The organism is Staphylococcus sp. HGB0015 (assembly GCF_000411275.1).
In the GTDB taxonomy this organism is placed as follows: Bacteria; Bacillota; Bacilli; order Staphylococcales; family Staphylococcaceae; genus Staphylococcus; species Staphylococcus schleiferi.
This window is the reverse complement of sequence record NZ_KE150417.1, coordinates 609,649-667,319: the sequence shown is the minus strand read 5'-3', so window position 1 is coordinate 667,319 and position 57,671 is coordinate 609,649. Positions and strand designations below refer to the sequence as shown.

The 57,671-nt window shown below is 36.7% G+C and carries 50 protein-coding genes; 4 read left to right on the top strand and 46 right to left on the bottom strand.

Annotated elements, in window-relative coordinates:
• Positions 1–130 precede the first annotated feature (130 nt).
• From rpsP to HMPREF1208_RS03015, 16 genes are all read right to left on the bottom strand, one after another.
• A complete protein-coding gene (gene rpsP, locus HMPREF1208_RS03090; protein WP_016424889.1) occupies positions 131–406 on the bottom strand; it encodes a 30S ribosomal protein S16 in 276 nt (91 codons plus the stop codon).
• 389 nt (positions 407–795) lie between these two features.
• Positions 796–2,163, bottom strand: a complete 1,368-nt coding sequence (gene ffh, locus HMPREF1208_RS03085; RefSeq protein WP_016424888.1) for a signal recognition particle protein — start codon at positions 2,161–2,163, stop codon at positions 796–798.
• A gap of 13 nt (positions 2,164–2,176) precedes the next feature.
• Positions 2,177–2,509 (bottom strand): putative DNA-binding protein, encoded by a 333-nt coding sequence (locus tag HMPREF1208_RS03080; protein WP_016424887.1) that lies wholly within the window; start codon positions 2,507–2,509, stop codon positions 2,177–2,179.
• Positions 2,510–2,512: 3 nt separating this feature from the next.
• Positions 2,513–3,706 (bottom strand): signal recognition particle-docking protein FtsY, encoded by a 1,194-nt coding sequence (gene ftsY / locus HMPREF1208_RS03075; protein WP_016424886.1) that lies wholly within the window; start codon positions 3,704–3,706, stop codon positions 2,513–2,515.
• Positions 3,707–7,276, bottom strand: coding sequence for a chromosome segregation protein SMC (gene smc, locus HMPREF1208_RS03070; RefSeq protein WP_016424885.1), 3,570 nt, complete (start codon positions 7,274–7,276; stop codon positions 3,707–3,709).
• A gap of 3 nt (positions 7,277–7,279) precedes the next feature.
• Positions 7,280–8,011, bottom strand: a complete 732-nt coding sequence (gene rnc, locus HMPREF1208_RS03065; RefSeq protein WP_016424884.1) for a ribonuclease III — start codon at positions 8,009–8,011, stop codon at positions 7,280–7,282.
• Between the two features lie 294 nt (positions 8,012–8,305).
• Positions 8,306–8,539, bottom strand: a complete 234-nt coding sequence (locus HMPREF1208_RS03060; protein ID WP_016424883.1) for an acyl carrier protein — start codon at positions 8,537–8,539, stop codon at positions 8,306–8,308.
• Between the two features lie 277 nt (positions 8,540–8,816).
• Positions 8,817–9,554: a 3-oxoacyl-[acyl-carrier-protein] reductase gene (gene fabG / locus HMPREF1208_RS03055; protein ID WP_016424882.1), complete on the bottom strand. Its 738-nt coding sequence runs from the start codon at positions 9,552–9,554 to the stop codon at positions 8,817–8,819.
• Positions 9,547–10,473, bottom strand: coding sequence for an ACP S-malonyltransferase (gene fabD / locus HMPREF1208_RS03050; RefSeq protein WP_016424881.1), 927 nt, complete (start codon positions 10,471–10,473; stop codon positions 9,547–9,549). Before fabD ends, fabG begins: the two co-directional genes overlap by 8 nt.
• A gap of 1 nt (position 10,474) precedes the next feature.
• The gene (plsX, locus tag HMPREF1208_RS03045; RefSeq protein ID WP_016424880.1) at positions 10,475–11,452 is read right to left on the bottom strand and encodes a phosphate acyltransferase PlsX; all 978 of its coding nucleotides are present in this window, start codon (positions 11,450–11,452) and stop codon (positions 10,475–10,477) included.
• Between the two features lies 1 nt (position 11,453).
• Positions 11,454–12,014, bottom strand: coding sequence for a transcription factor FapR (gene fapR, locus HMPREF1208_RS03040; protein ID WP_016424879.1), 561 nt, complete (start codon positions 12,012–12,014; stop codon positions 11,454–11,456).
• 144 nt (positions 12,015–12,158) lie between these two features.
• A complete protein-coding gene (recG, locus tag HMPREF1208_RS03035; protein ID WP_016424878.1) occupies positions 12,159–14,204 on the bottom strand; it encodes an ATP-dependent DNA helicase RecG in 2,046 nt (681 codons plus the stop codon).
• Positions 14,205–14,206: 2 nt separating this feature from the next.
• Complete coding sequence (gene sdaAA, locus HMPREF1208_RS03030) at positions 14,207–15,076, bottom strand: L-serine ammonia-lyase, iron-sulfur-dependent, subunit alpha (protein ID WP_037559235.1); 870 nt, start codon at positions 15,074–15,076, stop codon at positions 14,207–14,209.
• A 16-nt stretch (positions 15,077–15,092) separates the two neighbouring features.
• Positions 15,093–15,758: an L-serine ammonia-lyase, iron-sulfur-dependent subunit beta gene (gene sdaAB / locus HMPREF1208_RS03025; protein ID WP_016424876.1), complete on the bottom strand. Its 666-nt coding sequence runs from the start codon at positions 15,756–15,758 to the stop codon at positions 15,093–15,095.
• A gap of 362 nt (positions 15,759–16,120) precedes the next feature.
• Positions 16,121–17,782: a fatty acid kinase catalytic subunit FakA gene (gene fakA / locus HMPREF1208_RS03020; protein ID WP_016424875.1), complete on the bottom strand. Its 1,662-nt coding sequence runs from the start codon at positions 17,780–17,782 to the stop codon at positions 16,121–16,123.
• Between the two features lie 12 nt (positions 17,783–17,794).
• The gene (locus HMPREF1208_RS03015; RefSeq protein WP_016424874.1) at positions 17,795–18,169 is read right to left on the bottom strand and encodes an Asp23/Gls24 family envelope stress response protein; all 375 of its coding nucleotides are present in this window, start codon (positions 18,167–18,169) and stop codon (positions 17,795–17,797) included.
• Positions 18,170–18,505: 336 nt separating this feature from the next.
• On the opposite strand from HMPREF1208_RS03015, the gene rpmB reads away from it, so the two are divergent.
• Positions 18,506–18,694, top strand: coding sequence for a 50S ribosomal protein L28 (gene rpmB, locus HMPREF1208_RS03010; protein ID WP_016424873.1), 189 nt, complete (start codon positions 18,506–18,508; stop codon positions 18,692–18,694).
• A 67-nt stretch (positions 18,695–18,761) separates the two neighbouring features.
• Here rpmB and HMPREF1208_RS03005 read toward each other — a convergent pair whose 3' ends face one another.
• The 9 genes from HMPREF1208_RS03005 to def all read right to left on the bottom strand — a co-directional run bounded on the left by HMPREF1208_RS03005 (position 18,762) and on the right by def (position 27,693).
• Complete coding sequence (locus tag HMPREF1208_RS03005; RefSeq protein ID WP_016424872.1) at positions 18,762–19,400, bottom strand: thiamine diphosphokinase; 639 nt, start codon at positions 19,398–19,400, stop codon at positions 18,762–18,764.
• A 3-nt stretch (positions 19,401–19,403) separates the two neighbouring features.
• Positions 19,404–20,054, bottom strand: coding sequence for a ribulose-phosphate 3-epimerase (rpe, locus tag HMPREF1208_RS03000; protein ID WP_016424871.1), 651 nt, complete (start codon positions 20,052–20,054; stop codon positions 19,404–19,406).
• Positions 20,054–20,929, bottom strand: coding sequence for a ribosome small subunit-dependent GTPase A (gene rsgA, locus HMPREF1208_RS02995; RefSeq protein WP_016424870.1), 876 nt, complete (start codon positions 20,927–20,929; stop codon positions 20,054–20,056). The genes rpe and rsgA overlap by 1 nt, the downstream gene beginning before the upstream one ends.
• Positions 20,930–21,108: 179 nt before the next feature.
• Positions 21,109–23,133, bottom strand: a complete 2,025-nt coding sequence (pknB, locus tag HMPREF1208_RS02990) for a Stk1 family PASTA domain-containing Ser/Thr kinase (protein ID WP_016424869.1) — start codon at positions 23,131–23,133, stop codon at positions 21,109–21,111.
• Entirely contained in the window at positions 23,130–23,873 is a 744-nt protein-coding gene (locus HMPREF1208_RS02985) for a Stp1/IreP family PP2C-type Ser/Thr phosphatase (RefSeq protein ID WP_016424868.1), read from the bottom strand. The genes pknB and HMPREF1208_RS02985 overlap by 4 nt, the downstream gene beginning before the upstream one ends.
• A gap of 6 nt (positions 23,874–23,879) precedes the next feature.
• The gene (gene rlmN, locus HMPREF1208_RS02980; protein WP_016424867.1) at positions 23,880–24,974 is read right to left on the bottom strand and encodes a 23S rRNA (adenine(2503)-C(2))-methyltransferase RlmN; all 1,095 of its coding nucleotides are present in this window, start codon (positions 24,972–24,974) and stop codon (positions 23,880–23,882) included.
• 6 nt (positions 24,975–24,980) lie between these two features.
• Positions 24,981–26,282: a 16S rRNA (cytosine(967)-C(5))-methyltransferase RsmB gene (gene rsmB / locus HMPREF1208_RS02975; protein WP_016424866.1), complete on the bottom strand. Its 1,302-nt coding sequence runs from the start codon at positions 26,280–26,282 to the stop codon at positions 24,981–24,983.
• Entirely contained in the window at positions 26,283–27,215 is a 933-nt protein-coding gene (gene fmt / locus HMPREF1208_RS02970; protein ID WP_016424865.1) for a methionyl-tRNA formyltransferase, read from the bottom strand.
• On the bottom strand, positions 27,208–27,693 hold the full coding sequence (def, locus tag HMPREF1208_RS02965) for a peptide deformylase (protein WP_016424864.1): 486 nt from the start codon (positions 27,691–27,693) through the stop codon (positions 27,208–27,210). The genes fmt and def overlap by 8 nt, the downstream gene beginning before the upstream one ends.
• Before the next feature lie 457 nt (positions 27,694–28,150).
• On the opposite strand from def, the gene HMPREF1208_RS02960 reads away from it, so the two are divergent.
• Positions 28,151–28,771: a hypothetical protein gene (locus HMPREF1208_RS02960; RefSeq protein ID WP_016424863.1), complete on the top strand. Its 621-nt coding sequence runs from the start codon at positions 28,151–28,153 to the stop codon at positions 28,769–28,771.
• A gap of 638 nt (positions 28,772–29,409) precedes the next feature.
• Here HMPREF1208_RS02960 and priA read toward each other — a convergent pair.
• The 4 genes from priA to gmk form a co-directional block, all read right to left on the bottom strand.
• Positions 29,410–31,818 (bottom strand): primosomal protein N', encoded by a 2,409-nt coding sequence (gene priA, locus HMPREF1208_RS02950; RefSeq protein ID WP_016424861.1) that lies wholly within the window; start codon positions 31,816–31,818, stop codon positions 29,410–29,412.
• A complete protein-coding gene (coaBC, locus tag HMPREF1208_RS02945) occupies positions 31,815–33,020 on the bottom strand; it encodes a bifunctional phosphopantothenoylcysteine decarboxylase/phosphopantothenate--cysteine ligase CoaBC (RefSeq protein WP_037559104.1) in 1,206 nt (401 codons plus the stop codon). Before coaBC ends, priA begins: the two co-directional genes overlap by 4 nt.
• Before the next feature lie 194 nt (positions 33,021–33,214).
• Positions 33,215–33,424, bottom strand: a complete 210-nt coding sequence (gene rpoZ, locus HMPREF1208_RS02940) for a DNA-directed RNA polymerase subunit omega (RefSeq protein WP_016424859.1) — start codon at positions 33,422–33,424, stop codon at positions 33,215–33,217.
• Positions 33,424–34,047 (bottom strand): guanylate kinase, encoded by a 624-nt coding sequence (gene gmk, locus HMPREF1208_RS02935; RefSeq protein WP_016424858.1) that lies wholly within the window; start codon positions 34,045–34,047, stop codon positions 33,424–33,426. Before gmk ends, rpoZ begins: the two co-directional genes overlap by 1 nt.
• A 161-nt stretch (positions 34,048–34,208) precedes the next feature.
• Here gmk and HMPREF1208_RS02930 point away from each other — a divergent pair, with 161 nt between their 5' ends.
• Positions 34,209–35,912, top strand: a complete 1,704-nt coding sequence (locus HMPREF1208_RS02930; protein ID WP_016424857.1) for an Rqc2 family fibronectin-binding protein — start codon at positions 34,209–34,211, stop codon at positions 35,910–35,912.
• A gap of 179 nt (positions 35,913–36,091) precedes the next feature.
• Here HMPREF1208_RS02930 and HMPREF1208_RS02925 read toward each other — a convergent pair whose 3' ends face one another.
• Positions 36,092–37,180, bottom strand: a complete 1,089-nt coding sequence (locus tag HMPREF1208_RS02925) for a trypsin-like serine peptidase (RefSeq protein WP_016424856.1) — start codon at positions 37,178–37,180, stop codon at positions 36,092–36,094.
• A 446-nt stretch (positions 37,181–37,626) separates the two neighbouring features.
• Here HMPREF1208_RS02925 and HMPREF1208_RS02920 point away from each other — a divergent pair, with 446 nt between their 5' ends.
• Positions 37,627–38,361, top strand: coding sequence for a hypothetical protein (locus HMPREF1208_RS02920; RefSeq protein WP_016424855.1), 735 nt, complete (start codon positions 37,627–37,629; stop codon positions 38,359–38,361).
• A gap of 204 nt (positions 38,362–38,565) precedes the next feature.
• Here the strand turns inward: HMPREF1208_RS02920 and HMPREF1208_RS02915 are convergent, their stop codons facing one another.
• From HMPREF1208_RS02915 to HMPREF1208_RS02840, 16 genes are all read right to left on the bottom strand, one after another.
• Positions 38,566–38,979: a VOC family protein gene (locus HMPREF1208_RS02915; protein ID WP_016424854.1), complete on the bottom strand. Its 414-nt coding sequence runs from the start codon at positions 38,977–38,979 to the stop codon at positions 38,566–38,568.
• Positions 38,980–39,477: 498 nt separating this feature from the next.
• Positions 39,478–40,086 (bottom strand): orotate phosphoribosyltransferase, encoded by a 609-nt coding sequence (gene pyrE / locus HMPREF1208_RS02910; RefSeq protein ID WP_016424853.1) that lies wholly within the window; start codon positions 40,084–40,086, stop codon positions 39,478–39,480.
• On the bottom strand, positions 40,074–40,778 hold the full coding sequence (gene pyrF / locus HMPREF1208_RS02905) for an orotidine-5'-phosphate decarboxylase (RefSeq protein WP_016424852.1): 705 nt from the start codon (positions 40,776–40,778) through the stop codon (positions 40,074–40,076). The genes pyrE and pyrF overlap by 13 nt, the downstream gene beginning before the upstream one ends.
• Positions 40,768–41,700 (bottom strand): dihydroorotate dehydrogenase, encoded by a 933-nt coding sequence (locus HMPREF1208_RS02900; protein ID WP_016424851.1) that lies wholly within the window; start codon positions 41,698–41,700, stop codon positions 40,768–40,770. Before HMPREF1208_RS02900 ends, pyrF begins: the two co-directional genes overlap by 11 nt.
• Positions 41,697–42,461 carry a dihydroorotate dehydrogenase electron transfer subunit gene (locus HMPREF1208_RS02895; RefSeq protein WP_037559229.1) on the bottom strand — a complete coding sequence of 255 codons (765 nt, stop codon included), beginning with the start codon at positions 42,459–42,461 and terminating at the stop codon, positions 41,697–41,699. Before HMPREF1208_RS02895 ends, HMPREF1208_RS02900 begins: the two co-directional genes overlap by 4 nt.
• A 14-nt stretch (positions 42,462–42,475) precedes the next feature.
• Positions 42,476–45,649, bottom strand: coding sequence for a carbamoyl-phosphate synthase large subunit (gene carB, locus HMPREF1208_RS02890; protein WP_016424849.1), 3,174 nt, complete (start codon positions 45,647–45,649; stop codon positions 42,476–42,478).
• The gene (locus tag HMPREF1208_RS02885; RefSeq protein WP_016424848.1) at positions 45,642–46,742 is read right to left on the bottom strand and encodes a carbamoyl phosphate synthase small subunit; all 1,101 of its coding nucleotides are present in this window, start codon (positions 46,740–46,742) and stop codon (positions 45,642–45,644) included. Before HMPREF1208_RS02885 ends, carB begins: the two co-directional genes overlap by 8 nt.
• Positions 46,743–46,744: 2 nt before the next feature.
• A complete protein-coding gene (locus HMPREF1208_RS02880) occupies positions 46,745–48,019 on the bottom strand; it encodes a dihydroorotase (RefSeq protein WP_016424847.1) in 1,275 nt (424 codons plus the stop codon).
• A 15-nt stretch (positions 48,020–48,034) separates the two neighbouring features.
• Positions 48,035–48,913, bottom strand: coding sequence for an aspartate carbamoyltransferase catalytic subunit (locus HMPREF1208_RS02875; protein ID WP_016424846.1), 879 nt, complete (start codon positions 48,911–48,913; stop codon positions 48,035–48,037).
• Between the two features lie 19 nt (positions 48,914–48,932).
• Positions 48,933–50,225 carry a uracil-xanthine permease family protein gene (locus HMPREF1208_RS02870; RefSeq protein ID WP_016424845.1) on the bottom strand — a complete coding sequence of 431 codons (1,293 nt, stop codon included), beginning with the start codon at positions 50,223–50,225 and terminating at the stop codon, positions 48,933–48,935.
• Between the two features lie 179 nt (positions 50,226–50,404).
• Positions 50,405–50,929: a bifunctional pyr operon transcriptional regulator/uracil phosphoribosyltransferase PyrR gene (pyrR, locus tag HMPREF1208_RS02865; RefSeq protein WP_037559228.1), complete on the bottom strand. Its 525-nt coding sequence runs from the start codon at positions 50,927–50,929 to the stop codon at positions 50,405–50,407.
• A 365-nt stretch (positions 50,930–51,294) separates the two neighbouring features.
• Entirely contained in the window at positions 51,295–52,212 is a 918-nt protein-coding gene (locus HMPREF1208_RS02860) for an RluA family pseudouridine synthase (RefSeq protein ID WP_016424843.1), read from the bottom strand.
• A gap of 2 nt (positions 52,213–52,214) precedes the next feature.
• Positions 52,215–52,697 carry a signal peptidase II gene (lspA, locus tag HMPREF1208_RS02855; protein WP_016424842.1) on the bottom strand — a complete coding sequence of 161 codons (483 nt, stop codon included), beginning with the start codon at positions 52,695–52,697 and terminating at the stop codon, positions 52,215–52,217.
• Positions 52,698–53,023: 326 nt separating this feature from the next.
• A complete protein-coding gene (gene ileS, locus HMPREF1208_RS02850; protein WP_016424841.1) occupies positions 53,024–55,768 on the bottom strand; it encodes an isoleucine--tRNA ligase in 2,745 nt (914 codons plus the stop codon).
• Between the two features lie 198 nt (positions 55,769–55,966).
• Complete coding sequence (locus tag HMPREF1208_RS02845; protein WP_016424840.1) at positions 55,967–56,584, bottom strand: DivIVA domain-containing protein; 618 nt, start codon at positions 56,582–56,584, stop codon at positions 55,967–55,969.
• 23 nt (positions 56,585–56,607) lie between these two features.
• Positions 56,608–57,378, bottom strand: a complete 771-nt coding sequence (locus tag HMPREF1208_RS02840) for a YlmH family RNA-binding protein (protein WP_016424839.1) — start codon at positions 57,376–57,378, stop codon at positions 56,608–56,610.
• Positions 57,379–57,671: the final 293 nt, after the last annotated feature.

The window sequence follows — 57,671 nt, the reverse complement described above, 5'->3', positions numbered from 1 at the left end:
TCGCCTATGAAAACACTGAAGTAATAAAGTCAATGTAGATGACTTTATACTTCAAATAGCAAAGCATCATCAAAAAGCAGATTATGAGCACTTTTTATGATGGCTTTGACTGCTCAATGTTAAAACAAAATTATTTTGCTTTCTTTTGCTCATCGAAAGTTTTTAAAATACCTTCACGTGATAAAATATTGTGAACTGTATCTGTTGGTTTTGCACCGTCTTTTAACCATTTAAGTGCTAATTCTTCATCAATTTTAACCTCTGGCGCATTTACTGCTGCTGGGTTGTAAGTACCGATTTGCTCGATGATACGACCATCACGTGGTGAACGTGCATCTGCTACTACAATACGGTAAAATGGATTTCTTTTTGAACCTAAACGTGTTAAACGAATTTTAACTGCCATTTATTATTCTCTCCTTTAATTCTCATTAAGTTTTGTTATCTACAAGAAACTATAATAACAGGTCATACATCGTTTGTAAAGAGAAATTTCTTTACCAACATATATATTGAAATAAAGATGTTGGTGAAGCCTCGCAAAAGCTTTCAAACAGTCAATTATGGCTGTGTTTGATGCACAAAAGAAAAAGACAAACATTGAATGCGCTTGAGACAATGCAAAAATAAATAGCGCTCAGATGATTTTGAATAGAAAATCGCCTGAGCGCTATTTATTATAAATCTTCATATGATATAACTTCGCCAGCCTCAACCTGACCTGTAGTTTTCGGCGCCTAAGCAAACACGTTCATTGTGGCAAGGCTATCAAAAATTTGATGACTCGAACTCACTTTAGAATGGCAGATTCATGCCTTTAAGCATATTTTGTAATTGGTTTTGCTTACCTTTTTTACCTTTTCCGCCACCTGTAAATTGTTTCATCATTTTCTTCATATCGTTGAATTGTTTTAACAGACGGTTGACTTCTTGAATTGAGCGTCCAGAACCGTTCGCAATTCTACGTTTTCTAGAAACATTTAGTTTAGCAGGGTCTTCTCTTTCTGTCGGTGTCATAGACTGAATAATTGCTTTAATGTGATCGATTTGTTTATCGCTCATATTAAGTTTATCCAAGCCTTTCATTTTATTCATACCTGGAATCATTCTCATAATATCATCAAGTGGCCCTAAATTTTTCACTTGATCCAACTGTTCTAAAAAGTCATCAAGTGTGAATGACGACGTGCGCATTTTCTTTTCTAAGTCTTTAGCTTTTTCTTCATCCACTTCTTGTTGTGCTTTTTCAATCAGACTTAAAACGTCACCCATACCTAATATACGTGATGCCATACGTTCAGGATGGAACAATTCTAAGCCATCTAGCTTTTCGCTCATACCTATAAATTTAATCGGTTTTTGTGTTACTGCTCTAATAGAAAGTGCTGCCCCACCACGTGTGTCACCATCTAGTTTAGTTAATGTAACACCCGTAACATCTAACTGTTGATCAAATGACTCTGCCACATTTACAGCGTCTTGACCTGTCATTGCATCCACGACTAACATGATTTCATTTGGTTTAGCAATTTCTTTCACTTCTTGAAGCTCATTCATTAGCGCTTCATCAATATGCAGACGACCTGCTGTATCAATAATAACAAAGTCTAAATGCTCATCTTTTGCATGTTGCAATGCATTCGTCACGATTTGTTGAGGTTTAACTTGATCGCCCTCAGTGTAGACAGGGATGTCAATTTGTTTTCCGACAGTCTGTAATTGATTAATAGCGGCAGGACGATAAATATCAGCTGCAACGAGCAACGGCTTTTTATTGTATTTTTTACGCATTAATAAAGCTAGTTTCCCTGCAGTTGTCGTTTTACCTGCCCCTTGTAAACCTACCATCATCACAACTGTAGGTGGTTTTTTAGCCATCGTAATCGTACTATTATCGCCACCCATTAAAGCAGTGAGCTCCTCTTGTACGATTTTAATCACTTGTTGGCCTGGTGTTAATGACTTCATGACGTCAGAGCCTAAAGCTCGGTCTGAAACTGTCTTAACAAAGTTTTTGACGACTTTAAAGTTTACGTCCGCTTCTAATAAAGCAAGACGGACCTCCCGCATCATCGCTTTGATATCAGCTTCAGTCACTTTACCTTTACCTTTTATTTTCTGCATTGTCGCTTGCAGTCGATCGGATAATCCTTCAAAAGCCATAAAGTGACCCTCCTTATTCTAGTTCTTCAAGTTCTTTAATATATGATTGAATACGTTCTGGTTCTTTAATATTTTGATGCATTAATTGATAAATTTCTTGTCTTCGTTTAAAACGACGGTATAAACCCAATTTTGCTTCATAGTCTTCTACCAAATCGCCAGTTCTTCTTATGTTATCATACACTGCTTGACGACTCACTTCAAATGTCTCTGCAATTTCACTTAATGCATAATCTTCTAAATAAAAGAGTCGTAAGTAATTACGCTGCTTTTCTGTTAAGAGTGATTGATAAAAATCAAATAAGTAATTCATACGAATTGTTTTGATCAAGTCATTTTCATGCATAGGCTATGCCTCATTCTTAGAATCATCATCATTAGATTCTGGTACATTTTGTTCGATCATGTCAGCAAACAAACCATAAACGTAACTTTCAGCATTAAATGGTTGTAAATCATCCATTTTTTCACCAAGTCCTACATATTTAACTGGGATTTGCAATTCATTACGTATCGCTAACACAATACCCCCTTTAGCTGTACCATCTAATTTCGTTAAAACGATACCTGTCACATTTGTAACTTCTTTAAACGCCTTAGCTTGTGCTAAAGCATTTTGACCTGTTGTTGCATCTAAGCAAAGTAAAACCTCATGGGGTGCTTCAGGAATCGAACGTGAGATAACACGCTTAACTTTTTCAAGTTCATTCATTAAATTTTGTTTATTTTGAAGTCGACCTGCTGTATCACAAATTAAAATATCGACACCTTTATTTTTAGCGGCGTTAATGGCATCATACATGACAGCGGCAGGGTCAGATCCTTCTCCTTGACGAACGACGTCAACACCCACGCGTTCACCCCATACTTCAAGCTGTTGAATGGCACCCGCACGGAAAGTATCACCTGCTGCGAGCATGACTTTTTTACCTTGCAATTGATAACGATGTGCTAACTTACCAATCGTTGTCGTTTTCCCTACACCATTGACACCGACCATTAAAATCACGTTTAAACGGCCATCTTCAATATTCATGACTTCTGATTGATCGTCATCTTGTTGGTATATTTCAACAATCTTTTCTACAATGGCTTCGCGTAAATCTTCAGTTTCTGTAATATTACGTCGCTTAGCTTCTAAACGTAATTCATCAACTAATTCCATCACAGTATTAAATCCAACGTCGGCTTGGATTAACATTTCTTCCAACGCTTCAAAGAAATCTTCATCCACTTTTCGATAATGCGCTAATAAGTTATTTAATTGATTTTGGAAGTTTTCACGTGATTTTTCTAAACCTTCACGGAATTTCGCACCAATTTTTTGAGATTCTAACTCTTCAAACTCTTCAATAGATATTAACCCATCATCGAACTCATCATCAATAGACGAACTATCGTCTTGAGGCTTTAATGAAGTGTCTGCTTCATTTAACTTTTTACGCTCCGCTTCATCTTGCATTGTCTCATCTTGTTGTAACAGTTCATCTTGTTCTCGCTCGGGTTTGGCAAACTTATCTTTTAATCGTTTAAAAAAGCTCATTTATTTTGAGTCCTCCTTTATCACTTCATCTATAGTATTCAAATTCACACTGACTAAACGGGAAACACCCATTTCTTGCATCGTCACACCGTAAAGACGGTCACACATTTCCATTGTGCCTTTACGATGGGTAATGACGATAAACTGTGTTTCCTTTGATAACGTTCTTAAATACGATGCATAGCGCATCACATTGGCTTCGTCTAATGCCGCTTCGACTTCATCAAGAATAACAAACGGCGCGGATCTAACTTTCAAGATTGCAAATAATAAAGCAATTGCACTTAGAGCTCTTTCACCGCCACTTAAAAGCGAGAGATGCTGTAATTTTTTGCCTGGCGGTTGGACTTTGATTTCGACGCCAGCAGTTAAATAATCTTTTTCAGTCAAAGTTAATTCTGCTTGTCCTCCGCCAAACAAGGACTTAAACACCTCAGCAAAATGGTCTTGAATCGCATGAAATGTTGTACTAAAACGGTCAGAAACCTCGACATCCATTTCTTGAATAATTTGCTCTAACGTTGATTTCGCATCACGTAAGTCGTTTCTTTGCTCAGAAAGGAACGTGTAACGCGCTTCGACCTCTTCATATTGTTCAATAGCATTCAGATTGACTGGCCCCAGTTCATCGATTGACATTTGTGTTAATTTCACTTTTTGACGTAATGCCTCAATCTCTTCAGGTTGACTTGGGTACGTTGCGGCTGCATGTTCATAAGTCATGTGATATTTTTCGTCTAAATGTTTTAACGCATGATCAATGAGTACGTCTAGTCGTGATTGGGCAGATTTAATGTCTTGATATTGACTCTCGATATCCAGTAAGTTTTGATGCGTGTCTTCTAATGCTTTTTCATTCGATTCTATTAAATCTTCTGTATCTTGACGTGTATGTCTTAGCTCATTTTGTTGATTTAAATCTGCTTGCTTTTCTTGTTGTTTTTGCGTGATTTGCGCTTGAATATTTTCTAAAATCGAACTGTCATTCACCTCATCAGAGTTTATGACTGCTAATTGATCAAGTAATTTTTGCTGATGCGCGTCGATGTCATGTTGTTCTTTATTATAACGTTTGAGATGCTGTTGCTGCGTCGTTAAACGTTCTTTAATAACGGCTAAGTCAGATTGGTATTGATGCAATTGTTGCTGAAGTTGTGTCGTCTGTACTTTACCTTCTTTATTTTTTTCAGTCATTGCTTTAATTTGTGCATCTAAAGCATTGAGTTCTTTTTCAATCTCATCTTTCCGCTTTTGCTTAGCAACTAATGTCGCTTCACTTTTATCTGCTTGATAACCGTCATTTTTTTCAAATTCAAATTCTTCATGCTCATTTTTCAAACGCTGCTCTATTTCAGTATAGCGATCAATCGCTAATGCTAAATCATGTAATTCGCGTTTCAACTGATTGTATTGTTGTTGTACCTCTACATAACGTTGACTCAAATCATCTTGCTCTTTTTTTCTTTTTTGGCAAGCTTGTTCGAGCGCCTGTGTTTGTGCAACATATTGTTTGAGTTGTGCTTGCAAACGGTTCAGCTCATCTTTTTGCCCTAATATCGTTTGGCGTTGCTGTGTACCACCACCTGTCATAGAGCCACCAGGATTAACAATTTCGCCTTCTAACGTGACGATACGCGTTTTATATTGAATTGCCCGTGCAATTTCATTCGCATGTTTTAACGTATCTACAATCAAGGTTCGACCTAATAAATTGTCGATGATATGTCGATACTGCGCGTCAACTTGCACTGCATCACTAGCAATAGTAATAAATCCCGCTTGCTGTTCCGCAATACGTACGAGTGACACATCAAGCTTTTTCCCTTTAATGACAGATAAGGGTAAAAATGTAGCACGACCTAGTCTTTTTGTTTTTAAATAATTAATGGCTTCACGTGCGGCACGTTCATCAGTAACAATGACATGTTGTGTCGTTGCGCCCAAAGCTGTTTCAATGGCAGTCGTATATTCGTTAGAAACATTGATTTGTTGGGCAACAGCACCATGGATGCCAGTCAATTGATTTTTAGCTTGTAAAACTGCTTTAACTCCTTGATAAAAATGGCTAAAATCTTCTTCACGTATTTTCATACTTTCAATTCGTGATTTTAGCTTATCATTATATCGATAAGCCTGATACAACCTTGATTCATCATCTTTTTGATTTTGTTGAATTTGAGCTAATTCATTTTCGAATTGCTCACTTTGTTGCTGCACCGCTTGCATTCGTTGTTGCTTGTCATGACGTTGCTGACTCATGGTTTCAATTTGATGTTGCGCCTCTTTTAGCTGATTATAAGCTTCAGTCAAACGTGAATCTAGGCGAGATTGCTTCACTTTATGTTCATCAATCGTACGCGTTAGAAAGCGAATATCATTATTAACGTCCGCTTGTTCCGTCATTAATTGATAGTAAGTATCTTTACTTTGCTCTAATGTTTCTTCAATGGACTCATCCGATTGATATAACTGGTCCTCTAACTTTTGGATATGATGATTAAGCGTTTTACGTTTTTCTTTCAAATCTGAAATCGTTCTTTCTACTGCTTGCATATCTTTTTCAAGTTGCGCCTGTTGACGCTCTAACGCAGCTTGTTCTTCTTCAATGCGTGCGTTGGCTTGAGACTGATTCTTTTGTCTTTCTTCAATCAATTGATATTGACCCGACAACTTTTCAACTTGCTCAGTAGATTCAATCAATTTTTGGTTAACCTTTTCAAGTTGTTGATCGATTTCATAACGCTTCCCTTTAGCGGTCTGAATCATATGCGTAATTTTAGATTTTTTTTGCGCGATTTTAGCTTGGGTGCTCTTTAATTCATTTAAGGTCGCATCATGCGTTTCGATTTGTTTTTGATAAGACTGAATATCGTGAACAGTGACTCTAATATCACTTTGTTCTAATGTTTGACTGAGTTGCAAATATTCTTTTGCGATTGACGCTTCTTCTTTTAAAGGTTCTACTCTACCTTCTAAGTCATACAAAATATCTTCAACACGTGTCAGATTGATTTCTGTATCATCGAGTTTTTCTAGTGAGGCTTCTTTTCTCTTTTTATATTTTAGAACGCCTGCTGACTCTTCGATAATTTGACGCCTATCAATCGGTTTGGCATTCAAAACCTCATCCACTTTACCTTGAGAAATAATGCTAAATGCTTCTTTTCCCAAACCTGAATCTAAAAATAACTCTCTAATATCTTTGAGACGCTGTCTTTCATTATTAAGATAAAAAGCGCTATCTCCATTACGATAAAGTCGTCTTGTTACAACAACTTCTGCAGCATCGATATTCAAAATGCCTTTGCTGTTATCTAATTTCAACTGAACCTCTGCAAAATTTTGTGCATGACGATGTTTTGAACCGGAGAAAATAATATCCTCCATCTTACTCCCACGCAATACACGTGCAGATTGTTCACCGAGCACCCATTTAATTGCATCGGTAATATTACTTTTACCACTCCCATTAGGTCCTACAATTGCAGTTACACCTTCATCAAATTCAATCTGCGTTGACTCAGCAAATGATTTAAATCCATATGCATCAATTGACTTTAAATACACCATTGTCTACTCCTTATGTGTCATTTGCAAATATGCCTGTTCAGCTGCTTTTTGTTCAGATTCTTTTTTAGTACGTCCTTCACCTTGAGATACAGGCTTCCCATTGATTATAATTTCAGAGGTAAAAGTTTTATTATGCGCAGGCCCGTCTTCTTTAGCGATACGATACGTAATGACGCCAAGATAATTCTGATGAACATACTCTTGCAATTTCGTTTTGAAATCAATCACGCCTAAATGTTGCTGATCTTTTACATGAGGAAAAATAACAGCTTCTGCAAATTTCCAAACCGTTTCTAACCCTTGATCCAAATATATTGCACCGACAAATGCTTCAAACACATCAGCCACTAATGAAGGGCGAGTTCGACCACCCGTTTTTTCTTCGCCTTTTCCTAACAAAATCAATGGCATCAGATCAATTTGCTGTGCAAAAATGACGAGTGAAGGTTCACAAACCATTGTTGCCCTCATCTTTGTTAAATCCCCTTCTGGTAAATGCGGGTATTCATCAAATAAATAACGCGAGACGGTTAATTCTAATACCGCATCCCCTAAAAATTCTAATCGCTCATTATGCTCGATTCGTTCCATATTATAATCGTTTATAAAACTTGAATGAGAAAATGCCTGTTGATATATCGAAATATCATGATAGGTTAAATGAAGTTCTTTCATTTTATTTTTAAAGTTTTTTTCAAATTGTAATACTAGTTCTTCCTTTCTCACCTTCGCCATGAGTTGACCTCCTTGTATTGAGTGTTTTTGAGGTACATGATGATGTCTTCACAGTCTTTTCCGTTCGACACAACATTCACCACAAGTGTACCAAGAGGTGATATATGAATATGAACACGCTCCCAAACTTTTAGTGAGCACATCACATGTTGTCATGTTGTTCACTAAAAGTGGGACTCATCATTCAATTGACACTTCAATCACAATTGCTCTTCTATTATACGTGATGTTACACTTGAAACCTATCAGATTAGTAAAAAATCTGAGCCGAAACATCGACTCAGATGAAAACAATTATTTTTCAAGTGTATTAATGTAATTAACAGCGTCTCCAACTGTGTTGATTTTTTCCGCTTCTTCATCTGGAATTTCAGTACCAAATTCATCCTCTAATTCCATCACTAATTCAGCAATATCAAGTGAATCTGCACCTAAATCTTCTTTGAAAGATGCACCTTCAGTTACTTTATCAGCGTCTACGCCTAAACGATCAACAATGATGTCTTTTACTTTATCGAAGTTTTCCACAGCCCTTCACCTCCTTTAAAAGCTTGTGCTGTAGTTCAACACTTTGCATGATTCTTCGTATCGAATTGAAACACTCGACTGTTATATTTTGCCATTTTATTGGCCTAAATACAACCCATTTCCGAGAAGACTCATCCGTTTACGAGAACTATTATACCATGATTCAAATCATATGAAATCGATATTTGATTAATATGCATTAAAATATTTATTTCACATTTATTTGTTACAATCATTTCACACTTTTTTAGTCTGAAACAAAGTCATGTCTCAAACTTTATTCCATATGCATGCCACCATTTACATGTATCGTTTGACCTGTGATATATTCCGCTTTATCAGAAGCAAGAAATGCAACTGTATGCGCAATATCCGTATCTTGTCCAAAGCGACCTAGTGGAATTTGTGATTTCATCGTTTCTTTCAACTCGTCATTTAATGCATCTGTCATGTCAGAAACAATAAAACCAGGGGCTACTGCATTAACCGTAATGTTACGTGATGCAAGTTCTCTTGCCGCTGTTTTTGTCATACCAATGACACCCGCCTTAGACGCAACATAGTTAATTTGTCCAGGATTCCCTACCGCACCGACGATACTTGTTAAGTTGATAATGCGACCATGGCGTTGTTTTAACATTTGTGGCGTCACTTTTTGAATACAATTAAAGACACCTTTTAAGTTTGTATCAATGACTTCGTCCCATTCACGTTCTTTCATTCTCATCAATAGATTATCTCTTGTAATCCCTGCATTGTTTACAAGTACATCGATTGAACCAAATGTTTTAACGACTTCTTTAATCATCGCTTTTACTTCATCGCCGTTTGAAACATTAGCTTGAATGGCTACTGCATCAACGCCTTTTTGTTTAATTTGTTCAACAACTTCTTCTGCTTTTTCTTGATTGCCTGCATAGTTAACGACAACATGATAACCTTCTTCTGCTAACTGCAATGCAATACTACGGCCGATACCGCGAGAAGCGCCTGTGACTAATGCTACTTTACTCATCTGCTTTCCATTCCTTTACATCTTCGAGTGTTTGGATCGAAGTTATTTTTACATTTCTGTTAATCTTTTTAACTAAACCGGATAGAACTTTGCCTGGACCTACTTCTATAAAGTGGTCTACACCTTGTTCGATTAACCATTCTACAGAATCAATAAATTGAACAGGGACATATAACTGTTTAATCATATTTTGCTTGATTTGTGTCGCATCTACTTCAGCGGATGCATTCACATTTTGAACGACTGGTGTTGTCGCTGAGTGCCATTCAAACTGATTAATATAAGTTGTAAATTCTGATTCAATGACTTGCATCATCGACGAATGAAATGGTCCTGAAACATCTAACGGTAAAACACGTTTAGCACCTAAACTTTTACCATCAGCCACAAAACAATCGATGGCTTCTTTATGACCTGAAACAACAATTTGACCAGGACAATTGATATTCGCAGGTTCAACGACGTACTGTTCCGTTGAAATTTGATCACAAATCGCTTTCACTTCATCCAAAGAGAGACCTAATACGGCTGCCATACTTCCGACGCCTTTAGGAAAAGCTTGTGCCATGAGTTCCCCACGTTTACGAACGATTTGAACGGCATCTTCAAATTTTAAAACACCGCTCATCACTAAACTCGCATATTCACCGAGACTATGACCTAATGTAAAGTCACTTTTAGGTTGTCCCATAGCCGCATAAAGCGCCATACTGTGCGTAAGAAGCGCAGGTTGTGTATTTTCAGTTTGACCTAAAATCCCTTCCGGATCCTCAAACATCGTTTCTAATAAATCAAAAGGCATTTGTGATTGTGCTTCATCAAGAATATGTGTTGCAGCTTGATCTTGTTGATACAAATCTTGTGCCATTCCGACTTTTTGGGCACCTTGTCCCGGAAACATTAAAACTGTTTTACCCACTTTATTCAGCCACCTTTTCTCTCATGTTTTCAACAATGCGCGTATCCGCTGCAATTTTTGCTTGGCGAATCGCTGAATAAAAAGCTTTGGCATTTGAACTTCCATGTGCTTTTACTACAATTCCATCAAGCCCAAGTAGCACCGAGCCGCCATACTCAGTGTAATCTAATTGTTTCGAAATATGCTTAATATCTTTTTTCATCATTAAAGCTGCCAGTTTATTTTTCACACTATGTAATAAATCATTTTTAATGATTTTTCCAAACGATTTGGCAATACCTTCTAAATTTTTCAAAATCATATTACCTGTATAACCGTCTGTCACTATGACATCTGCTTCGTCTTCCATGATAGACTTCGCTTCAATATTACCAACAAATTGAAACTGTTCAGTTTTTGACATTAAGTTAAAAGCTTCTTTTGTTAAGCTGTTTCCTTTTTTAGCTTCGGTACCGATATTTAACAACGCAACTTTAGGCGTTTCAATACCTCTTAGCTTTTGTGCATAAATATGTCCGAGCACAGCATTTTGATATAAATGTTCGGCCTTTGCGTCAGCATTTGCGCCTACATCTAAGAGGACAACACCTTTACCCTTTACTGTTGGTAATGTTACCACTAGTGCTGGACGTGCAACACCCGGTAAGCGGCCTACGATAAATAGTCCTGCCGACATGAGTGCACCCGTATTCCCAGCTGATACACATGCATCTGCCTCACCATTTTTTACCGCTTCTGCCATACGTACCATTGAACTGTCTTTTTTACGCTTAATTGCGCGAACAGGTTCATCTTCCATCGTAATTTCTTCAGTCGTATGTCTGACTTCTACTCTAGGATGCTGAATATGACATTGCTTTTCATCCCCAAATAAAATTATTTCCAAGTCCTCAAAATCATTAACTGCTTTTTCAACACCTTCGAGAACGATATTCGGTGCATCGTCGCCACCCATCATATCTACAGCTAATTTTACCATCTTATTCATCCTCACTTATGTAATACATTTTAAATATTCCTTCAAAGACTCTTTCTTTTTCAACATAAGAAGTGACACTCATTTCATAATATTTGTCATCATGAAATTGAACCTCTGCTGTTGCCATGACAACATCACCTAAATGAACAGGTTTTACAAAGTGAATATGACTTTCTTTTGTTAATACAGCGATATGTTTAACCATTGCGACACATAAAGAATTCGCTTGTGCAAACAAAACATGTCCACGCGCGATTTCATTTCTAGAAAAAACGTCCTTTTTGGTGATTGTCAAAATAGATTTCCCATAATGATTCGGTTCAAGCGAAACGATATCACCGATAATGTCTTGATCCTCCAAAGCACTAATATTTTGGTATTGATCTTTTGCGACACTTTTCACACGTTCACGTAGTTCTGGTATTTTAAGTTGACTACGATCAAGACGAATCGTTTGTATACTCACTTCAAACATCTCGCTTAATGCTTGATCCGTAATGAACGGATTTTGTTGGATGGTTGTTTCAATTAGCGCGCGTCTCTCATCCTTAGTCTTTTTCACATCATCGCCACCCAAAATTTAGTACCAAGTCTCAATTGACTCCACATTATTTTAACACGTTCAACCTTAGTTTCAAAACAATTTAATATGCTTGTAAAGTGTGATGACACAGCGATTTTCTCTCTTATTTTTTGAGTGTCATCATTAATCAAAACTTTGATAGAGTATTTTATCTTCAATAAATGTGCGCAAACGTTCGTATGCTGGCGTGAAAAAGTCACCTGATTGAATGAGTTGTGCAGCCTCATCCCTTGCAACTTCTAGCATTCGATAATCTTCAACAAGATTTCCGACTAAAAAGTCAGGCAAGCCACTTTGTTTCACACCAAAAAAATCTCCCGGTCCACGCATTTCTAAATCTCTCTCACTCAGTTCGAATCCATCCGTGGTCTGCGTCATAATTTGCATCCGTTCGATACCGGTCTCGGTTTTAGGAGAAGCAATCAGCACACAATAACTTTGATGGTCACTTCGACCGACCCGTCCACGAAGTTGGTGTAAAGTAGATAATCCGAAGCGGTCTGCATCATATATCATCATAAATGTTGCGTTAGGCACATTGACCCCTACTTCGACAACAGTTGTTGCAACAAGCACATCAAGTTCATGAGCACTAAACTGATGCATCACTTGATCTTTCTCATCCGAAGTCATTCTTCCGTGTAACAGTCCAATCCGCTGATTTGGCAAGGCAACTTGCAGATTTTCATATAAAGCAATTGCATTTTGCACATCTTCCAAATGCTCAGAGCTTTCTATTAATGGTGAAATGACATAAGCTTGGCGTCCCTTTTTCAACTCATTATTCATTTTTTCAATGGCTAGATCGTATCTTTCATGTTTGATCCAATGCGTTTGAATAGGCTTGCGTCCTTTAGGTAGACTTTTTATTGATGAAACATCCATTTCACCAAAAACTGAAATTGCCAACGTCCTAGGTATAGGGGTAGCTGTCATAAATAATACATTGGACAAAGCCCCTTTTTCACGCAGCTTCTGTCTTTGTTGAACGCCAAAGCGGTGTTGTTCGTCTGTAATTACTAAGCCCACATCTTTAAAATTAACGTCATCTTGAATTAATGCATGTGTTCCTACTACACAATCTATCTCTCCGTTTTCCAACTGTTCTAAAAGTAATTTTCGTCTTTTCCCTTTGACCGAACCTGTCAGAAGTGCCACATTCATATGCGGCCCAAATAGTTGTGCAAGGCTATCAGCATGTTGTTCTGCAAGAATTTCTGTCGGTACCATTAAAGCAGATTGAAAACCTGCAGTCTTCATCGCATACATACAAATCGCCGCTACAACCGTTTTACCTGACCCAACATCTCCTTGTAACAAACGATGCATCCGTATCGGCGCTTTCAAATCTCTAAAGATTTCATTCACACTCTGCTTTTGACCTTCTGTTAATTCAAATGGCAACGTTTGAATAAAAGCTTTGACTCGTTGCAAATCATGATCCACTTCAATCGCTTCATCAGATGATTTTTCAATTCTGTTCAACCATTGCATCCGTAATTCAAACATAAAAAATTCTGTAAATGCAAACGTTCGTCTCGCTTTAATGAGAGACTGTTGATCTTTCGCTTCATGTAAAGCGTGCAATGTATCGCTCAATGTTTCTAATTTATATTTAGTACGCAACGCTTCAGGTAACCATTCTTCAATCGTAATATGATTTAATGTTTCTCGTATCATATCTCTAAGTTGTTTTTGTTTAATCCCTTCCTTTACACGATAGATGGGGGTGTACTGGGCATCGGAAAGGGAATCAGCACTAAAAAACATTTTGTTTCCATTTATTTCTTGCTTTCGTCGTGACCATTTCCCTTTTATAATGACTGTTTCATGTAATTGGATTTTATTCTTCAAATAGGGCTGATTAAAATATATCGCTTTCACTGCAACGCCATTTACCATTACATGCACAGTTAACTTAGAGCGGTTACGTCCAAAAAAAGCGACAGTTGGAGTCGAATAAACTTCTCCTCGAACTGTCACATTGGCTTCATCTTCCGCAGTTGTGATATCTACCAACGTATTATCTTCATAACGCGTTGGCAAATAAAGCACAAGATCTTGAATGGTATCAATATTCATTTCATTTAAAACGGCGAGTCGCTTTGGACCTAAGCCTTTAATTTCCTTTAAACTATAAGGATTATTGATAAGATTGATGTTTGTCATATTTAATCACCAAAAATTTGTTGTTTTAATCGTTGACCGGTCGGTGTACCTGCCAAGCCACCACGGCCCGTTTCACGTAACGCAGAAGGCATCGTTTGTCCAATTTTGTACATCGCATCAATCACTTCGTCGGTAGGAATACGAGATTCAATCCCCGCTAAAGCCATGTCAGCAGAAACAATCGCATTTGACGCACCTGCAGCATTTCTTTTAACACAAGGGACTTCCACTAAACCTGCGACCGGGTCACAAACTAAGCCGAGCATATTTTTAAGACAAATTGCAAATCCTTCTGCGGATTGTTGTGGCGTACCACCTGCCGCTTCTACAATAGCAGCAGCTGCCATCGCACTTGCTGAACCCACTTCAGCTTGGCATCCGCCTGCCGCCCCTGAGATAGAGGCATTATTTGCTACAACGAAACCAAACGCGCCTGATGTAAGTAAAAAATTCAGCATATCTTGTCGACTTAATTGTAATCGATTTTTTAGTGAAAATAAAACGCCAGGTACAACACCTGCTGAACCAGCAGTTGGTGTCGCACAGATTTTCCCCATTGCTGCATTGACTTCATTTGTTGCCACTGCTTTACTCACAGCATCTAAAACGAGATCTCCAGCAAGGATTTGGCCTTTTTCAATATACGCTTTCATTAAAACAGCATCGCCACCTGTTAGCCCTGTTTTAGATGTGACGCCAGCAAGTCCTTCTTCTAATGCTTTTTCCATTGTTTCTAAGTTATGATTCATCTGTGTATAAACAGCTTCAGCAGACAAACCTGTAACAGCCATCTCTTGTTCGAGCATCACTTCATATATCGCTTTATTTTCAGCTTCACATTTCGCAATTAATTCTTTCACACTCTTAAACATTTTAATGCTTTCCATTTTACGCATCCCCCATTAACGATACTGTCACAACACCAGGTACTTTTCTAATCAAACCTAAAACATCTTCACTAATATCATCATCTAATTCACAGGTCATTAATGCTTCGTCGCCTTTTTCTTTACGCGCGACTTGCATACTCCCAACATTAATGCTGTAATCACCTAAAATATTAGCTACTTTACCTATTGTACCGAATGTGTCTTGGTGGAAGACGAGTAAGGTTGGATAATTACCACTAATCGCAAGTGGAAAACCATTAATCGCCACAATTTCTATTTTGCCACCACCGATTGAAACACCTTCAACAGATATATTTTTATCGCCATCTGTCATATCTATAATCGCTGTATTCGGGTGTGAACGTTCCTCAGTCATTTCTATAAAATGTACCCGCATTCCTTGTGATTCTGCGGTTTCCAAACTAGATTCAATTCGATCATCATCTGTATCGTAACCTAACAATCCGCCGACCAATGCTACGTCTGTACCATGTCCTTTGTACGTTTCCATAAAAGAACCATATAAATAGATATCAGCACGATTCGGTTGTTTTCCAAACAGATCTCTAGCAACCAATCCGATTCTGACTGCACCTGCTGTATGTGATGATGAAGGACCGACCATTGTTGGCCCTATAATATCAAATACGCTTTTATACTTCATTTTTTGCTCCCCCCGTTTTAGACCACTTAAAGTGTAACTTTATTATAACAATCTTCCATATTGATTAAAAATTTGACATTGTAAACATATAAAATAGAAAGTTTCATAAATATTTAAAACATCTTCTTAATGACATGCAATCACTCAATATCATTCATTAACGCCACTAATTGATGTTATTTTTCATTAAAAATAGGAGTAAAACAGTCATCTCATATTAAACAAGAAATGACTATTTCACCCCTATGAGGCGTAATCACATATGAAAGTAATCCATCTATTTCATTGCGCCTCTTCAACATAGATATCAGCGCCCTAAGTCAAGCATAAAAGACCGCACACTGAGCTACTGAATCCATGGTTTATTCGACGGCAAACAAATAAGGATAAATAGGTTGTTGACCATTTTGAACTTCAATCTCAACATCTTCAAAATGTGTTTCAACAAATGATTCAATCCATTCAGTTGTTTCTGAATTTGCTTCATCACCAGTAATAATCGTTAGAATTTCACTATCTTCATCCAACATTGTTTCCAAAGTTTTTTGAACGACTTGTTGTTCATCACGATCACTCGCAATGATTTTATCTTCCACTAATCCCATATATGCATCTTTTTCAATTTTAATGCCATCAATTTTTGTATCTCGAACAGCATATGTAATTGAACCAGACTTCACATTTTCTAAAGCCGCAGTCATCGCAGTTTCATTTTCATCAAGTTCAACACTTTCATCATAATGGAACATAGCTACAATACCTTGAGGCACAGTACGCGTTGGAATGACAACAGCTTCTACGTCAACAATTTCAGCTGCTTGTTGACTGGCCATTTGTATATTTTTATTATTCGGCAAGATAATTGCACGTTTGCAACCACTTTCATTAATCACATTGACGATATCTTCCGTAGACGGATTCATCGTTTGACCACCACTAATGACATGTGTTGCACCCATGGATTTAAATAATTCCGTAATGCCCTCGCCCATAGAAATCGTAACGATTGCCGTTTCAACATTTTGAGCAGGTTCTTGCTTTTGTTTTGTACTTTCATTCGATGCTTCTTTACGTAATACCTCACGATGTTGTTCGCGCATATTTTCAGCTTTAACTTTAATTAATTCACCGTATTTTTGACCGAACGTGAATACTTCGCCTGGCGTCTCAGTGTGAACATGAACTTTAACAATTTCATCGTCACTAATCACAAGTAAAGAATCACCAAATCCACTCATATCTGAACGGAAAGTCGTTTCATCAAATTTTTCTTTGCCAGGTTGAAAGCGGACCATCATTTCAGTACAGTAACCGTAAACAATATCTTCTGTGTTAATGACACCGTGAAAATCATGTTCATCATTAAAGAAAGTTTCTGTATCCACTTTAGGTGCATGCGCTTCTACTTTTTCACCTTTCATTGCTTTTAAGAAACCTTCATAAACAAGCGTTAATCCTTTACCACCACTGTCAACAACACCGACTTCCTTTAAGACAGGTAAAAGATTCGGTGTATTTTCAAGTGATTTTTGCGCAGCCTCATAAACGCGCGTCATCATTTCCAAACAGTCTTCTGTTTCTTCAGCTACATCGATTGCTGCTTGTGCTGCATCTTTCGCAACAGTTAAAATTGTTCCTTCAACCGGTTTCATCACTGCCTTATACGCTGTTTTAACACCGGCGTCAAAACTGTGCGCAAACTGCTTAGCATCGATATCTTTTTCATCTTCTAATGCTTTAGAAAAACCTCTAAAAATTTGCGATAAAATCACACCTGAATTACCACGTGCGCCCATCAACAAACCTTTTGAAAAAGCTTTCCCTAAGTCACCGATATGACTTGTAAGATGACTTTGAACTTCTTCGCGCCCTGAAGTCATAGATAAGTTCATATTTGTCCCTGTGTCCCCGTCAGGTACTGGATAAACATTTAACGCGTCAACCATATCCGCATTATTCGATAAGTTTTGAGCCCCTTGTATAATCATTTCGGCAAATAAATTGCCGTTGATCTTAGTAATCATGCAAATATCCTCCTATTTGTCATTCCCGTCATTATTAAAACGTACGCCCTGTACAAAAATATTCACAGAGTTTACTTTTAGTTTTAATGTATGCTCTAAAGTATATTTCACTGTTGATTGCACATTTTGCGCAACTTCTGAGATTTTAACGCCATAGCTGACAATGATATGCATATCAACATCTAATACGCCTTCATTTTCTCTCACAACAATACCTTTAGCATAATTTTCATGTCCGAGAATTTCTGCAATACCATCTCTCACTTGCTGACGAGATGCCATACCCACAATACCGTAACATTCTACAGCTTTTCCGCCTACAATAGATGCTATCACTTCGTTTGAAATGTCAATACTACCATAATCATTCGTAATTTCTAATGCCATATCATACGCCTCCTATTCTCAATCAGTCCGCTTTATGTCATCATCCATTTTTTAATTTTCAAAACTTACATGAACAAAATGTAAAGAAAATCAATTTCTAGTAAACCTTATATTACTATACATACAAGTCTTATGCCAATGGAGATGTTCCTTGTTCGTCATTCTTAGCAAACAACGTTTAATCACAACAGTAAATTATATCAGAAATCGACCACTACAAAAAGTAATATCTGAAAATATACCCTAATTTAATATTGCATGTCAATGTTTAATGTGGTATATTACGTTAGTATGTAGTAGCAAAGTGTATTTGTATTTCTTAAAGGAGGTACGATGATGGGTAAAGAATGTTTCGTTACAGGACGTAAAGCTTCAACAGGAAACAACCGTTCACACGCGTTAAACGCTTCAAAACGTCGTTGGAATGCTAATTTACAAAAAGTTAGAATCCTTGTTGATGGTAAACCTAAAAAAGTTTGGGTTTCAGCTCGTGCTTTAAAATCAGGTAAAGTCACTCGCGTATAATTAACAAAATAGATTAAAATAAAACGAGTCTTTATGTGGAAGACTCGTTTTTTTGTTGCTTTAATTTTTATTCGTCACGGCTTCTCATAAGAAAAACCGCCCCTTCATGAACAATCACTTCGCCCTTATCCTCTATAAATTCATTTGAAATCGTCAGTGTGGATCCGCGTTGTAAAGTCACTTCATCTAATTCATACTTAAAACCTTTTAAAGATAACTTCACCTGATCTGCACCTAAAGGAAAAGATACATATTTAAAACTTTCATTATTCTCGATTGTGTAGCGACCCTCTGTTAAATATTCAATCTCATTCATTTTATCAATTATTACTATTTTCTTGTTTACAAAATCTGGATTTTGGAGCAATGCCATTGCGCCCATAAAGTGATCTAGTCGTCCACCTGTAGCGCCATAGATTTGAATGTCATCGTAACCTAAAGCAACTGCTTGGTGAACCGCTAGCGCTAAATCTGTATCTGCTTTTTCTGCAGGCACAGGTTCAATTGCAATATGCGATTTAATCCATTCACGTTCAGAAGATGAAATCGAATCAAAATCACCTACCGCAAAAACAGGTGTGATTTGATGTTGAAGTAAAAGAAGTGTGCCTCTATCAACACCCGCCCACTCTTGATCATGATGGTGTTCTAATAGTTTTTCAGGTAAAGTACGAGAACTACATAACAAACAGATGCTTTTTGTCATGGGCTATGCCTCACCTTTTAAAATTTGTGTGGCTTGCTGATAATTTTGTTGATTAAAGAAATAAGAACCAGCCACTAACCAATCCGCACCCGCTTCAATCACTTGAGCTGCTGTTTCGGCATTGACACCACCATCAACTTCAATTTTAAAATCAAGTTCACGTTGTTTTCTTTGTTCTTTTAATTGCGCTATCTTTCTTAATGATGATGGAATAAATTTTTGGCCACCAAATCCAGGGTTTACGGACATAATCAGAACATAATCCACTTCATCTAAAAGCGTGTCTAAAGCACTGATGGGTGTACCTGGATTAATGACAACACCCGCTTCAACCCCTCTATTTTTAATTCTTTGAATAATTCTGTGGATATGCGGTGTAGCTTCATAATGTACAGACAGTTTATTTGCACCTTTATCGATAAAAGTATCAATATACTGCTCTGGGTTATTAATCATTAAATGAACGTCAATCGGTAAAGATGTCGCAGATCGGACAGCTTCAAGAATTGGAAAACCAATTGAAATATTTGGAACGAATTGACCGTCCATCACATCAAAATGCAGCGCATCTACCCCTGCACGCTCAAGTTCAATCATTTCCTGTTTTAAGTTCAGAAAATCTGCCGATAATAAAGAAGGAAATATTTTTGTCATTAGTACCTTACCTTTCGATTAGAAATTTCATTAAAAAGTTGAACATAATGCTGATAACGGAATTCAGGTAGCTCATTTTGTGCTACTTTCTCTTTGACATGACATTTGGGTTCATTAATATGGTAACAGTTTCTAAACTTACAAAGTTCACCCAATTGTGCGATATCGATAAAATAGTCTCGAAGCTCTTCCTTTTCGATATGTTCAAAATCTAAAGCGCTAAATCCTGGTGTATCAGCGATATGCCCATTTTCACGCTTATATAATTCGACATGTCTTGTTGTATGCTTACCTCTATTTAAAGATTGTGATATTTCATTCGTTGCCAACGCTAAATCTGGCGCATAGCGATTTAGAAGCGTTGATTTCCCTACACCAGACTGACCGCTCAATACAGCCAAACCAGGCGCCCAATCTTTAAAGACACGCTTCACATCGTCATCTTTACCAATAAATTGTGTTTGATAACCTATTTTCTCATAATAATCTAATGTGGCTTGAATTTTAATTTGCTCATCTTTAGACGCAAGATCTTTTTTAGTAATTAAGATGTTAGGATGTAGACCATATGAATGTCCGATGACGAGAAAACGATCTAAGAGTTGACTTGAAAAATTGGGTGACACCGCGCTCATCACAACAATCAACAAGTCAATATTACTCACAGGTGGGCGTTTTAATTCATTCTTCCGAGGATGTACATGCTGAATATAGCCTGATGAATGGGTTTCAATATCGATGTCGACAATATCACCAACAATCGGCGAAATTTGTTTTTTTCTAAAAAGCCCTCGTGCTTTTGCATCATATATTTCACCTTCAACATCGACTCGATAAACACCACTTAATGATCTGATAATTCTACCTGTTTTCAAATTCACACCTCATTTTTTCCTTTAGATTCCTTAGTTATTATATCAAAGCCAAGCACACAAAGACATTATAAAGTGCGGAACGAATCCATCATCTCTATATTAAATATATAGAATATGAGAATACGCCATATGGTTTCGAATGCTTAAACAACATTTGAATCATATGGCGTATTGATTAGTTATAAATCATCGTAATGAATTGTTTTTCTGTCAACCGTTTTCCCATCTACTTTAATTTCATAATGACCTGAATCATCTTTAGGTATCGTTAAATTTAAAGGATAAGAAATACTTTTAGAAATAGTGAAAGTTTCAGCCGGTGAATCGCTATCATTATTTTTATCTTGGATATACACTTCTACTTTTTGTGCTTTTTTGTTTTTACCACTATATGGAATTGTCACATTTTCAGAATAAGGTTTCTCCCGCACAGTTTTAGAATCACGATCTGCTTTATCCTCACTGTCATCATCATCTTCTTTGCCGGTAGAGACGATAAATCTTACAGTGTCTCCTTCATCGACGTTCGTCTTTTTAGGTGTGTGATTAATGATATGATTTTCTTTCACATGATTATCTGCACGTTCTTTTTCTATTTCAACATTTAAACCTTTGTCTTCTAGCTCTTGTTTGACCTTATCGTAATCTTGATTTGTGTAATCATCAACATAGATTTGTCGCTTTCCAAGTGACTCGGTAAGCTGTACTGCATCTTTAGTAACGACAACATTTTCACCTGGTGTAATACTTTGTGCTTCTATGCTTACTTTTTCAAAATCATTTTGCGTGTACGCTGTTGTAAAAGTCACATGACTAAAGCCTAATTCCTTCAACTTATTCTCAGCATCCCGTTTAGTCATACCGATAAGATTCGGCATTTTTTCAATATGCTGGCCTTTAGAAATAACAATATCAACCTGACTGTTTTGTTCTACTTTTGAGCCAGCTTCCGGTTTAATGGCCATAACACGTTCTTTATCATAATGGTCACTATATTCATGTGAAATGTGGCCAATTTTAAGCTTGTTATCTTTTAATAACTTTTCAGTTTGTTGTTCTGATTTACCCAGTACATCAGGAACTTGGCTATATTTATTGCCAATCATAGCTGCGGCCATAAAAACAAACAAACTTGCAACTAACAGGACTAAGATAAGACCAAAGACCACTTTTTTACGGACAGAACGCTTTTGTGTTGGCACATAATAAGAGGCCTTCTTAGACTGTTTAGGCTCAGCTTGTTTTTCTGTTTGAACGATTGGAATTTGTGTTGTTTCTTTTACAGATTTTTTTTGTTTATCTTGTTCTATTTTTAGCGCATTTTTATCGATAGGCACTGTTTTCGTTTTAGAGGTATCCGATTCATATAGGGGTTCATTTTTACGACTAGGATCTAGTGTAGACATGACATCACTCGCCATCTCTGAGACAGAGCGATATCTATTACTTTGCTCTTTTTCTGTCGCTTTTAAAATGACGTTACTTAACGCTTGCGGAACATTTCTTCTTTTATCACTTACATTAGGGACCGTCTCTTGTATCTGCTTAATCGCAATACTAACAGGCGTTTCGCCATTAAATGGTGGCTGTCCAGTTAACATTTCATACAAAACGATACCTAAAGAATAAATATCAGAGCGCTCTCCCGTTTTCTCACCTTTTGCTTGTTCTGGTGAAAGATATTGCACTGTTCCGACTACGTGATTCGTCTGGGTCATCGCTGTTTCACTTAATGCTTTGGCGATACCAAAATCCACAATTTTTAATGTTTGATTACGATCAATAATCATATTTTGCGGCTTAATATCCCGATGGATAATCCCTTGTTCATGTGCATGACGGATGCCACTTAAAACTTGCTCCATAAATTGTAGTGCTTTTTGTGGCTGTAAGGGCCCATGTGCTTTTATATAATCTGACAAAGTTGGTCCCTCAATATATTCCATCACTAAAAAGAAACAATCATCTTCTTCACCCACATCGAGTACGCTCACAATATTTTTATGAGATAACCGTGTCGTATTTTGCACTTCTCTTTCAAAGCGTTGCACTGTTGCTTGTTTTTCATTCGGCAAAATATGAATCAATTTGACTGCCACTTTACGATTTAAAATGGTGTCCATCGCAACGTAGACATTCGACATACCACCGCCGCCAAGAATTTGGGTTAATTCATAGCGATCATCTATCAAACGCCCTATCATACAGGCTCACCTGCAATTTCTGCAAGAACAAAAGAGATATTATCTTTCGCTTCATGTTCGACAGCAAGATCAAGAATCGCTTGACCTGTCGCATGAATATCTTGTTCTTGTTTTAAAACATCATGTATTTTATGAGATTTGACATAATCAGTTAAACCGTCAGAATTTAAAATCAGATATTGATAAAATTGTGTTCGCTTCGTAAAGATATCTGGTGTAACAAAACGATTTGTACCCATGACTTTAGTAATAATATGTCTTCTTGGATGTAGAAAAGCTTCTTCCTCAGTTATTTCACCTAGCATCACCAATTGATTTACAAATGTATGATCGATCGTAATTTGATCCATACGTCTTCCATTCGTGAGATAAGCACGAGAATCTCCTACATTTGCGACCACGATATGATGATCAAATACAAGCGCACAGACGCATGTTGTTCCCATACCTTGATAAGCAGGATTTTGTTGTGCTGTATCATATAGATCACGATTCACAACTTGTAAAGTATGTTTCAACCAATGTTCCGCTTGTTCTGGCTCAATATAATTTTCTGCTTCAAATCGTGTTTGTAAGGCTTCTACGACAAATTGAGATGCGACCTCACCTGCTTGGTGTCCGCCCATCCCATCACACATGACTAAAAGTTGTTGATCTGTTTTGTTATAAAACACACCACCTGCATCTTCATTATTTTCACGAAAATTCCCTGTCACTGAAAAAAATTCTGCATTTAACATTATGTTCTACCTCGTTTCCGCTTGTCGTTCCTTTGCTCTTAGCTGTCCACACGCAGCATCAATATCCGAACCTTGTTCACGTCTAATTGTAGCATTGATTCCTAATTTTTTTAATTCCTTTTCAAATTTAAAAATATCATCTTTCGGTGTTTTAACATAATTTCTCTCAGGAACATGGTTCACAGGAATTAAATTCACGTGACAGTTGAGCGGTTTAATCAGTTGTGCAAGTTCACGTGCATGTTCGATTTGATCGTTTACACCGCCAAACAAACCATATTCAAATGTAATACGACGGTTTGTTTTTTCTTGATAGTATTGAATAGCATCCATCAATTTGTTGACATCGTACGCTCTATTAATTGGCATTAGTTTTGAACGAATTTCGTTATTTGCTGCATGCAAGCTTACCGCGAAATTAATTTGTAATGATTCATCAGCAAAGTCATAAATTCTAGGTACAATACCTGAAGTGGATACTGTAATATGACGTGCACCAATATTCAAACCATTGTCATCATTTACAATTTTTAAGAAATCCATCATCTCATCGTAGTTTTCGAAAGGTTCACCTATGCCCATGATTACAATAGAAGAGACACGCTCGTCTGTTTCATCTAATGCTTTTTGAACAGTTAAAACTTGAGACACGATTTCACCAGCCTCAAGATTTCGTTTCAATCCTCCAAGTGTAGAAGCACAAAACGTACATCCTATACGGCAACCGACTTGTGTCGTGACACAAACTGAATTCCCATAATCGTGACGCATTAATACCGTTTCAATTGTATACCCATCTTGTAATTCAAATAAAAACTTAATCGTACCGTCTCGGCTTTCTTGTTTAACGACGGTTTGTAACGTCGTAATTGAAAAATGAGAGTCCAATAAATGTCTTAAATCTTTTGAAAGATTTGTCATTTCTTCAAAACTATTAACTCTTTTCTCATATAACCATTCAAATATTTGCTTTGCTCTAAAACTTTGTTGCCCTTGTTCTTTTAACCAATCCTTCATTTCATCAAATCGTAACGAATAAATCGATTGCTTTTCAAAATCAGGAAGAAATTTATTTTTCTTCTTTTTTTCAGCTGTAATCATTCACCATTATCCTTTCTTTTTTACTCTCGTGATAAAGAAACCATCTGTATTCATATCTTGCGGTAAGAGTTGTAATGTTTTTGTATATTCTCCATTGCGCGGGTCAATCACAGGGTCAAATTCAAAATCATGGTTTGACTTTAAAAATGTATAAATTACATTTTCATTTTCTAGTTGCTCAATTGTACAAGTCGAATAGACAAGTGTACCCCCTGGTTTCAAATTCTGAGCAACATTATTTAATAACTTAAGTTGAATTGTCACTAATTCATCTATAACTTCAGGTGTCATCGTATACTTGATTTCTGGTTTATGTCGAATTACCCCTAAACCACTACAAGGCGCATCTAACAGTATCTTGTCAAACATTTGATCGTAAGGTTTTGTTGCATCATGTTGCATCGCTTTAATATGCGTAAGCCCCAACTTATGAATATTATTTTCTATTAACGTAATTTTATGGTCATGCAAATCTGTAGCTAACACCTGGCCTGTCCCATTTAATAATTCCGCAATGTGACACGCTTTACCGCCCGGTGCACTACAACTATCTAAGACCGAATCTCCTGATTGAAGGTTTAACATATGCGCAACAAACATTGAACTTTTGTCTTGAATACTCACATAACCTTTTTTAAAAAGAGATGTATGCATCACACCATGACCTGAAACATGTAAACATTCAGGCAAATGGTCATCCTTTTCAACGTGTAATCCTTCTTTTTCTAGAGCTTCTTTTGCCTCGTCAATGGCGATTCGAGTTTGATTCACACGTACTGTTTGTGCAGCGGGCAATAGTAAGTTTTCGGCAATAGATGTCGTCACAGCTTCTCCAAAATGAGTTAACCAATGTTTTATAATCCAGACAGGAATACTGTATTTTACAGAAAGGCGTATTTCTTTCTTTTTTATCGCATCGATATCAGGAAGATTTTGCGTCGTCACTTGTCTTAAAATCGCATTGACCACGTTTCCTGTCTGTTGCCCTCCACGTTGTTTAGCAATATTCACTGCTTCATGAATAATTGCATGTGTTGGAATTTTATCTAAATAGAGATGTTGGTACAGACTCATCCATAAAAGTCGACGCACCCAGCCTTTAATTTTCGTCTTAACAAAAGGTTTTAAATAGAAATCTAAAGTTAGCTTTCGTTTAATCGTCCCATAAACAAGTTCAGTGTATAATGCACGGTCTGCTGGATTTAAAGCATATGACTGTAATGTTTCATTCATTTTCAAGTTACTATAAGCCCCATCTTTAATGACAGCTTCAATTGTCATCAAACTTAGTTCACGTACCGTTGCCATTTACACAAATTCCTTTCCTACAAGGTTTTCTTGATAACCACTCAGGAATTGCGACACTGGCATCCGTTTTTTTCCTGATAACTGTATTTCAGTTAACGCAATGCTGTCCTCAGAGCCTGTTCCGACAATGATTTGTCTTTTTGTCGTTTCAATAATTTGACCCGCTTTACCACTTTGATTTTTTACAATTTCAGCAGCGTATATTTTCATCGTTTTATCCTCAAATTGCGTATATGCAACGGGCCATGGCGACAAACCTCTAATATGGTTATAAATTGTCAATGCATCACGATCCCAGTGTATGCGTTCATCTTCACGTTGTATATTCGAAGCGAATGATACATGTGCCTCATCTTGAGGTGTACGTGAATTTGTACCATTTAACAGAGATGGAAGCGTTTCTTCTAATAATTCTGTACCGAGCTGACTCAATTTATCATGCATCGTCCCTACATTGTCTTCCGCTTCAATTGGAATCGCACGTTGAGAGATAATGTCACCGGCATCTAGTTTTTTGACCATATACATGATCGTTACACCTGTTTCAGCTTCACCATCAATAATCGATTGATGAATGGGTGCACCGCCACGATATTTAGGTAATAAGGATGCGTGTACGTTTACAGCACCAAAACGCGGATGTTCCAACAATTGTTCAGGTAATAACTGACCAAATGCCGCAGTCACTATGAGGTCACACTCCATTGCTAGTAACTGTTCCAATTCGTCTGAATGCACTAACTTTTCAGGTTGATAAACAGGAATTTGATGTGCAACAGCCACTTGTTTTACAGGTGGTGGGGTTAAAACACGCTTACGTCCGACAGGTCTATCCGGTTGTGTAACTACCGCAATAACCTCTTCTTTTTCAATTAACATTTCTAAAATTGATGTTGAAAAATCAGGTGTGCCCATAAAAATTATTTTACTCATCTTCTAAATATGCCTCCAATTCTGCATCAGAAATTTCACGATCCATCACATCTACAAATAATATCCCGTTCAAATTATCAATCACATGTAAAATCATACGCGCGATATCATCATACGCTGTTAACTCGACTTCATTACCCTTAATATCAAAACTCTTTACTTTAATCATTTGACTTCTCGTCACTTCACCAAAACGTCCAGGAACACTTAAACAACCTTCTAATTCTGTCGTCTTTTCTTCAGATTGACTAATGACTTCTGGGTTAATTAATTGTAAAAGACCATCTTGCTCCATATCGACCAGTGCAATTTGTTCTTCCACACCAATTTGAGGCGCTGCCAATGCTTGTCCCCCTGCATCATACATCGTATCTTCAAGATCTTGTAGAACACGTTCAACGTGGCTGTCAAACTTCGTCACAGGGGCTGACTTTTTTCTGAGACTCGGATGAATATTCGTTCTTATCTTTTTTATCATATGAAGCTCCAGCTCCTCATAAAAAATTTATCATTATATTATAGCTTATTACGTCAAAAATTGCGATAACTATCCGCTTTCATCATAACAAAAATAATGAAGTGATACATGGGAATGAAACACAATCCTCAACTTTAACTTATACTACAACAATCTAACCTTTTTTAATGACAAAAGATGAAAAAATTATCGTTACTTTTGATAGCATTAAAAACTTTCTAAACGTTTATAAATTATCAAAAAAGATTCCGCCAATCTATATTTCGCGGAATAATATTAATATTGTGTTTAACAACATTGTATAAATTTTAAAATTGTCATTTGGAACTATTTAATGCATTCAAACGAAAAAGCTTAACTCGATTTTATTTGTTCACCTATTTAAGTTTAGTAGAGTTTCAATGTAAAAAGAATACAATTGTTAACACCTATCAATCATTTATGGAGGAGATTGTTAATGAGAAAAATATTCACTTTAATTTTTACAAGCCTTCTGATTTTAACAGCTTGTAGCGAACCCGACACCGATAAGCAAAGCACGTCTAAACATAAACGCTATTCTAAAGAAGAAAAACACACTTCTAAAAATAAAACAGTTGAAAAGCCCCAAGCCAATGTTGTCACAACTGATGAGGATATTAAAGAGGATGAGAATAAAACAACACTTCAAGAAGATACATCACAAACTCAATTGGATACACACAATGTGAGAGATAGAGCAACATTAGAACAGATACTCAACGGCGATTATACTGACCAACAAAAAATTGAAGCCTATAATAGTGCGGTGGCGAACGGTGTTATCCCTCAAGGCAACGTAATGGAAGGACCTGCATTAGCAGCATATGAAAGCTCATTACGTATCGAACGCGGTGAAGAAAAGTCAGTATACGAAACACGTGAACCAGAAACATTTGATTATGACCATAATGGCGTCTATAGAACACCTGAAGAACAAAAGGCACATGAAAAGTGGATTCAAGATCAATTAGAGTGGGAAGAACAACATGAAAAAGAACAAGAGCACGTGGGAGATATCGAAGCTGACGATGACAATCTAATAGAGGAAGATGAATAACATAAAATGCATAGTTTCTTAATTACTCATTATAACTGAACTATTCACCTGTAATTAACTCCCTATTTAAAGTAAATTCTATTCCTTTTATTATCTGTTTTGAGTAAGGCGCCTATGAAAATAAGTAAAAAATTAACAATCATAATGCCATTAAATAATGTCGTCCAGAATGATGAATCAAAAACTTTAACATTTGATGCCATCAAAAATGCTACAATAAATATAATAATCAATATAGATAAATACCATTTATTTTTAATAAGCATGATTAACATCCAATGATTTATTGAATGTATTCGATTTTATCCATCTCAATTTTCACATGCTCAAGTATATTCTTTTATTCACTACATAACAGGTTTTCAACATAAATTTTGAGTCGTCTTAAGTACCATTTTAATAAGACCGACATCTGAAAACAGATTTTGTAGCTGGTGATTCTTCTCGCAAAGCAGATTAGACTTCTCAAAAGCTTCATATTGAGAAGTCAGAGTGCTATTGCGCAATCATTAGCTACAGCAAAATTTTCTGGTCATGCGTATTCAATACGCTCAACCGTTAACAATCAAAACCTTATTACTAGAGCTGAGCGATTTATGAGTCGAAGATTGAATGGATTAAAATTTAAAATAATCGTTTTACATCATCATATGAGGGTTAATATCGATTTTTAACGCCAATTTCTTTTTAATAAACATTTCATGATAATAGTCGTCTAAATAACGTAAGGCGTCGATTAAAGCAGGTTCACTTTTATATTTAACTAAAACTTGAAATCGATATTCGTTATTGATACGTGACAATGCTGATAGTGATGGCCCTAATACAAAAGCTTTATCTGTAAGATGTTGTAACAAAATTTGATGAACATGTGATGCAGCTTGCAATACTTCCTTCATTTTTTCATGAGTGATTGTAAAATTGATGAGATAGTAATACGGTGGATATTGAGCAAGCTTTCGATACTGCATCTCTTTTTGATAAAAGCTGACATAATCATTTTGTTGGACATCATACACGGCATAATGATCAGGATTATAAGTTTGAATAATTACTTCTCCTTTTTTATCGTGTCGCCCTGCACGACCTGCAACTTGCGTTAATATTTGGAAAGTCCGTTCACTCGAGCGGAAATCAGGCAAATTAAGCATCGTATCTGCATTCAAAACACCAACTAATGTGATATTCGGAAAATCCAAACCTTTCGCTATCATCTGCGTTCCTAATAAAATGTCACCTTTTCCTTCTCCAAACTGTTTCAACAGCTTCTCATGACTTCCTTTTTTAGTCGTAGTATCAACATCCATACGTATAATACGCGCCTCAGGAAAGCGTTGATTGAGAATTTCTTCGACGCGCTGTGTCCCCGTCCCCATTTGACGAATATGTTCACTCCCACAATTTGGACATTGAGTGGGCGCAGGTTCTTGATGACCACAATAATGACATTTCAACTGATCAGAAGATTTATGGTATGTCAGTGAGATATCACAATTAGGACATTGAGGCACATGACCACAATCTCGACATAACATAAATGAGGCATAGCCCCGACGATTTAAAAACAGTACGACTTGTTCTTTTTTATTCAAGCGGTCTTCAATCGTATCTGACAGTGCATTTGAAAATAATGAGCGATTGCCATTCGCAAGTTCTTCACGCATATCTAAAATTTCGATTTCAGGTAAAGGCTGTTGATTTACACGTGTAGGCATGGCAAGTAATGTATATACGCCTTTTTCTGCTCTTGCATAACTTTCTAAACTTGGTGTTGCGCTACCTAGAACAAGTGGACAATGATGATATCGACTACGCCATTCCGCAATATCTTTTGCATGATATCTAGGATAATCTTCTTGTTTATATGTAGACTCATGCTCTTCATCAATAATAATAATACCTAAATTTTTGAATGGCGCAAAAACACTTGAACGTGCCCCTACGCTTACTTTTGCACGACCGTCTCTTATTTTTTGCCACTCGTCATAACGTTCTCCTTTAGATAAACCAGAATGTAGCACTGCCACCTCATCTCCAAAGCGACGTTTGAAGCGGATGACCATTTGCGGTGTGAGTGCGATCTCTGGTACAAGCATCATCGCTTCTTGATTATGCGCTAAAACTTGCTCAATAATTTGTAAATAGACCTCTGTTTTACCTGAGCCAGTAACACCGTGCAGTAAAAACGTCTCTGAACGTTGATTTGTGACAGCATCTTCTAACTTCACAAAAGCTGCTTGTTGCTCAGAGGTTAAAATACGCTTTTGATCTTGCTCAAATATACGTCCTTCATACGGGTCTCTTTCGACAATGGCATCATATTTTTCAATTACACCTTGCTTCTCTAAAGTATTGATTGCTGACTCTGAGAAAGTCATTGCCTTTAGTTCTTTTAAACTTACATCTCTATGATGTTCATCTAATAAAAAAGCGAGCAATTCATATTGTTTTGGTCTTTTAGTGAGTGTTTCTAAATGCGCTTCTGCTGCATCAAAATCATTCACGCGTACTGCACGTTGTGTTTTCTTTGACGTGTTTTGAGATAAAATCGTCACACCCTCAACGACATCTTTTTTCATATAAGACAACATTTCAGTAATATTTTCGTCCGCTTGTGCTTGTTTATAAAAGTAGATTCCATCATTATTAAAACATTGTGCTAGCCTATCTGGTAGCTGTGTGCGGTCTTTTATTTTAAAGGCTTTAGAATATTTCGCTTTAATTGCACTCGGTAACATCGCCTCAAGTATCGATATTCGCTTTGAAATAAAATAATGGCTGTACCATTCACTTAATTGCACTAATTCTGCAGTGAGTTCAGGTTGAATATCTTTAACTTCGATAATTGATTTGAGCCGAGATAAATCGTAATTGGCTTCAGCTTCAGATACACATTTCATGACATATCCTTGTATTTTTCGAGGTCCAAATGGAACGATAACACGTACACCAGGTTGAATGGTAGCTTCTAAATCTTTTGGAATTTGATAATCGAAAGTTTTATCTACGCTTTTTGAAGCGATATCAACAACAACTTGAGCAATCATTGGTGCCAACTACTTTCTAACGCTGATAAAATCTTTGTTGCGAGTGCTTTTTTAGGTCCTTTTTGTATCGGGTAGCTTGAACCTTCTTTAAAGAACAATGTCACTTCATTATCATCTGAACTAAATCCAATTGACTGATCTCCAACATTATTCGCAATTATGACATCAGCATTTTTGTTTTTTAATTTTTCTTTTGCATAATGCGCTACATTTTGTGTTTCTGCTGCAAAGCCAACCAATTTTTGTGTTGTTTTATGGTCCCCTAAATACTTCAAAATATCTTGTGTTCTTTTAAATTCTACAGTCACATTGCCGTCTTGTTTTTTCATTTTATGAGGTAAAGGCGTCACAGGCGTATAATCTGAAACAGCAGCCGATTTAAATATAATATCTTGTGTCTCATAGCGTTCTACTACCGCATGAAACATTTCATCTGCTGTTGTCACTGACACAAAGTCAACACCATTAGGTACGTCTAATGTTGTTGGGCCTGATACCAATGTCACTTTTGCACCTAAAGATACCAATGCTTCAGCAATCGCGTAACCCATTTTTCCTGAAGCACGATTTGAAACAAAACGGACTGGATCAATGATTTCCACCGTTGGACCTGCCGTAATCAGTACACGTTTATCTTTAAAATAATTCTCTTCTGTTGACGTCGGTCTCTCTGCCATCTCTCTTTCAAGAACATTTTTGATTTCTAATGGCTCTGCCATACGACCTTTTGCTACATACCCACATGCTAAAAATCCTTCTCCAGGTTCAATAAAATGATAGCCGTCAGCCGTCAAAGTTTTGATATTATCTTGTATGCGTGGATTTTCATACATATTGACATTCATCGCCGGTGCGATAAATTTTGGTGTCTTCGTTGCAAGCAATGTTGTTGTGACCATATCATCTGCAATACCATGGCTCAATTTCGAGATAATATTGGCAGTGGCAGGTGCAACAACGATTGCACCCGCCCAATCCCCTAATGCAATATGTTGAATTTCTTCGGGATTTTCTTCAATAAATGTATTGGTATATACCGCATTGCGACTGATTGCTTGAAACGATAGTGGCGTGACAAATTGTAATGCATGTTCAGTCAACATAACGCGTACATTAAAACCTGCCTGTGTAAGCTTGCTCGTTAAATCAATGGTTTTATATGCGGCAATACCACCTGTTACAGCTAACAAAATATTTTTCATCATTTCCACTCCCGTTTTTTCGCTCTTAAAGGCATTATAATATATTTAGTCTTTCCTTTCATTAACGCCAAATTCAAAGCTTGTCTATGCGTCATTCAAATATGACTTCCATAATAAATACGCTTTTCAATAATGACTTCTTGATCGAAGACTATTGAAAAGCGCATAATTTGATATTGAGATTTAAGTCTTAATTAAAAGTTTTTCTCATCTACATGTGGATGAATTTTACTTGCAGCAATTTCTTCAAGTGCGCGTCCTACAGTTTTTTTACTGCTGTAACTGTCTAATAATAGATGTTCAGGATCGGCTTGGATTTCTCGTGCACGCTTAGCCGCTGTTGTAGCAATTAAATATTTAGAATTGATTTTATCTTGTAATTGATGTAGCGATGGGTATAACATTATTTTTTTGCCTCCAATAACATTTTTCTATATTTAGCTTCTATACGTTCACGTTTTAAATGTTCAGCTGCGACAATACATTGAATTCGGTCTTTTGCCAAATCAACTTCATCATTCACTACAACGTAATCATATAAATTCATCATTTCAACTTCTTTTTTTGCTTCATTGACACGACTTTGAATCTTTTCAGTAGATTCTGTGCCACGACCAATCAGACGTTCAGTCAAATGGTCAAGACTTGGTGGTGCTAAAAAGATAAACAATGCATCTGGAAATTTTTTACGAACTTGTTTTGCCCCTTCAACTTCGATTTCTAAAAATACATCATGCCCTGCATTCATTGTATCTTTTACATATTGAACCGGTGTTCCGTAGTAATTTCCGACATACTCCGCGTATTCAATAAATTCATCTTCTTCAATTAATTTTTCAAATGCCTCTCTTGTTTTGAAAAAGTAATCCACCCCATCCGCTTCGCCTTCACGCATTTCACGTGTCGTCATTGAGATTGAATATTTATAAGATGTGTGAGGATCATCAAAAATACGTTTCCTGACTGTGCCCTTACCAACGCCAGAAGGGCCCGAGAGAACTATGAGTAAGCCTTTTTCAGTATCCATGCCGTACGACCTTTCTTCGCTATTCTTCTATTTATTTACATATCTTACCACAGTTTTTGTTATATTGTATAGAGTCGTTAAATTAAAAACTTTACGTCTGACGTCATTGTTGGCACATGTTATAATAGTGTAATGAAAAATTTTAAAGGTGGCAGATGATTATGGCATTTGATGGTTTATTTACAAAGAAAATGGTAGACGCGTTACAATTTCTTGTATCTGGGCGTATTCATAAAATTAATCAACCGGAAAACGATACAATTATTATGGTCGTGAGACAACAGCGGAAAAACCATCAATTATTGTTATCTATTCACCCTAATTTCGCACGCCTTCATATTACGACTAAAAAATATGATAATCCTTTTGAACCACCTATGTTTGCACGTGTATTCCGTAAACACTTAGAAGGTGGACGCATTAATGACATTCGACAAATCGGAAATGACCGTCGAGTTGAAATTGATGTTGAAAGTAAAGATGAAATTGGTGATACGATTTATCGCACAGTTATATTAGAAATTATGGGGAAACATAGTAATCTAATTTTAGTGAATGAAGATAGAAAAATTATAGAAGGCTTTAAACATTTAACGCCTAATACAAATCAGTATCGTACTGTTATGCCTGGGTTCCAATATGAAGCACCACCAAGTCAAAACAAACACAATCCATATGACGTTTCAGGTCAGCAGGTTTTATCTTATATCGATTTTAATGCCGGAAAAATTGATCGACAGCTGCTACAAACATTTGAAGGATTCTCACCGCTCATCACTAAAGAAATTACGATGAGACGCCATTTTATGACTTCTGAAACATTACCAGAAGCTTATGATGAAGTGATGTCAGAAACAACGATGCCATCGCAACCTATTTTCCACAAAAATCATGAGACAGGAAAAGAAGAATTCTACTTTATGAAGTTACACCAATTTTACGATGATATCGTGACATTTGATTCGCTCCACGAATTGCTTGATTGTTTCTATGATGCAAGAGGCGAGCGCGAGCGTGTCAAACAACGTGCAAATGATCTCGTTAAGTTGGTCCAACAATTATTACAAAAATATCAAAATAAGCTCGCTAAGCTGATTGACGAACAAGCTGGCACACAAAATAAAGAAACCCAACAATTATATGGTGAGCTGATAACTGCCAATATATATCGACTTCAAAATGGAGACAGTTCTTTAGAGGCATTAAATTACTATACAGGTGAAAACGTGACCATTCCATTAGATCCAACGCGCTCCCCTGCAGAGAATGCACAATATTACTATAAACAGTATAACCGTTTAAAAACGCGTGAAAGAGAATTAACGCATCAGATTCAATTGACTAAAGATAACATCAATTATTTTGAAAATATAGAGCAACAACTCGCACACATTCAAGTACAAGAAATAGATGATATTAGAGAAGAGTTAGTAGAGCAAGGTTATTTAAAACAGAAAAAACTTCAAAGAAAGAAAAAGCAACAGAAGATTCAATTACAATCTTATCTTTCAACTGACGGGGATATGATTTTAGTTGGTAAAAATAATAAACAAAATGATTATTTAACGAATAAGCGTGCTCAAAATAAGCATTTATGGTTTCATACCAAAGATATTCCTGGCAGTCATGTGGTCATATTAAACGATGACCCATCCCAAAAAACGATAGAGGAAGCTGCAATGATAGCGGCCTATTATTCTAAAGCAGGGCAATCCGGGCAAATTCCAGTTGATTATACTGCGATTCGAAACGTGCACAAACCGAGTGGCAGCAAGCCTGGATTTGTCACATATGACAGTCAAAAAACACTTTATGCAACACCAGATTATGATATGATTCGTCAACTCGAATCAGAAAAAATTTAATCGTTGTAAATTTAAATACCTTATCGAGTGGTCCTCAATCTGCACATTGATTGTCGCTCGGAGATGACTAGGGTTGCGCAAAACGCAACAAAAGCGTATGCGCAACCTAGACATCTACTGACTTAAGGTGTGATAACTGACAGCGGGTATCAACCCACTTTTGATGTCTCAAATTTCATTTATTTTAAGATTTTGACATCTTTACTATCCAAATAGCCTACCCATTTATTGTTAGCATCATAAATAGATAAGTAAGTTTCTCCATTTGGATGATGATATAAGTATTTAGCTTTATATGTGCCGTCTAATTTCAAATGTTTTTCAGTCACTTTATTTTTAAAGTTCAAGTCTTTCCAAAGCAGACTATTTGAATGTAGCAGTTTCACATTTTTTTGATACGGATGTGCTTCAGGTTGACCCATCCAATGTTTAATATAGTCAATGTTTAGCGCAGTTAAACGTGTCGCTCCATTAAAATCCACATTACCATAAGTGTGTACACCAATCACTTGTTGGTTCGTATTTCTCACACTACTTCCACTTTGACCTGGATTTGTATCCATTAAATAATGAATATTATGTTCAGTTAAATTTTTAATCACACCATTTGCACGATATTGCACATTTCCACCTTTGTCGCCAGGAAAACCAGATGTTTCAATCGGTTCATTGACATTCATATTTGAAGTCACAGAAAGTGTTCCTGTTTTCTTACCTAAATCCGAATCCAATGTTATTAATGCCATATCATAATTAGAATCCTCTGAGTCTTGCCATTGTTTCAATGTCATTAATTTTTTAGACTCTGCTTTACCAATTTCATAATTTTGACCGTTTACACCTGCATAAACAGTAATTTTAGTCGCAAAACCTACGCCTTTTGAATACACATTATGGCCAGCAGTTAATACAGCGTTATCACCAATCATCGTACCTGAACCAATGTATGTTTTACCATCAGGGAAAGTCATATTGAGCAGAACGACTTGTCGGTATGGGCTGTCTTTGTAATTTGAAACACGTACACGGTCATCTTTACCAAAAACTTTTTCAGGCACATTCCCTTTTTTCTCATCGATACTTTTAAGTTTGCTTTGATCTAATTCAAGATGACCCGATGTTGGAGGCTCTGTTGGCTTTTGACTTGGTATTTCGGCATGTTGACTTTGATGATCGTTCGTTTCTGCTTGAGCAAATCCCACAAAACTCGTTTCCAAAAGTAACCCTGTGACTAAAACAGTACTGACTAAAAAAGGTTTTTTCTTCATGACACATGCTCCTTTTTTTATTTTTTTATTTATTTCACATGATATGCTTCATATCAGTAAAATAAATTATAATTTTATATACCCAATCTATCTAAAAAATATTACATGTGTAGTTAAATTTATTTTATTTTTATAAAAATATTACATTAATTAGTTTAAATTATTTATACAGTATGTATAGCCTGCAATAAGTCTTGATTTTGAAATTAGTTAAATAAGTATGCACGCTTGTTCAATTGAATCTTATGCATCACCGTTTAAAAACACTTTTAACGTAAGACCTTAGTAGGATTGAAGACAAAAACAGTTGCATCGGCTATCAATAAAATGGTAAAAACAAGTTAAAGCGATATAGAAGATTTGCGATGGACGTGGTTATGTTAAGATAAGAGTAGCGCATGCGGTCATACTTGAAACTGTAACCACGGTTTTGAAGGAGGATATACATGAAAAGACAAGGTAAGCGTTTAGATTATCCTAGAGTAGAAAAAATATTAGATGATGGAACGATTATTGCTTATGATAAGTATAATCAACTGAATACGGATTTAAATATTCATACATTAACTGATGCCCAACAACATCAAGTTTTTGGTGGCATACTGATTAACACAGCAGATCAACAAAATAAGTATTATACTGATCGTGATTATCATTATGAACAAGAACAACGAGAAGCACTCAACCAAAGCAAAAGTAGAAACAAATGGCTCTTATTCGGCTTTATCATTGTTTTATTACTGTTAGTTGTTTTTATTGTAAAATCTTGCAGTAGTGACGATACACAAAATGAGACATCTGATCAAAATAATGCGACGACAAATTCTCAACAAACACCTGACAACAATAAATCAGAAAATCAATATGTGGAACAAAAAGATAAAGAATTACAACAACAAATTCAAGATACAAAAGATAGTATTAAAAATAACCACAGCGATACACAGTCTAAAATTGATCAATTAAAGCAAGAGATTGAAAACTTAAAAAATCATACAAATGATAAACAAGCGAATAAAGTAGCAAATCAATATGATGATACCGTGGACAATTTACAAAACGCTGAAAAAGAAAGACAAAATGGTAATAACGACGCTATGGAAAAAGAGTTAGAAAAAGTGAACAAAAAGCTTGATGAAATTACTGAAAAAATTAAGTCTTGGTTTAAAAATGAAGAATAATTTATATTAAAAATGCGTTGACATTTAAAAAAACACGGACTTATATCCCAAAATAAATAGCGCTAAGATGACTTTTAATAGAAAATCGTCTTAGCGCTTCTTTTTTAGGAAAAATACGTATCGTATAACTTTACTTTCCGAAGTAACAGCCTCAGCCACTTTTCTTTTTCATTCACGCGGTGTTTAACTCCACCCTTTCGGCTTCTAGCGTGTCGATTCAGGAAGTGCAAGTTGGAAATTCACACCAAACTTATCTTGAACCCATGCAAACTCACGATATTGGGGTGGCATTTCTGTTTTAGGCATTAGAATCGCACCACCATCTTTTAAACCATTATATAATGTATCCATTTCAAATTGATCTTTGACTGTCACATACAATGACATTGCTGGATTCATTTCAATCTCTGCGCCATTCATATTATCAATCGCCATGAACACTTGACCATTGAGTGTAAAAATAGAATGTTGTACCTTTCCTGCCTGCTCAGGAATGGTATCATCATATTTCACCATTGTGATAATTTCACTATCTTGAAATAATGATGTATAACGTTGTATAGCTTCTTCAGCATTCCCATTAAACATTAGAAATGTCGTAATTTTAGGTATTTTCATTTTGATCGTCTCCTTCATGCAATATTCGAGAAATGGAACTTTAGGTATTTTAGAAAGGGTAACAACGTCGTTCGTTTAAATTTGAACTTTGTCACCTTTAATTTGTTCGAACCCTACTTTCCTTTTCTCTGCCCTATGAGATAATAGCTTTTTACAACTATTTCCTCTTTATAACTTTGTTTGATTATTTCTTTTGACTTTCACTCTATATTATAACCCGTTACAATAAGGTTAAATCATTTTTGGAGGTCATTTTATGATTAGCATGAATTTATTAATACCACTTTTAGTAATGCTTTTAATTATTGTGGGTGGCTGGTTATTTTTACGTTGGTATTTAAAATAATTATACCTATCCTTATATACTTGAATACAACCGATCAATCCTTACAGTATTAAATATAATAGCGATACCATAATGAAACGATAAATATAAAGAAGCGGGATAGCAATCAAATTGATTTCCTTATCCCGCGCTTTCTAGTGCGCATCACACAATTAAAGTTGATTACGCCAATTAATTAATGTTTCAATATCTGCTTCTGAGATTTTACCTTCAGCTTGTGCAACTTCGATTAACTCATCGTAATGACTCAACGTATAAAAAGGGACTTTGGCATCATTAAACATTTCATCAGCTTTACTTAATCCGTATGTAAAGATGGCAACGACGCCTAATACATCCGCTCCAGCCTCACGTAAAGCATTCACTGCTGTAATCGATGAACCACCCGTCGAAATTAAATCTTCCACAACCACTACTTTTTTATTGTTACTTAATGCACCTTCTATTTGGTTTTGCTTACCGTGACTTTTACTTTTTGAGCGTACATAATTCATCGGCAAACTCATTTTATCTGAGATATAAGCTGCATGTGGAATTCCCGCAGTTGCTGTTCCAGAAACAACTTCAACATCTGGAAAGTGTTTTTCAATAAGTTGTATTAAACCATCACGGATTGCTTCACGCACTTCAGGATAACCTAACGTCACACGATTATCACAGTAAATCGGCGACTTGATACCCGAGCTCCATGTAAACATCTCGCTTGGAGATAAAGAAACTGCTTCAATATCTAATAATGATTTTGCAATTAATTTTGACATTCATTTAACCAACTTTCCTTAATTTGATGATAGCTTTCTACAGGATTGTCACTTTGCGTAATAGGTCGACCCACAACGATGTGTGTAGACCCACGTTTTTTTGCATCTTCAGGTGTCGTTATTCTTTTTTGATCATCTGATGCACTATTCGCCGGACGAATTCCTGGCGTCACTTTTAAGAAGTTCTCTCCACATTCCGTTCTTAATAGACTCGCTTCTAATGGTGAGCAAACCACACCATCAAGTCCAGCACGTTGTGCGAGTTGTGCGTAATTCAACACTGCTTCTTCCATCGTTGATTGAATATTTTGTTCATGGTGAAGTTGTGCTTCTGATGTCGATGTAAGTTGTGTAACTGCGATCAGTTTAATATCTGGATTATGCTTTTTTAAACCTTCAACGGCACGTTTCATCATTTCTGAACCACCAGCAGCATGTACGTTAACCATATCAACATCGAGTTGAGCTAATCCTTCCATCGCCTTGCCCACAGTATTTGGAATATCATGTAATTTCAAGTCGAGAAAAATATCATGGCCTAATGCTTTTATCTTTTTAATAAGCTCAGGTCCGGTTTGATAAAAAAGTTCCATGCCCACTTTAACAAATAAAGATTCATCAAAGTGGTTTAAAAATGCAATAACGTCTGCTTCAGTTGCGAAATCTAATGCGATAATGGGATCATTTCTCATGTACTGACAATCCTTTCTGCGTGCGTCGTTTTAAGTCTAAGATGTGTTGAACATTGAGTTCATCTAATCGTTCAGGTAAGGCATCAATAATTTCTTTACATACTAAAGGATTTTGGAAATTTGCAGTCCCGACAGCAACCGCATCTGCACCTACTGAAATATAATCAATGACGTCTTGAGCGTTTTGAACGCCGCCCATTGCGATAATAGGAATATGAGGCAATGCTTTTCTTACTTCATAGACCATCCGTAATGCGACTGGCTTAATTGCAGGACCACTTAAGCCACCGATAATATTATGAATAATAGGTTGGCCCGTACGAGGATCGATTTTAAGACCAACAAGGGTGTTAATCATTGTGAGTCCATCCGCATATTCAGCGATAGCTTGAGCCATTTCCACAATATTGGTCACATTAGGTGATAATTTAACATAAACCGGCACGGAAGATACTGCCTTAACTTTGCGTGTTAATTCTGCTGCCACTTCAGGATCGACACCAAATTGCATGCCACCCTCTTTAACATTAGGACAAGAGATGTTTAATTCTAGTGCCTTTACATTGGGTGCTTTAGAAATATGCTCTGCAACGTAGACATAATCTTCTTCTAAAGAACCGGCTACGTTCGCAATAATTGGCACATCATAAGCTTCCAATGCTTTCAATTCGTGTTCAATAATATGATGGACGCCCGGATTTTGTAATCCGATGGCATTAATCATACCGCTATCCGTTTCGGCAACACGTGGTGTTTCATTACCGAACCTTGCTTCTTTTGTGGCCGCTTTAATCATGATTGCACCTAAATCAGACAAGTCATAAAATTGTCCGTATTCTGCCCCAAATGCAAAGCAACCACTGGCTGGCATAACTGGGTTTTTAAGAGACAAACCGGGTATTTCTACATTTAATCGACTCATAATACAACAGCTCCTCTCTCGAAAACAGGTCCATCTGTACATACTTTAACGTAATCAGTCGGATGTTGAGGCACATGACATACACAAGCAAAACAAGCACCAATACCGCATCCCATTCTTTCTTCTAATGAAATGTATCCAGGTACATCCTTTAAAGTTTCTAATTCATTTAATACTTTTAACATCGGTTTCGGCCCACATGTATAAAAAATATCATAATCGATTGGGAGTTGGTCAATGACCGTTGTTACAAACCCTTTTTCACCTTGTGAACCATCTTCTGTTACGATATGTGTTTCTCCTAAAGCTTTGAATTGATTTTCATAAAAAACATCCTTAGATGAACGAAAACCAAGTACATGAACAGTTTCAATTCCATTTTGATTGAGTTGTTTAGACAGTTCATAAAGCGGTGGTACCCCTATTCCGCCACCTACAAGTAATGCTTTTCGCTTCGCTTTATCAACTGGGAAGCCATTTCCGAGGGGTGCTAAAATGTCGATTTCATCCCCTTCATGTAAAGCTGCAATACGCTTCGTACCTTCTCCTTCAGCACGGAAAAGCATTGTAAAGCTATTGCTTTCTTGATCAATTTCACAAATTGAAATCGGTCTTCGTAACATGTGTAATGAGCCTTCTCCAGTCTTAATGTGGACAAACTGACCGGGTTGCTTTAAATCAGCAACCGCCGGCCCAGATACTTTCAATTCATAAATACGATCCGCAATATTTTGATTAGAGATGACAGTTAATTTTTCCACCACAACTTAACCTCCTACATATTTCTCATAGAGAATGTCATACTTTCAATCACATTCGTTAATGCATTTGCTGTATCAAGTGATGTGAGACATGGCACGCCATTTTCTACTGATGCGCGACGAATTTGGAAACCGTCTCTTTCGATTGTTTTACCTTTAGTCATCGTGTTAATAACAATTTGAACATCGCCATTTTGAATCTTCGTGATGAGATCGTCATGACCGCCAATTTTATCAACCGTTTGCACTTTAATCGCATGCTCAGCTAATTTTTTAGCTGTGCCCTCTGTCGCTATAATTTTATACCCCACTTCATTCAAACGCTTTGCAATTTTAACCATTTCGTCTTTATCTTTATCACTCACAGTAATTAATACCGTTCCATAATCTTTAACTTCCATCCCTGCTGCTGTCAAACCTTTGTAAAGCGCCTTTTCAATTGTTAAATCGCGTCCCATGACTTCACCTGTAGATTTCATTTCAGGTCCTAAAGTGATATCTACATTTTTTAATTTATTAAAACTAAATACGGGTGCTTTAACAAATACCCCTTCTTGATAAGGTTGAATACCGGGTTCAAAACCGAGTTCCGCTAATTTTTGTCCCATAATGGCTTTCATAGCAAGCTGTGCCATTGGAATTTCAGTAATTTTACTTAAAAATGGGACTGTTCGACTTGATCTTGGATTCACTTCTAAAACATATACCCCATCATGTGCAAGGACGAACTGGATGTTAATTAAGCCGATAACATTTAGTCCTTTTGCCAGTTTAATTGTATAAGCTTCAAGCGTATCAATCTCATCTTGAGTTAACGTTTGTGGTGGGTATACCGCAATGGAGTCTCCAGAGTGAACACCAGCACGTTCAATATGTTCCATGATTCCCGGAATAATAACCGTGTCACCATCACAAATGGCATCAACTTCTATTTCTTTACCTGTTAGGTAACGGTCCACTAATACAGGGTGTTCAGGACTCGCTTTAACCGCTTCTTTCATATAGTTTTCTAACTCGTCATCGTTATAAACAATTTCCATTGCGCGTCCGCCTAATACGTAAGACGGTCTTACAACTACTGGATAACCGATGTCTCTCGCATTAGCCAAAGCTTCTTCAGCTGAAGTTGCTGTTTTCCCTTTTGGTTGTGGTACTTGAATTTGGTTGAGCAAAGCTTCAAACTCTTTTCGGTCTTCAGCGCGATTTAAATTCTCTAATGATGTTCCTAAAATTTCCACACCATATTTTGCTAATTTATCAGCAAGGTTGATTGCAGTTTGACCACCAAACTGAACGACAACACCTTTAGGACGTTCTAAGTTAATAATGTTCATAACGTCTTCTTCTGTTAATGGTTCAAAATAAAGCTTATCTGAGATAGAGAAATCTGTTGACACTGTTTCTGGATTGTTATTGACGATAATAGCTTCATAGCCGGCATTTTGGATAGCCCAAACTGCGTGTACCGTTGCATAGTCAAACTCTACACCTTGACCAATACGAATCGGACCTGAACCTAAAACAATAATTTTTTCTTTTTCTGTAACGATAGACTCATTTTCTTCTTCGTAAGTTCCATAATAATATGGCGTTGCAGATTCGAATTCAGCTGCACATGTATCCACCATTTTATATACTGGATTAATATGATGTTTTTGACGTAGTTGATATACCGCTTCCTCTGTCATTTCAAAGCGATGTGCGATGACACGATCACTGAAGCCAAAACGCTTCGCAAATCTTAAATAATCGATATCCCCTTTGTTTTCTTTTAACGCATGTTCCATGTCGATGATGTTTTTAAATTTATTTAAGAAGAAGTAATCGATACGTGTCATTTCATGAAGTTCTTCGAGTGTTGTTCCTCTGCGAATCGCTTCACCAATAAAGAATAAACGCTCATCATCTTGGGCTTGAATTCGAGATTTAATGTAATCCAAATCATAAGATTCACCGTTAGGTAAACCTAAATGATGGACGCCATACTCCAATGAACGAATCGCCTTTAATAATGATTCTTCATATGTACGACCGATTGACATGACTTCTCCAGTCGCTTTCATTTGTGTGCCGAGCTCACGTTCACCTTTTTCAAATTTATCAAACGGAAAGCGTGGAATTTTTGATACGATATAATCCAAACTTGGTTCAAATGCCGCGTAAGATGTCCCAGTAACAGGGTTTTTCATTTCATCTAATGTGAGCCCTACAGCGATTTTAGCAGCGAGTTTTGCAATCGGGTAGCCGGTTGCTTTTGAAGCTAATGCAGATGAACGAGATACACGTGGATTCACTTCAATGATATAGTACTGCATTGAATGTGGATCAAGGGCAAGTTGAACGTTACAACCACCTTCAATACCTAAAGCACGAATGACTTTAAGAGAAACATCACGTAACATTTGATATTCCACGTCTGATAGTGTTTGACTTGGCGCCACAACAACAGAATCTCCTGTATGAATACCAACAGGGTCAATATTTTCCATATTACATACAACAATTGCGTTATCATTTTTATCGCGCATCACTTCGTATTCAATTTCTTTAAAGCCTGCTATTGATTTTTCAATTAAACATTGCGTTGCTGGGCTGTATTTCAATCCATTAGAAACCACTTCATGTAATTCCTCATCGTTATGGCAAATACCACCACCTGTTCCTCCCATTGTGAAGGCAGGTCGAACGATCAATGGATAACCAACTTTATTTTTAAATTCGATTGCTTGTTCAAGCGTGTTTACAATATCACTCTCTGGTACAGGCACATCCAGTTCATTCATCAAGCTACGGAATAATTCACGGTCTTCAGCTTGTTCAATAGAAGATAGTTTTGTACCTAAAAGTTGAACATGATTGGATTCCAACACACCGCTTTCGTGAAGTTCAATCGCCATGTTTAATCCTGTTTGTCCACCTAATGTAGGCAGTAATGCATCAGGTTGTTCTTTACGGATGATGCGTGCAATAAAATCATGTGTTAAGGGTTCAATATAGACTTTATCCGCAATTTCTTTATCCGTCATAATCGTAGCAGGATTCGAGTTCACTAAAATGACACGATAGCCTTCTTCTTTAAGTGCTAAACAAGCTTGTGTGCCAGCGTAATCAAATTCTGCTGCTTGACCAATAATAATAGGTCCTGAACCTATCACAAGAATCGTTTCAATGTCATTTCTTTTAGGCATAAGTAACGCGCTCCTTTTGTTTATTTTGTTGCATCATTTCAACAAACTGATCGAATAAGTAATTAGAATCTGTTGGTCCAGGACAAGCTTCTGGGTGATATTGCACCGAAAATGCAGGTAACGTTTTATGTTTAAGTCCTTCAACTGTACCGTCATTTATAGCGATATGTGTAATCTCTAAATCTGTGTTTTCAATAGATGCTGCATCAATGGCATAACCATGGTTTTGACTCGTAAGTGCTATTTTCCCAGTTTTTAAATCTTTTACTGGGTGATTCGCGCCACGGTGTCCAAACTTCATTTTGAATGACTTTGCACCTTGAGATAAGGCAAATAATTGATGGCCTAAACAAATTCCGAAGAATGGAATTTTACCTAAAATACCATTAATCATTTCAAGAGCAACTTCGACATCCTCTGGGTCTCCAGGTCCATTGGATAACATAACACCGTCTGGACGCATTTTAAGAATTTCATCAGCTGAAGTATCATAAGGAACGACTGTCACTTCACACCCACGTGCATTTAATTCACGCACAATATTTTGTTTTTTACCGAAATCTACAAGTACCACGCGAAGATCAAATCCCGTTGAAACATAAGGCGTTTTTGTAGAAACTGTTGGCACCTCTGTTCTAGGGAAAGTCATTGTTTGTAGTTTTTGAATCATTTCATCAATTTCTGTTTCATGGTCTACAAAAGCAGCTTTTAAAACCCCATGCTGACGAATTTTTTTCGTAATACTTCTTGTATCTACACCACTTATACCGGGGATGTCGTATTCTTTCAAAACTTCATCTATCGACTTTTGCGCCCGAAAATTACTTGGTGTCGTACAAGCTTCTTTAACCACAACACCATTTAATGTAGGCGTCAATGATTCGAAATCATCACGATTGATCCCATAGTTGCCAATAAGTGGATAAGTAAATGTAATAATTTGCCCTGTATACGAAGGGTCTGAAATTGTTTCTTGATATCCTGTCATTGCAGTGTTAAAAACAATCTCACCTTGTGTTAAGCGGTCTGATCCTAATTTAAATCCAGTATAATGTGAGCCATCTTCTAACACGAGATAACGTTTTTCAAACATCTTTATTTTGCCCCCTCATAACAAATATGTCCTTCTACCATTGTTAAAATAGGATTACCGTATACTTTTTCTCCTAAGAATGGTGTATTCGATGCTTTAGACAAGAAATCTTCTGCTTTAATTTCGTATTCGTCTTCTAAATTAATCAACGTTAAATCTGCTAAGCCACCTTCTTCTAAACGACCGTATGGTAAGTCAAAAGTTTGTGCAGGTTTCGTTGTTAAGTAGTCTACAAGTTGTTGTAATGACCAGTCTCCATTTTTAACAAAGTGCGTGTACAATAATGGGAATGCCGTCTCACTACCCACAATACCGAATGGTGCACGTGTCATAGGTTGTGCTTTTTCTTCTGCTGCGTGTGGCGCATGATCTGTTGCAATGCAGTCAATTGTGCCATCTAATAAACCTTCCAATAACGCCGCTCTATCTTCGTGACTTCTTAATGGCGGATTCATTTTATAGATCGCATTGTCACCTGGAATATCATCCTCTGTTAGTAAAAGATGATGAGGTGTGACTTCTGCTGTTACTGGAATACCTGCTTTTTTAGCATCTCTAATCACGCGTACACTTTCTTTTGTAGAAACATGACAAACATGATAGTGACACCCTGTTGCTTCACTCAACAAAACATCACGAGCAATTTGGACAGATTCACAAATATTTGGAATCCCCGGAATACCGAGCGCTTTACTTCTTTTACCTTCATGCATAGCACCACCGTAAATCAAACTATTGTCTTCACAGTGGGCAACGACAGCTTTATTTTGAGCTTTAGCTTGTTGCATTGCTTCATACATCATTGAAGCTTGTTGGACACCCACACCATCATCTGTAAAAGCAAAAGCACCATTTTCTGTAAGTGCTTTAAAATCTACATGCGCTCTCCCAGCCTGTCTTACAGTGATTGACGCATAAGGTAGTACACGTACATGCGCACTTTTAGCAATTAATTCATTCAAATGCGTTAAATTTTCTATAGAATCAGGAACAGGCTTTGTATTAGGCATCGGACAAACAGTTGTAAAACCACCGCGAGCCACTGCACGCGTTCCTGTTTCAATCGTTTCTTTGTATTCACCACCAGGTTCTCTTAAATGTACATGGACATCGATAAACCCTGGAGATAAGAAATGACCTTTCGCATCGATGACAGTCATTTCATCTGTTGCTTCTATTGATTCAGCAATTTGCTTGATTGTTTTACCTTCAATCAAAACATCTACCTTTTTTAATTGACCTGCTTCTAACATTTTTGCATTTTGAATTAATTTCATATCCGATTCTCTCCCTTATTTTTTAATTGTTTCTGTCAGTACAGCCATTCTGAGATACACACCATTTTCCATTTGTTTAAAAATTCGTGATTGCGGTGCTTCAACTAAAGAATCGGCAATTTCAACATCCCGATTGACTGGTGCAGGATGCATAACAATCGCATGTTCTTGTAATTTTTTGTAGCGTTCTTCTGTGAGCCCATATTGAGCATGGTATGAAGCTTTTTCAAACCCATGTGAGCCAACAGTATGTCTTTCATGTTGTACTCTTAGTAACATCACAATATCCACTTGATCGATGACGTCATCTAAGTCGACATATTCTGCTTCCATCGTATCGTCTTGCCAAATTTCAGGACTTGAGAATGAAACATTCGCACCCAGTGCTGTCAAACTGTGATAGTTACTTCGCGCAACACGTGAGTTTTTAATATCTCCACATATCACAACATTCAATCCTTTAAATCGTCCAAACTCTTCGTAAATGGTCATTAAATCTAACAGACTCTGTGTTGGATGTTGGCCACTTCCATCACCCGCATTAATGATAGGAATGCCCATATTCAACAATTCATCATAATAGTTATTTTGTTCATGTCTGATGACTAAAGCGTCGCAACCTATACTTTGGAGTGTACGACAAGTATCATAAAGCGATTCTCCTTTTTGCACAGAAGAAGCTGTTGATTCAAAATTAATTTGTTTAATATTTAATCGGTGTTCAGCCATTTCAAAACTACATTTTGTACGTGTAGAGTTTTCAAAAAATAAGTTCGCTATATAATGACCTTCTAAACTGGGTACGTCTTTACCTTTCTTGTATTGAGAAGCTTTTTGAATAAGGTTTTCAATTTCTTTTACAGATAAGTGTTCCATTGAAACAAGATGTTCCATTGACAAGACCTCCTAATGTTTATCGTTTTGGTAAGAGTAAATTCAATAAAATACCTGCTGTTGCTGATAATGCCATACCTTCAATAGTTAATTTGACACCTAAATCAGATAAGTTAAGCATCATATTTCCAATTCCTATTACTAAAATGACTGAAGCAATGACAAGATTACGATTTTGAGCAAAATCCACTTGGCTTTCTACGAGCATTCTTAAACCACTCGCTGCGATTGTTCCAAATAATAAGATTGACACACCGCCCATTACTGGTGTCGGGATAGATGAAATCAATGCTGTAAATTTACCTACAAAACCTAGCATGATGGCAAATACCGCAGCACCACCGATGACATAAATACTGTAAATTTTTGTAATGGCCAACACACCAATGTTTTCACCGTAAGTTGTACTTGGTGGTCCACCGATAATACTTGAAAACATTGTTGAAACCCCGTCGCCGATGATTGAGCGATGTAAACCTGGATCTTCGAAGAAATTACGTCCTACGATTTTATTGATGACCATTTGGTGACCAATATGTTCACTAACTGTTACAAATACAATAGGCAACATGATGGTGATCAAACCGAGGTGAATGGAAGGATGATAATCAGCAAATGGTAAGTAAATGTCCGGGAACTGGAACCATGCTGCTTTTTCAACTGGCTTAAAGTCCACTATTCCAAACATAATCGCTGTAATATATCCTACGACTATACCTATGAGTACAGGTATCAGTGAAAAGAAGCCTTTCGCAAATCCTTGAACAATCAAAGTGACTAATAATGTAATACCTGCAACTGCAATATAACTGAGGTTGTAGCCTTTCATATCTCCTGCATTTTCAAACATCACCATATTAACAGCAGTTGGTGCAAGGCTAAGACCAATGACCATAATGACAGGACCGACAACAACGGGTGGTAAGAGATGCATTAACCAGTTAATCCCGCTTAACTTAATGGCAATCCCAATAATGACGTACATCACACCACTCATGAATAAGGCTACAAGCATATCGCCTAAGCTATTTGTGCTCAAACCTGTAATAATCGGTGTGATAAAAGCGAAACTAGAGCCTAAATATGCAGGAATCTTTCCTTTCGTTATTAATATGTAGAATAATGTACCAATTCCTGATGCAAGCAAGGCCGATGATACTGGAAGGCCAGTGAGAAACGGAACAAGTACCGTGGCACCAAACATCGCAAATAAGTGCTGCAAACTTAAAAATGCCCATTGCCCCGCTTTTGGTCTTTCATTCACATCGAGTACCGGTTGTACGGTACGTTTAAACATTTGATCGTTTTCCATAGTTTTCTTCCTTTCGCATAAAAAAAGTCTCTTCACCTTTTTAAGGTAAGAGACTGAGGTTTGACATCTATACATTTCATCCATTATCGCCTATACAAATACAACATTTGAATAGCATAAAATGAATCAAATAGGATGTGCTCGTCCTTTGTCAGTCTCTCGTACTGAATTAAAAGGCTTTATGTGATGACAACGGCATTGCGCTGGTCAATTTCATTTAAATAAACACTGACAGATTCTTCATGTGAAGTCGGTATGTTTTTACCAACGAAGTCAGCGCGTATTGGTAACTCTCGATGACCACGATCGACCAGTGTAGCAAGCCCTATCTTTTTAGGTCTTGTATACATTAAAATCGCATCAAGTGAGGCTCTAACTGTTCGACCTGTGTATAAAACATCGTCCACAATGATGACTACACGATTCGTTAAGTCTGCATTAATTTCAAAAGTCTTGTTTAACTGTTGAATTCTTGCGTCAATATCATCTCGAAAGTCAGTAATATCTATCGTGCCAGTTGGGACTTCGACTTCTTCAATTTGTTGAATCTTTTGTTGAATACGTTTTGCCAGATACTCTCCGCGCGTTTTAATACCAAGTAACGCTAAGTTGTCTGATCCTTTATTATATTCTAAGATTTCATGAGCAATACGTGTTAGCGTACGATTTATCGCCGATTCATCTAAAATCACACGTTCAACCAACATTATTCACTCCTAACAAAAAACTCGTGTCTTTAATAGACACGAGTTTAGAATAAGCAAAATTCGTCATATCCTGATCGAAATATTTTAACGTCTCTCGTACGTTTAAAACACATTCTTATTTAGGATAGAAAAGATTTTTACGTTCTCTATTCATGTCTTTTGAGCCTCACAGGACTCTACATTAAAGACGTTTGTTTTTATAATTTTTCTTAAAACAATGGTAACGCTTTTTACAGGACTTGTAAAGCCTATATAGTAAGTTTTCTAATTTTCTAATCGTTGCACATGATAGAAAAATTCACTATTAGAACTTTTGAGGTTAATTTCATCCATCATCGTGATTATACACTCTACAATTAAGCTTATTTCTCTTCTTTTCTTAATTGTCCTAATAACTGTTCAAACGTTTCGGGTAACGGTGCAACACGTTCAATATACGCTCCTGTACGTGGATGATTAAATCCAATTACACCTGCATGTAACGCTTGACCCCCGATATCTAACGTTTTCTTAGGACCATATTTCGGATCCCCTACAAGTGGATAACCGATATATTTCATATGCACACGAATTTGGTGTGTACGTCCTGTTTCCAATTGACATTCGACTAATGTGTAGTTTTTAAAATTTTCTATTACATTAAAATGCGTAACAGCTTCTTTTCCATCATCTTCAACTGCCATCGCCTGTCTATCATTTTTATTTCGTCCTATTGGCGCATCTATCGTGCCAAATTCATGCGGGATATGTCCATGAACAAGCGCCGTATATTTACGCGTAACCGTTTTAGCCATTAATTGTTCAACAAGACTTCGATGTGCCACATCATTTTTAGCAACCATTAATAAACCTGACGTATCTTTGTCAATACGGTGCACAATCCCAGGTCGAATCTCACCATTAATGCCTGATAAGTTTTTAATTTGATACATCAAACCATTTACGAGTGTTCCTGAGTAGTGTCCTGCTGACGGATGAACGACCATCCCTTTAGGTTTATAGACGATAGCGACATCTTCATCTTCATAATAAATATCTAAGTTTAAATTTTCTGGTTGTATATCTGCCTCTACCACTTCTTTTTCCGTTACTTCTACGTGATCTCCCGTTTTAAGTTTATAATTGGATTTAATGGTTTTCCCATTCACTTGAACTAAGCCTTCTTTAATCCAATCTTGTATTTGACTACGAGACCACTCTGAGTTAAATTCCGGTAAAATTTTATCTATACGCTGTAAATGGTGGGCTTCGTTATCAATTGTAAATTCATGCTTTTCCATTATTACACCTCACCTTTTTGATTCTGATCTTTAAGTAGTACAATCACGAGCAAAATAACACCTATCGTTAAACTTGCATCAGCAATATTAAAAATTGGGAAGTCATATCCAAAAATGACCGTATCTACAAAGTCTACAACTTCCCCTGTACGAACGCGATCAATAAAATTACCTAATGCACCCGCAAAAAGTAAGCTTATCGCAATTTGCATCATCATTTGATTTTTAGCTTCCTTAATAAAAAATACAACTAAAGCGATGAGAATGATGACTGTAATAATGTAAAAGAATGTGATTTTACCACTTAATATGCCCCAAGCTGCGCCATTATTTCGATGTGATGTGATAGATAAAAAGTGAGGAATCACATTAAATGATTCACCTACTGCCATTTGTGTTCGAATCACAAATTTAGTTACTTGATCGGCAATCAAAATCAAAACCACTATCAATATTGAAAGCCCGAGATAATATTGTCGTTTCATATTATTTTTCCTTTCTTTTAATCACCGTTATATTATAACACGATATAAAAAAGTACGGTAAACGATACTCTCTATTTACTTATAAAGTCCACGTCATTATTGCAAGTAGAATAACCGCTTTGTTTCAAAACGACTGGAATATTTATATCAACAGTGAGAAAAAATAGATGAAGCTTACTTTTTCATAAATTGACCTCCCAATAACATTCTCGTGCTATTAGGAGGTCAATCGTGTAAATCATATTTGATTTCCAAATTAGGCGACTTTAGTTAACAGAATACGTCAATTGCTTCCAAATGACTTCTGTCACTCAGCCAACGTTAACTTATAGAGTCTTCACAACCGCTTGGCATCGTGGACATAATCCAGATAAGCCAGCCACTGTACCTAAAGATTTACTATAATTCCAACAACGTTCACATTTTTGTCCTTCTGCATGAACAATTTCGATTGTTCCATGTTGATAAACTTCACCTTGAGGTGCATCCACAACTTCGACTTGAGAAACGATAAAGAGTTGATGTAAATCTTCAAAGCCTTCTAAAAATGCAACTGTATCAAATGAAGGGCTATTACCAATTTTCACTTTTGCTTCTAAAGATTTACCAATTGTTTTTTCATTTCTCGCTGCTTCTAATGCACGGTTAACGTCATCACGCAATGCCATAAATTGACCCCATTTATCAAGCAATGCTTGATCTACAGCTTCTTTTTCAGGCATATTCGTTAAATGTACACTTTCTTCTTCAACATGTTCAATATGTGACCAAACTTCATCCGCTGTATGTGGAATAATCGGAGCTAGTAATTTTGTCATATTAACTAAAATCTCGAAAAGTACAGTTTGCATACTACGACGTTTGTGTGCGTCACGTTTTTCAATATATAAAATGTCTTTACCATAATCTAAGTAGAAGTTACTAAGTTCAACATTAATAAAGTTTTGAACTTCTTGATAAATATCAAGATAATCAAATTGTTCATAATGATCTAATGTGCTCGCTGTAAATTCTCTTAAGCGATGTAAAACATAGCGATCCACTTCTAATAAATCGGCTTCTGCAATGCGATCTGTTGCAGGATCAAAATCATTCACATTACCTAATAAGAAACGTAATGTGTTTCTGATTTTGCGGTAAACATCCGCCACTTGTTTAAGAATCTCATCAGAAATACGAACATCCGCAAGATAGTCAACTGAACTTACCCAAAGACGTGCGATATCTGCACCTTTTTGTTTAACAACTGTATCTGGCGCAGTCACGTTACCTAAGGATTTACTCATCTTTTTACCTTCTCCATCCATCACGAAACCATGAGAAAGTAACATTTTGTAAGGTGCCAAACCACGTGTTGCGACAGCTGTTGTAATTGATGAGTTAAACCAACCACGATATTGGTCGCTACCTTCTAAATATAAGTCAGCTGGAAAACTAAGCTCAGGACGCGTTTCAAGTACGCCTCTGTGAGAAGAACCTGAGTCAAACCATACATCCATGATATCTTCTTCTTTAGTAAATACACCGTTTGGACTACCTGGATGCGTAAATCCTTCTGGTAATAAGTCTTTCGCATCTTTTTCAAACCAGATATTTGAACCGTGTTTTTCAAATAAATCCGCAACGTGGTATACCGTTTCTTTTGTCATAATGATGTCGCCATTTTCAGCATAAAAGACTGGTAAAGGTACACCCCAAACACGTTGACGAGAAATGACCCACTCACCACGGTCACGAATCATGTTATAAATACGTGTTTTACCCCATTCAACTTTGAATTGAGTATTGTCAATCGCGTCTAAAATATCTTGACGTACTTTCGAAATTGATGCAAACCATTGTGGTGTTGCACGGAAAATAACTGGTTTTTTCGTACGCCAATCGTGGGGATAACTATGTGTAATAAATTCAAGTTTCAATAAAGCACCTTTTTCAGTTAACAATTCTGTAATCGCTTTGTTTGCTTTATCATAAAACATACCTTCAAACTGACCCGCTTCTGCTGTGAATACACCTTTAGCATCGACAGGACTAATCACATCTAAACCATATTTTTGACCAACGATATAGTCATCTTCACCATGTCCAGGTGCAGTATGAACACATCCTGTACCCGCATCTGTAGTAACATGTTCACCATTGATGACTAAAGAAGTACGGTCAATGAAAGGATGTTGCGCTTCAACATATTCAAGCTCTGAACCTTTAAAATCTTGCTCACGTACAATCGTCTCTTTATCCCAACCTAATTGCTCTACAACACTATCAACAAGTGCTTCCGCAATAATATATTTCGTTCCATCTACATTCATTTGGACATAAGTTAATTCAGGGTGAACAGTAATCGCAACATTAGATGGTAATGTCCATGGCGTTGTTGTCCAAATAATAAATTTAGCGTCTTCATCCACAACACCTTTGCCGTCTTTAACGTCAAAAGCAACGTAGATGGATGCAGAACGTTTATCATGATATTCAATCTCTGCTTCTGCTAATGATGATTCACTAGAAGGTGACCAATAAACCGGTTTTTTCCCTTTATAAATTAGACCTTTATCTGCCATTTCACCGAATAAACGAATTTGAGCTGCTTCAAATTCAGGTTTCAATGTGATATAAGGATTTTGGAAATCGCCATTAATACCTAAACGCTCAAAGTCTTTTTTCTGAATTTCAATTTGTTCCATAGCGAAAGCTTGGCAACGATCACGAAATTCTGAAATTGACATTTCTTTACGTTTTACACCTTTTTTTGTTAATGCTTGTTCGATTGGTAAGCCATGTGTATCCCAACCTGGAACATATGGTGTATAGAAACCTTGCATCGATTTATAACGCGTAATGAAGTCTTTCAAAATTTTATTTAAAGCGTGTCCCATATGAACGCTTCCGTTTGCATACGGTGGACCATCATGCAAAATATATGACGGATTGCCTTCATTTTTCTTAAGAATTTTTTGATACAAATCTTGCTCTTTCCATTTTTGTTGAATTTGAGGTTCTTTATTAGGAAGACCCCCACGCATAGGAAAATCTGTTTTTGGCATTAATAAAGTATCTTTGTAGTCCATTTGACATTACACTCCTTTAACTGAAAAAGAACTCTAAGCTCAATAACAGGGACGGAATGACCGCGGTACCACCCTGATTAACTCAGCTTAGAGTTCTCTCAAAAAATTTATTAATATTCAACAAAACAGTGATATAAGAAAAGGACATCTATTAGGCTCTCACTCTCCCTAACTCGCTGTATCCATGCTTATCTTTTCTTACTTGTCTGTTTCATCTTTAGATTGTGTTGTTTCGTTTTCATCTGATCGTGGCTTCTCATTGTTATTTTGAGCAACCTGTTGCTCTTCTGCTGTAATATCTTGTTGGTTTAAATGTTGGAAATTTTCCTCAGTCACTTGTTGTGCATCTAAATCATAATTAAGGAGATAGTCCCAATCATCATTTTTTAATAAATCTAGCTGCGCTTCAACAAGCATTCTAAAGCGAGAACGGAAAATTTTCGATTGTCGCTTCATATCTTCAGTTTGGAAAGATAAACGACGTGCTTTTTCTAAACCATCATTCACAATTCGATTTGCCTCTGCTTGTGCTTTTTGAATAATGGCATCATGTTCTTTTTGCGCAGCAGCTTTAGTTTCGTCAGCCGCTCTTTGGGCACTCACAATTGCTTCTCCAACTGATTTTTCAACATCTTTAAAAGATTGGATATGTGAGTCGCGTTCATTTAAAACGTTTTCTAATTGCTTTTTATCTTCTCTTAAACGCTCAAGTTCTTGACTCAATTGTTCTAAATATTGTTCAACTTCTTCAGGTTCAAAGCCATTTTTAATACGCGTAAACGATTTGTTTTTAATCTCGCTTGGTGTAAAAGCCATAAATTGCCCTCCTCCATCATACACTATTTAAATAAAGTTTGATAGGTGATTCTTAGTTTATCTTTTTTAGTACGACTCCCTATTTCAGCCACTTTAGCGCGTCCATATCCTTGTATCGATAATAAATCCCCAGCTTGAAGCTGAAAATCAGCTGCCTCAATCAATGTGTGGTTGACTTTGACACGCTTACGTTGAATATAAGTTTTCGCTATGGTACGTGACTTTCGGATCATTTCTTTTAAAACGACATCAAGGCGTGTTGCACTGACTGTTGCTTCATGTGTCTCCCAATACGCTTCTGATTGTACCATATCTTCAAACGGGATAACATTAAGTTTAATCGTAGCCCCTTTAATACGTGTTAATTCTAACATGATATACGATTCCAGTTGTTTTGTCAAAACGAATTGTATTCGATCCGCAACAATAATATCGCCCACTTGTTCACGTTCAATCCCTAATGACATTAATGTTCCTAAAACATGTTGATGTTGAAGTGTCACAAATTTTGAAGGATAGTCGATTTCAATTAAACTGATTTCAAAATCGTCCAAAGTGGGGTCAAAATAACTCGGCGCAATTACAGCACGGCACCTTTCAGCTTGATGTCCACCATTAAAAGTCACATGCAAATCACTAAAACTACCTACAATCACTTGCAACATATATTGACCACGTGGATCTAAAAAGTGTGTTAACACAGGCGCATACTGTGTTTCAGCCTGCCTTACTTTATCTAATAAATAATCGATTTGTTCATGTTCCTCAGGTCTAAAATGTTGATAAATATCCAAAGATGGAACTCCTTTTCATATTAATACATCCATTTCATCGTGCTTTAATTAAATAAGTCACGAATAATATATTTCCTATCAATTTTATCATTAATTTCGCACTTTAATAAAGAAGAAGCTTCTCATTCATTTCATTAGCTTCAAGTTCTTTAATTATTGATAGCAAAGAAAAATGTCATACACATTGTATTTTTATACTAATATTATCGTCCATCATCAATCATTCACACTCTTTTTCAATGTTGTACGACTTTAGTTAATCGTTGAGCTTTATGTATACGACCTCCTTGAGA

What these genes read in the sequence shown, in the direction of transcription:
- pyrE (WP_016424853.1), bottom strand. Translation starts at nt 40,086, where the DNA reads ATGTCAAAATTAATTGCAAAATCATTATTAGATATTGAAGCAGTTTCT.
- HMPREF1208_RS03015 (WP_016424874.1), bottom strand. Translation starts at nt 18,169, where the DNA reads ATGGCATTAGAAATTACGAATGATTATGGTAGTATTGACATTTCAAAC.
- HMPREF1208_RS02900 (WP_016424851.1), bottom strand. Translation starts at nt 41,700, where the DNA reads ATGAGTCGATTAAATGTAGAAATACCCGGTTTGTCTCTTAAAAACCCA.
- HMPREF1208_RS02875 (WP_016424846.1), bottom strand. Translation starts at nt 48,913, where the DNA reads ATGGAACATCTTGTTTCAATGGAACACTTATCTGTAAAAGAAATTGAA.
- HMPREF1208_RS02920 (WP_016424855.1), top strand. Translation starts at nt 37,627, where the DNA reads ATGAAAAGACAAGGTAAGCGTTTAGATTATCCTAGAGTAGAAAAAATA.
- lspA (WP_016424842.1), bottom strand. Translation starts at nt 52,697, where the DNA reads ATGAAACGACAATATTATCTCGGGCTTTCAATATTGATAGTGGTTTTG.
- rpsP (WP_016424889.1), bottom strand. Translation starts at nt 406, where the DNA reads ATGGCAGTTAAAATTCGTTTAACACGTTTAGGTTCAAAAAGAAATCCA.
- HMPREF1208_RS02845 (WP_016424840.1), bottom strand. Translation starts at nt 56,584, where the DNA reads ATGGCTTTTACACCAAGCGAGATTAAAAACAAATCGTTTACGCGTATT.
- fabG (WP_016424882.1), bottom strand. Translation starts at nt 9,554, where the DNA reads ATGAGTAAAGTAGCATTAGTCACAGGCGCTTCTCGCGGTATCGGCCGT.
- coaBC (WP_037559104.1), bottom strand. Translation starts at nt 33,020, where the DNA reads ATGAAAAATATTTTGTTAGCTGTAACAGGTGGTATTGCCGCATATAAA.
- rpmB (WP_016424873.1), top strand. Translation starts at nt 18,506, where the DNA reads ATGGGTAAAGAATGTTTCGTTACAGGACGTAAAGCTTCAACAGGAAAC.
- sdaAA (WP_037559235.1), bottom strand. Translation starts at nt 15,076, where the DNA reads ATGTTTAAGAGTGTGAAAGAATTAATTGCGAAATGTGAAGCTGAAAAT.
- ileS (WP_016424841.1), bottom strand. Translation starts at nt 55,768, where the DNA reads ATGGACTACAAAGATACTTTATTAATGCCAAAAACAGATTTTCCTATG.
- rpoZ (WP_016424859.1), bottom strand. Translation starts at nt 33,424, where the DNA reads ATGTTATACCCATCGCTACATCAATTACAAGATAAAATCAATTCTAAA.
- rlmN (WP_016424867.1), bottom strand. Translation starts at nt 24,974, where the DNA reads ATGATTACAGCTGAAAAAAAGAAGAAAAATAAATTTCTTCCTGATTTT.
- pknB (WP_016424869.1), bottom strand. Translation starts at nt 23,133, where the DNA reads ATGATAGGGCGTTTGATAGATGATCGCTATGAATTAACCCAAATTCTT.
- gmk (WP_016424858.1), bottom strand. Translation starts at nt 34,047, where the DNA reads ATGGATACTGAAAAAGGCTTACTCATAGTTCTCTCGGGCCCTTCTGGC.
- HMPREF1208_RS02925 (WP_016424856.1), bottom strand. Translation starts at nt 37,180, where the DNA reads ATGAAGAAAAAACCTTTTTTAGTCAGTACTGTTTTAGTCACAGGGTTA.
- ftsY (WP_016424886.1), bottom strand. Translation starts at nt 3,706, where the DNA reads ATGAGCTTTTTTAAACGATTAAAAGATAAGTTTGCCAAACCCGAGCGA.
- fakA (WP_016424875.1), bottom strand. Translation starts at nt 17,782, where the DNA reads ATGATTACTAAGATCAACGGCAATTTATTTGCCGAAATGATTATACAA.
- HMPREF1208_RS02870 (WP_016424845.1), bottom strand. Translation starts at nt 50,225, where the DNA reads ATGGAAAACGATCAAATGTTTAAACGTACCGTACAACCGGTACTCGAT.
- rpe (WP_016424871.1), bottom strand. Translation starts at nt 20,054, where the DNA reads ATGACAAAAATATTTCCTTCTTTATTATCGGCAGATTTTCTGAACTTA.
- sdaAB (WP_016424876.1), bottom strand. Translation starts at nt 15,758, where the DNA reads ATGAAGTATAAAAGCGTATTTGATATTATAGGGCCAACAATGGTCGGT.
- priA (WP_016424861.1), bottom strand. Translation starts at nt 31,818, where the DNA reads ATGATTGCTCAAGTTGTTGTTGATATCGCTTCAAAAAGCGTAGATAAA.
- rnc (WP_016424884.1), bottom strand. Translation starts at nt 8,011, where the DNA reads ATGGCGAAGGTGAGAAAGGAAGAACTAGTATTACAATTTGAAAAAAAC.
- HMPREF1208_RS02985 (WP_016424868.1), bottom strand. Translation starts at nt 23,873, where the DNA reads ATGTTAAATGCAGAATTTTTTTCAGTGACAGGGAATTTTCGTGAAAAT.
- recG (WP_016424878.1), bottom strand. Translation starts at nt 14,204, where the DNA reads ATGACAAACATCAATCTTATCAATAATCCTTATAGTTTAAAGGAAATT.
- ffh (WP_016424888.1), bottom strand. Translation starts at nt 2,163, where the DNA reads ATGGCTTTTGAAGGATTATCCGATCGACTGCAAGCGACAATGCAGAAA.
- HMPREF1208_RS02885 (WP_016424848.1), bottom strand. Translation starts at nt 46,742, where the DNA reads ATGTTTGAAAAACGTTATCTCGTGTTAGAAGATGGCTCACATTATACT.
- def (WP_016424864.1), bottom strand. Translation starts at nt 27,693, where the DNA reads ATGATAAAAAAGATAAGAACGAATATTCATCCGAGTCTCAGAAAAAAG.
- carB (WP_016424849.1), bottom strand. Translation starts at nt 45,649, where the DNA reads ATGCCTAAAAGAAATGACATTGAAACGATTCTTGTGATAGGTTCAGGA.
- HMPREF1208_RS02930 (WP_016424857.1), top strand. Translation starts at nt 34,209, where the DNA reads ATGGCATTTGATGGTTTATTTACAAAGAAAATGGTAGACGCGTTACAA.
- HMPREF1208_RS02860 (WP_016424843.1), bottom strand. Translation starts at nt 52,212, where the DNA reads ATGGAAAAGCATGAATTTACAATTGATAACGAAGCCCACCATTTACAG.
- HMPREF1208_RS03005 (WP_016424872.1), bottom strand. Translation starts at nt 19,400, where the DNA reads ATGACAAAAAGCATCTGTTTGTTATGTAGTTCTCGTACTTTACCTGAA.
- smc (WP_016424885.1), bottom strand. Translation starts at nt 7,276, where the DNA reads ATGGTGTATTTAAAGTCAATTGATGCATATGGATTTAAATCATTTGCT.
- fmt (WP_016424865.1), bottom strand. Translation starts at nt 27,215, where the DNA reads ATGAGTAAAATAATTTTTATGGGCACACCTGATTTTTCAACATCAATT.
- HMPREF1208_RS02915 (WP_016424854.1), bottom strand. Translation starts at nt 38,979, where the DNA reads ATGAAAATACCTAAAATTACGACATTTCTAATGTTTAATGGGAATGCT.
- plsX (WP_016424880.1), bottom strand. Translation starts at nt 11,452, where the DNA reads ATGGTAAAATTAGCTGTAGATATGATGGGTGGCGACGATGCACCGAAT.
- rsmB (WP_016424866.1), bottom strand. Translation starts at nt 26,282, where the DNA reads ATGGCAACGGTACGTGAACTAAGTTTGATGACAATTGAAGCTGTCATT.
- HMPREF1208_RS02960 (WP_016424863.1), top strand. Translation starts at nt 28,151, where the DNA reads ATGAGAAAAATATTCACTTTAATTTTTACAAGCCTTCTGATTTTAACA.
- HMPREF1208_RS02880 (WP_016424847.1), bottom strand. Translation starts at nt 48,019, where the DNA reads ATGAAATTAATTCAAAATGCAAAAATGTTAGAAGCAGGTCAATTAAAA.
- pyrF (WP_016424852.1), bottom strand. Translation starts at nt 40,778, where the DNA reads ATGAGAAATGATCCCATTATCGCATTAGATTTCGCAACTGAAGCAGAC.
- HMPREF1208_RS03080 (WP_016424887.1), bottom strand. Translation starts at nt 2,509, where the DNA reads ATGCATGAAAATGACTTGATCAAAACAATTCGTATGAATTACTTATTT.